The following is a 54,534-nucleotide window of genomic DNA, read 5'->3' as shown; positions in this document are numbered from 1 at the left end:
GAGGGGACGCTGTACGCCGTCCTCGGCATCGCGGGCGGGGTCGTCGCGCTGGCCGCGGCCCTGCGATGGGTTGCGGGGCTGGCCGCGTCCGCCCCCGAACCGGTCGACGACTGAGCGGTTACGCGCCGCGGACGCGCGGGAGCAGGCGCCCGCTTCCGAACACGACGACGCCGCCGTACAGCGCCACGGCACCCATGTAACCGAACCACAGCGCCACCACGGTGTTCGTGCCGAGCACCTGTGCACTCTGGAGTTCGGCGCCGACGCCCGCCGCGGTGAGCAACAGCGTCACGACCAGTTCGAACGCGAGCGTCGCCGCCTCCGCGAGCCACTCGGGGACGAAATCGGACATGCACACGCCTCGTCACCGCGAGGTGATAGCGGTTGTGTGACTCCGTGTCACACACTCTCTCACAACGCTTTCCCTCGGCTGCACGCTCGGACGAGATATGGGTCGATACGGAGACATCGATTACCCGAAACTGACGAAGATGGGCGTCGCGCTCGGGCTCCTGCTCCTCGCGCTCGGTGGCGGGGCGGAGCTCACCGCCCACGCACTCCACTACGAGCTACCGGCGTGGGAGAACACCCTGTTCACCGACATGGAGATCGTCGGCATCCTGCTGTTCGTTCTCTCGCCGTTCGTGTTCGGCATCCTGCTCCCGCTGACGGAGTGACGGACGGCGGACGCATCCGCCACCCCGACGGCGACCGGCCGCCGGTCGGCACGTAGCCGGCAACCAGTCGGTAGCGGAGCGATAGGAACCGATAGTAGCTGTGGGCCCGTCGGTAGTCGACGCGATGGCACCATCGAGTGAGCCCACGTCGCCGACCGACGCGATTGAGGACCCGGACGTCGACCGCATCCTCCGGGTGCTCGCCGACGGGACCCGGCGTCGCCTGCTCCGGTATCTCGCCCGGACCGGCGACGACGTGGTGCCCGTCGAGGAACTGTGTGGGGTGGTCGCCGGCGACGACGCGTCCCGGCGGGCCGCGCGGGCGTCGCTCCGCCACGTCCACCTGCCGATGCTCGCTGACGCCGGCATCGTCGACGTGGACTGGGACCGGGAGGCGGTCCGCTACCACGGCCGGGAGCGCCCCGAGGCCATCCTCGAGCGCATCACCGACGTCCAGCGGTGACGCCGGCGAGCACCTGAGGCGGGCGGAAGCTTCACGCCGGTCGGTCACGACCCCCCGGCCGTGACGGAGCCGCGGTTCCCCGACGCCGACGAGCAAACCCCGCTGGCCGAGGACTGCCGGCGCTGTCCGGCGCTGTGCGAGGCCCGCACCCGCATCTCGTGGGGCGTCGGCCCGTCCGACGCCTCGCTGGTCGTCGTCGGGGAGGCGCCCGCCGCGGGCGCCCCCGACGCCGACCGCTGGCGCGGCGGCAACCTGACGGGGATGGCGTACACCTCGCGGGCGTCGGGCCGGAAGATACGCCGTATGATGGCGGACCTCGGCTACGCGGGCGACTGCTACTACACGAACGCGGTGAAATGTCACCCGCCGGAGAACCGCGACCCCACCCCGGAGGAGCGGGCGAACTGCCGGCCGTACCTGCTGACGGAGGTGGCGCGGGTCGGCCCGGACGCGATACTCACGACCGGCAAACACGCCACGCGCTCGGTGTTCGCGGCCGACAGCCGCTCGCTCGACGGCTTCCTCGATGCGGTGCTGGTGCCGGTCGAGACCGACCTCGGGCGGGTGATTCCGCTGTTGCACCCGTCGTATCAGGAGGTGTGGCTCTCTCGGCTGGGACACAGCCGCGAGTCGTATCTGGCGGAACTCGATGCGCTTCTTTAGATGAAGCCCGCGGCCTTCGCCGTCGCCGTGTACTTCTCGGCTTCCTGTTCGAGGTCGACGTTGAACGTGACCTCCCGTTTCGCGCCCTCCGACATCGTCACGGTCTCGGTGTGTTTGCTCTGGACCGTCTCGCCGCTCCCGAATATCTTGACGACCACGTTCACGTCGCCCTTGGCGGCCTCGTTCTGCACCGTCACGTCGATGGTGGTGGGGCCGAACAGTTGGCTCTCCGCGTTCGAGGAGACGACTACGGGGTCCGGTTGCACGTTCGAACAGCCAGCCAGCGCGACCGTCCCGGCGGCCGCGGCGGCGCCGAGGAACCGTCTGCGTTCCATATCCGTCGGAACCGAGGGGTCACGTAAGTGGCTGGTGGCCATCGTCGGCAAGAACCTCCGGAGGCGGGCGGTCACGGCGTGTGGTGAACGACCACGGGCCGCGCCGACGCGCCCCAAGGCTAAGGCGCCTCGGGGCATCGCGGGACGTATGTCCTTCGACCCGGACCGCGTCGAGACGGTCACAGTCGACTCGTACGGCACGCTCGTCGACCCCTACGCGACGGTCGCGAAACTCGGTGAGTACGTCGACGCCTCGCTGGTCGAGCGGGTCGCCGTCGAGTGGCGCGCCCGCTCCATCCTCTACACGATGGTCGGCAACAGCGTCGGCTTCTACCAGCCGTTCTACGAGATGAACCGCGACGCCCTGGCGTACGCGGCCGCCGCCAACGGCGCGGACCTCACGGCCGAGGAGGTGGACGACGTCCTGTCGGTGTACCACGAACTCGACGTGTTCCCCGACGTGCGCGAGGGTCTGGAACGCATCGTCGACGGCGGCTACGACGTGTACGTCGTCTCGAACGGCAACCCCGAGATGCTCGACTCGATGGTCGACCACGCCGACGTCGACGACCTGATTTCGGACACGATAAGCGCCGACGAAGTGGAGCGGTTCAAACCCGACCCCGAAATCTACCGCCACGCCGCCGCCCGGACGGGGACGCCCATCGACCGTATCTGTCACGTCGCCGGCCCCTCGTTCGACGTGCTCGGCTGTACGAACGCCGGAATGCAGTCCGTGTGGCTCGACCGCGAGGGAGGGCCGTGGGAGTCGTTCGCCGGCGACTGTCCCGGCCTCGAAGCGGAGACGTTCCACGACGTGGCCGACGCGCTCGGCGTGTGAGGTCGGTCGTCCGCGGGTGCCACGACGCGGCGCACCGTCGGTCGCTCCCGGTCAATCGCCCCTCGTCGCCGCGTCCGTCGGTGCTTGGGTCCCCGACTCGCGGTGGTGGAGCCACGCCGCACACCCCGTGGCGAGCAGGCCCGCCAGCGCCGCGATGCCGAACGCGACCCGGTAGCCGGCGACGGTGTAGACGCGGGCGCCGCTGATTATCTCGCCCGTCCAGTAGGCGTCGAGGACGACGCCCATCACCGCCGGCAGGACGGCCGCGCCGAAGTAGCCGAGGCTGTTGATGACGCCCGTGACGGTGCCGCCCACCTCGGGGTCGTGCCGCTCCTTGCCGACGGTGAACGCGAGCGCGACGCCGCCGTTGGCGAACAGCGCACAGAACAGCGCCGCGCCGACCACCGGAAGCGGCGGCACCGTCACCAGCGCCACGTACGACAGCGTGAACGCGGCCGTCGAGGCGGCGATGAGACTCGTCCGGCGTTCCAGCCGGTCCGACAGCCAGCCGAAGACGGGCGACCCGAGCACGAACCCGACGTTGCCCAGCAGGACGTACGTCGACGCCTGCGCCACCGACGTGCCGTAGATGTCGACGACGAACGGGACGCCCCACAGTCCGAGGACGGTGAAGTTCGCCCCGAGCACGAAGAACAGCATCAGCCCCATCAGCCACGTCTCCCGTTCGCCGAGCACCGTGCGGGTGTTGGCGACCACCTCCGACAGCGAGGCGGTGGACTGCTCGGCGGTTCCGACGCTCTCGAGGCCGGCGTCCGCCGGCCGGTCGCGGACGGCCGCGAGGATGCCGACGGTGACGACGCCGCTTGCGCCCCCGGCCGCGAGCAGGGCCGTCCGCCAGCCGACCGCCTCGATGGCCAGCGCCAGCGGCGTCGTGGCGAGAATGCCGCCGATGCCCGCGGCCGCGATGGTGAGCCCGGTCATCGTCGCGTACTCGTCGGGGCGATACCACGAGGCGAGATACCGGAGCGTGGCGACGTACAGCACGCTCCCCCCGAGGCCGATGGTCGCCCGCGCCGCGAGCGCCGCCGTCAGCGTGCCGGCCGACGCGAACCACGCGACCCCACCGGTCATCACGGCGAGGCCGACACCCGCGACCCACCGCGGCCCGTAGCGGTCCACGACCAGTCCCGCCGGCAACTGAAGGCCGGCGTAAATCCAGAAGAACGAGGCGTGGAGAAAGCCCAACTCGGCGGCGGTCGTGTCGAACGCCCCCGCGAGCGTCTCCGCGAGCACCGCCGTCGCGGTTCGGTGGAAGTTGACGAACAGGAAGCCGGCGGCGAGCAGACCCCAGAGCAGAAGCCGGCGGCGACGCATCCGGGCGGTGGACATACTCGTGTGTCTGTCAACGCGGACAAATGTTTGTTGGGTCGTCGGGGTCGTCGACGGCGGAACCGGGCCCCACGCCTGCCGCGAAGCAACGCTACTGCCGGCGACTCGGGTCGTCGAGATGTCGCTCCTCCAGCAGGGCCGCCGTCACGGGCCGCTCGACGTACCGGTGGTCGACGAGCGCGAGCGTCCCACCCACCAGCGTGAATCCGACGGCGGCGACCCCCAACTCGAGGCTCTCGACGGCGGCGAGGGTACGCACCGTCGCGTAATCCGCGGTGACGGCACCCAGATACCCGACCGAGAGGATTGTGACCCCCGCCGCGACCCCCACAGCGTACGCCGTCCCGGTCCGGGGTGGCGACCGGCTTCCGGCGGCACCGAGCAGGAGCGCACTCACCGGGAACAGGGCCGCGAGCGCCACCGCCCACGTCGTCACGGTGGTCTCGCCGGCGGTGAGATGCGACAGGTAGCCCCAGCCAGCCAGCGCGGCGAGTAGCGACGCCGCTCCGGCGAGGCGGGCGACGTTCGACGTCCGGTACGTCACCGGGCCACCCGGCTTCCGCCCCCGTGGTACTGCGTGCTCGTCCCGGTCGAACTGCGGCGTCCCGCCGCCGGCCGCCGCCGGATGCCGGCCGCTGGCGGGTGAGTGTTCGTCTCGATACCTCCGGCTCACGGCTTCAACGGCTTAAGTCGAGCCATCCGCTCCTCGGCACCTCGGGTGGACCGGGGTCGCCCTGCGCTCAGGTCGCGGGCTGGCCGGCCGCGGTCTCCTCGGGCGCCACCACGCCGCCTATCGCCCCGCCGACCGCGCCGGGGATGCCGTTCGAGGCGACCCAGACGAGGAACAGCACGCCCGCGCTGAACCCGAACACGCCGGCGACGAGGGTACCGAGCAACAGTAGCACCAGCGCCACGACGATGCCCCCGATGGTCGTCGCGAGGAACCCGTGTACCAGCCCGCTCCAGAGTCCACCCCGGGCGACGTAGCCGGCGACGCCGCCGGCTATCAGCCCGGTCAGCCCCGCGCCGAGCACGGGAAGCGACGCGTCGGTGAACGGGACGCCGAGCCCGCTGACGAGGCCGAGCACTATCGCGGTCACGACGCCGTACAGGACAGCCATCCACTTCACCATGTCTCGGCGGAGGGCCCTGTCGGCGATAAACAGAATTGCCCTACGGTTGCGTATCCGTAGCTTTCACCGGCGGTTACGCCCCGGTGGACGAGCTATCGCGGCGACTTGCGGGCGGAGTGGTTCCCGCTTTGTCGTTGCTCCCTGCCGGTTTCGGTTCGAGCCGCCCCCGGGCGTGGCTTCGGCGCTCGCGGGCTCCTCGGCTCGTTCCGGCGAGGCAATACGGTTCGAACTGGGGAGCATCACGCAACTATCGTGATTATCCTCCAGCGACAACTTTCCTCCCTCACCGTGGGGGCGTGTCTCCCCGGCCGCCGTTCCGGGCGCACCCACGGAGGTGACAGTCATGGAGCAATCGTTACCGGAGGAGTGGTTCATCAAGGACGCACGAGTGAACGCCGCCATCGCGTGGCTGTTGACCGGACTGCTCGCCGCCACCGCCGTGGTGTACTTCCTGCTCGGCTCGCTGGTCGTCGTCGCCATCGCGGCCGTCGCCACGACCGTCGCCGTCGTCCCCGCCGTCGTCCACCGGTCGTGGACCCGGACCGTCCCGTGGCCGATGCTGCTGCTCGCGGTGGTGGCGCTTCTCGCCGGCGCGTTCGGCCCGTCGTTCCTCGGTGACGTGGTGTTCGCGCTGGCCGTCGCCGCGCTCGCCATCCTCGTCGTCGTGACGCTCCAGTTGACGACGACGGTTCGGATGACACCCAACTTCGCCATCGGGTTCGTCGTCATCGCCACGCTTGCGACCGCGGGGCTGTGGGCGCTCGGGTCGGCGGCCTCGGCCCGGTATCTCGGCACCGAGTTCGTGGAGACGAACGACCAGCTCATGCTCGTGTTCACCGCGGCGCTGGCCGCAAGCGTCGTCTCCGCGCTCCTGTTCCGCTGGTACTTCGCGCGCCGACTCGAGGCGAACCTCGAGCGCGAGGAGGTGCGGGGCGCATGAGCGTCGCCCGGCGCATCGGCCTGACGCAACGCCGGCAGGGACAGCTGGTCCGGTTCCTGCAGGCCGTGATGGTCGCCATCCTGCTGGTCGGCGTCTGGCAGGCCAACGCGGGCGTCGTGGTCAACGCCGCCGTCGGGCTCGTGGTGACGTTCCTCCCCGCGTATCTGGAGCGCAACTACCGGTTCACGATGGGGGTCGGCATCGTACTCTGGATAACGACGGCGATGTTCCTCCACGCGTTCGGGACCCTCCCGCTCCCGTTTCTGGACTTCCTGAGCCCCTACAAGGCGACGTGGTGGTGGGACCACATGACCCACGCGCTGTCGTCGTCGCTGGTCGCGGGCGTCGCCTACGCCGTCGTCCGCGCGCTCGACCAGCACACCGAGTTCATCCACATGCCGCCGCGGTTCCTCTTCGTGTTCATGCTCATGTTCGTGCTCGCGTTCGGCGTCATCTGGGAGCTCATCGAGTTCTACATCGGCGTCGTCACGGGACTGCTGGGAGCGGGCTCGGTCCTCACCCAGTACGGGCTGGACGACACCGTGCTCGACCTGTTCTACAACACGCTCGGCGGCCTGCTCGTGGCGATTTTCGGCACGGCGTATCTCTCCGGAATCGCCGACCAGCTCACCGAACGACTGGCTACGCGGTCGGCCGAGCGGTGAGGGTCGTCCCGATGACCGAGTCCACCAGCCCCGGCCCGCACGACCCATGAGCCAGGAGACACCGCGAGACGCGACCCGGTACTACTTCATCAGCGACCTGCACATCGGCGGCGACGAGACGCTCCAGGAGGTCGAGTTCATGGACGAACTCGTCGAGTTCCTCCGGGACCTGGAGGCGAGCGACGAGGACGCGGAACTCATCGTGAACGGCGACGCGTTCGGGCTGTGGGAGTTCACCGACCTGGAGGGGATGGCGAAGTTCGACGCGCTCGTCGCCCGCTACCCCGAACTGTTCGAACAGCTCCGGGCGACCGGCGAGCGGGTGCCAATCACGTTCATCCCGGGCAATCACGACTACGAACTCGCCTGCTACGACGAGTACGTCGACCGACTCGCCGAGTACAACGTCACGCTCGAACAGGAGGTGGTCATCACCCGGGAGGTGGCCGACCGGGTCATCTGGATCGAACACGGTCAGCAGCGCGACCCGAACAACGAGAGTCCGGACTTCGGGAACCCGTACGCCCAGCCGCCGGGCTACCACGTGAACCGCCGCATCACGAGCAGAGCGGGGAAGCTCTCGAAGCACGGGAAGTTCAACTGGCTGAAAGACATCCAGTCGGTGACCCCGATGACGCAGATTCCCGACTGGCTGATATCGAACTACTTCTACCGGGAGATGAGTCCAGTTCTCCGGTACGCGGTGATACCGTTCCTCCTGCTGTTCAACGTCAGCCTGTTTTACGTCGTCGTGCTGCTGTTCGACGTCGTCGGGCTCTGGTCGTTGCCGAACGAAGTGGTGGAGGCGGTGTTGCGGCGGCTGAGTGTCGTCGGCGTGCTCATCGACGTCGTGTTGTTCGTGAACGTCGCCGTCATCCTCCTCCTCACCCTCATCTCGATCCCGCTGTTCTTCTTCGCACGGGACGTCAGGCGAACGCTCAGACGGTTCGGACTGGTCGGTGGCGACGACCCGGAGGAGATAAACGACCGGTACGTCGGGGCGGCACGGGAGGTGTTCGACGCCCGTCCCGAGGTGGCGGTGTTCGTCTACGGCCACACCCACCGCGCCTCCATCACCGGCGTAGACGATCGCGTCGTCGTGAACACTGGTACGTGGCTGAGACGACTCCACCGGCAACGGGCCGTGCTCGGGTTGCTCCCGCGGGTGTTCTACCCCTCGTTCCGGCTGAACTACGTCCGCGTCTTCGAGGAGGACGGCGCCGTCGTCGTCGAGTACGCGGTCATCGAGAAGCCGAACCCGACGGACCTGACGCTTCTGGAGCGACTGCTGACGCGGAAACCGGAGCTGTACCTGCCGATACCCGAGCGGACGGTCGTATCGAGTGAGTGGCAACCACCGCCGTCGATGCCCGGACGGCAGGCCGGCGACCACTCCTCGATGCCGGAGCACGACGGCGGCCCGTGACCCCGTCACGCCCCGGCGTGTCGGTCGCTCGGCTCCCAGCGGGGTCGCCGACTCAACGCGCCCCGAGGAACCGGTCGGCCGCGCCGCCGAACAGCGCCTCGAACGCCTCGTCGCTCAGCTCTCGGGCGAGCAGGCCCTCCCACTCGGCGCGGTAGCTGTGCGGGATGTTCGGGTAATCGCTCCCGAACATGACGCGGCCGGCCAACTCCTCGAACACGTCGTCGCCGACTTCGCCGGGGTCGAACCGGACGGTGTCGCCCGCCGTCGCCATCGCCACCGCCGTATCGAGAAACACGTTGTCGTTGTCGCGGGCCGTCTCGAGAAACGCCTCGTGGTTGAACGTCCCCATGTGGGCACAGCAGGCCCGCACTCCCGGATACGAGTCGAGGAACTCGCGGAACTGGTCGATACCGACGTGGGGGCTGTCCTCGAACATGGGGGCGGTGCCGGCGTGAAACAGGACCGGGCGGTCGTACTCGGCGGCGAGTTCGAACGCGGGGTCGAGCCGCGGGTCCGCGGGGCCGCACTCCTGGACGGGACACTGGAATTTCAGGCCGCGAGCACCGGCCTCGAAGGCGTCGTGGACCACCTCGTCAACGTCGTCGTCGCCGTGCACGGTGGCGAACGGGACGGCCATCGCCGACTCGTCTGCGCGAGCGAGCACCCAGTCGTTCAACTCCGCCGCGATGCCCGGCTTGTGAGCGTACGGGAGCGCGAGGTAGCGGTCGACGCCGGCCGCCCGGAGGTTCTCCTCCATGGCCTCCCGCTCCGTCGGGTGCGGAAACTCCCAGCCGGCGGCGTCGTTGAGCGCGTCGCGGATGGCCCGCATCAGCCGGTCGGGCATCAGGTGGACGTGGGCGTCGGTGACGGGACCAGCGAGGTCGGCCAGTTGCATGCGCCCATCTGAACAGTCCGCGGTGAAAGCCGTTGCGTCGGTCAGAACTGCTCGCGGGCGTCGGCGGCGTACTGTTCGGGCGGCGTCTCGACGACGCCCTCGTCGTGGAGAACGGTGAAGAACGGCGAGTCCGACCAGTAGTACTCGTCGAACACCGCGCGGGCGATAACGTGGACGACCGGCCGCTCGCCCTCGGTGAGGTGGAGCGCGACGTTGAACGCGTTGTGGCCGGCCGCCGCGTACGACGCCAGCACGCCCGTCAGTCCCTCCGCGAGTGCGTCGACCGCCGGCCCCTCGGCGTCGGGGATGCCGGTCTCCTCGACGACCCCCAGCACGTGCCGGTGGTGTTTGGGCGCGAACGCCGCCAGCCAGTCGACCGCGCCCGTCGAGGCTATCCAGCGGTCGCCGTTGCGTTCGGCCTCGACGAGGTCGGCCCAGTAGTCCGCGCCCTCCCGTTCGCGGTAGCGGCGGCCGGCGTCGAGCAGGCGGCGCTGGCGGGTCGTCCCGCGGTCGTCCACGAGCGTCTGGAGGTGGGGGTGGACCAGACTCGACCCCGCGGACTTGAGGAAGTTCATGTTCACCGAGGCGTGGGCGGCGTCGCCATCGTGTTCGAGCGCCGCGTGGACGAACTCCAGTGCGGCCCCGAACCCGTCGGCGAACTGCTCGGTCGTGAACGCGTCCAGCGGCTGGTAGTGGGTCTCCGTGAGCGCGACGACGTTCGAGTGCGAGCCGTACGGGTTGAGGTTCGGGAACGAGGTGGCCTCGCCGCGACGCCCCCGGTCCATCTCCATCCAGTCGGGGTAGGTTGGGGTGGCGGCCTCGACGCTGTCCGGACAGAAGAAACAGCCCTCCGAGTCGGAGACGACGGCGTCGATGTCGTACTCGTCGGGCGCGAGGAACGCGCCGTCCGCGACGCGTCCGGTCCGGCCCGTCAGCGGGTCGACCCGCACCTCCACCGTCTCGGTCACCTCCTCGAACTCCGCCAGCGGACTGTGAAACGTCGACTCCTGGCTGTGGCGCTCGAACTCCATGTTGACGGATGCCACGCTGTGGAGCAAAAGTCTAGGCCCGCCACCGGGACGTTTTTCGGCCACGCGGGCATGCTCCCGGCCGTGAGCGACGACTGCATCTTCTGTTCGATAGTCGCGGGCGACATCCCCGCACGCACCGTCCACGAGGACAGCGAGACGCTGGCGTTCCTCGACGCCAACCCCCTCGCGCCGGGGCACACGCTGGTCGTCCCGAAGGCCCACCACCAGCACGTCGAGGCGATGGACGACGACACCGCCGCGGCTGTGTTCGGGACGCTCCACGAGATAGTCGACCCCGTCCAGGAGGCGGTCGACGCCGACGGCTCGAACGTCGGCATCAACAACGGCGAGGCGTCCGGCCAGGAGGTGCCCCACGTCCACGCCCACGTCGTGCCGCGGTTCGAGGGCGACGGCGGCCGACCCATCCACGCGGTCGCCGGCTCCCGGCCCGACCTCTCCGACGACGAACTCGATGCCATCCGCGAGGACATCGACGCGCGGCTGTGAGGTCGAACGTCAGCCGACGAGCGCGGCCCGCACCCGTTCGCTGGCGGCGGGTACCGCGTCGGCGGTGACGGCGAGTTCGAGGTAGTCGGCGGCGAACGGGACCAGTTCGTCGGCAGGCAGGGGGCCGTCGACCCCTTCGGCGAACTCCCGGAGTCGCTCGTCGTCGAAGCCGAGCTGGACCGCCGACTCGACCAGCAGTCGGCGGTCGAGCCGCGACCTGCCGGCCTCGATAGCCTCGACGGCGGACTGCCGGAACGCCCGCAGGTCCTCGCCGCTCTCGACGGTGCGGTAGTCGCCGCTCTCGATTCGCGATTCCAGCGTCTCGAACCCCCGGACGGCGGTGAGATACGCCTGCACGTCGAGTGCGGCCGCCGCGAGGCGGTCGTCGCCCGTGCGGACGGCCCCGGGGTCGACCACGTCGAAGTAGCAGTCCCGGAGCGCCTCGCCGACCGCGGTGCCTTTCGCGTCGGCGTAGCCGTCGACGACGGCGCCCGGGGTCGTCTCCCGGGTCAGGCCGTCCGGCCGGCGCTCCCGGGCGGTCGAGCGCAGGTCGTCGGCGGCCGTCGCCAACAGCGGTCGCACGTCGCGCTCCCGCGGCAGGGAAGTGACGTACCCCCCGTACAGTCGGACGCCGCCGTCGAGATACGCCCGGGCGCGCTCGACGCTCTCCATCGCTTCGCCGACGCCCACGGCCCCCGACCGGTTCGTCTCGAGCGCGCCGTCGAGCCACCGGCCCGCGGTGGCGAACCGGCGCTCTACGGTTCCGTGCGCGAGCAACGCGCCCACGGAGTCCTCGCCGCCGACGTAGCGGCGGTCCCGCTCGGCGGCCGCGAGCCGGTCGCGGACGGCGTTTTGCGCCACCGAGGGCGTGGGGTCCGAACGCGGGTCGGCGGCCGCCCACGTCGCCGCGGCCGCGGCGGCGTCGGCACGGGCCCCACGCAGGGCCGCGAGCCGTTCCGACGGGTAGCGCGCGTCGGCGGCCGCCGACAGTTCCGCACGGGCCGACTCGACGTTCCGTGCGACGACGTCCCTGACCGTCTCGCCGGGCGTCTCCTCGCCCGACGGCGACCGGGGGACGCGCTCGAGCAGGTGCTGGACCCGTTCGCGGTGGTGGGCCGCGAGGTCGTCGACGACGTCGACCGGGAGGGCCGGCTCGGGGGTCGGCGACTCGCTCGACGCAACTTCGCGGAGCGCGCTCGGCCGGACGGTCGGCTCGGCGCCGTCGACGGCGTTCCGGAGGCCGCTACAGCCGGCGAGGGCGGCGATCCCGGCGGCGGCGCTCGCGAGGAGGGCTCTGCGCGACTGCGGGGGCATGGTTTGACGGCGAGTGTCGTCCGGTGAAAAAATGTCTTGTGGCCCGGGTACGGCCGCCGTACCCGCAGACCGCCGGCGGAAAGTCCCGAGTAACAACGGCGCGGCGGCGCACATTCCGGCGCGATGGACCGACGGACGTTCTGTGCGCGACTCGCCGCCGGAATCGCGGTGACGGCGGGGTGTGCCGGCGACGGACCGACGCCAACGACGTTCTCGACGCCGCCCACGGAGACGCCGACGCCGTCTCCCACGCCGTCCCCGACGGCCGGGAGCGGGGCCGTCGAGGTGGCCGCCGGCCCGGAGGGACGACTCCGGTTCGTCCCCGAGGAGGTGGAGATACCGGTTGGGGGGACCGTCCGGTGGACGTTCGAGAGCCCCGGCCACAACGTCACCAGCAAGCCCGGCGCCTCCGAGAAGGTGCGCAACCCCGAGGGTGTCGAGCCGTTCGCCTCCTACGAGGGCGACCAGCATTTCTCGGTCGACCCCGAGGGGTCGACGTACGAGCACACGTTCACGGTTCCCGGCGAGTACGTGTACGTCTGTGCGCCACACGCCGACCAGGGGATGGTCGGAACGGTCGTCGTGACCGAAGGATAAGCCGATCGTACCCGGTCGGTCGCCCCGCTTTCTGCCGACGTGCGTCCCTATAACAATAGTGACACGGGCCTTGCGTCGGGGGTATGCCGGACGACACCACCCCGTCGACACGCGAGCGGTATCTGGAGCGTCGCCGGTTCCTGCTGGCGGCTGGTGCGGGTAGCGCCCTGCTTGCGGGCTGTGGTCAGCCCCAGGAGACCGGAACGCCGACTGGAACCGCCTCGCCGGCTCCCGAGTCCCCGACCGCCACGGGGACGGCCACCGAGACGGAACCGGAGACGCCCGGCGAGGACCAGCCGTCCCTGGAGGAGCGCTATCCGGGCCTGCGCATCCTCTCGCCCGAACCCGAGAACGCCGAGGCCGCCGCCCGCGACACGTACACGACGCTCATCACGCCGCTGGAGGAGTTCTACATCCGGAACCACTACCCGACGCCCGACATCCAGGAGAGCGAGTGGACCGTCTCGCTGACCGGCGCGTTCGACCAGGAGGCCGACCTCTCGATGCAGGAACTGAAGGAGGGCTACTCGACGGAGACGGTGTTCCACGTGATGCAGTGCTCGGGCAACGGGCGGTCGTACTTCCAGCCACAGGTCGGCGGCAACCAGTGGACGTTCGGCGCCGTCGGCAACGCCGAGTGGACGGGCACGCCCGTCAGCGACGTGCTGGAGGCGTACGGCGCCGACACCAGCGACGGGATGTGGGTGTCGTTCATGGGCGGGGAAGCCCCCGACGGCGAGGACATCTTCACCCGCTCGATTCCGATGAGCAAGGCGATGGACGACTGCCTGCTCGCCTACGAGATGAACGGCGAGACGCTCGTCGGCGACCACGGCTTCCCCGTTCGGCTCGTCGTTCCGGGCTGGTACGGCAACAACAACGTGAAGTGGGTCTCCCGGATGCACGTCATGGACATGATGGTGTACGGCGACGAGTGGGAAACCGACGAGCAACGGCTGTACACCCACTGGCAACAGTACTCCTACCGCATCATCCCCGAGGAGGACGACGAGGCCGAGCAGTACGAGTCCATCGACATCTTCGACACCTACGAGCAGATGCAGAACCCCGACCGGATACGCAACGCCTACGTCAACGACCAGCTGGTGAAGTCGCTCATCGGCTACCCCGGCGAGGACAGCACCGTCTCGCGGCGCGCGGACGGGACGATAGAGGTTCTCGGCACGGCGTGGGCCGGCGATAACGCCGTCGAAACGGTGGAGGTGTCCGACGACGGCGGCGAGACGTGGGGCGACGCGGAGTTCATGGCACCCGACCTGGGCACCGACTCGTGGCGGCTGTTCCGCTACGTCTGGGAGCCGGAGCCGGGGGAGTACACGCTGTACTCCAGGGCCACGGACGCGATGGACCGAACCCAGCCCGCGACGGTCTCCGCGCCCGAGGAGCAACTGCGTGGCATCCAGGACGACCAGTTCCCCTGGAACCAGGACGGCTACATCAACAACGCCTACGAACCGCACGGCGTGACCGTGACCGTCGAGTAATGGCGGTCGCAGACGGCGACACCGCGGTCGTCCACTACGTCGTTCGCCTCGCCGACGGCGGACCGGTCGTCGACACCACCGACGTCGACGTGGCGCTGGAGACGGGCGTCTACCACGACCACTGCGACTACCAGCCGCTCTCCTTCGAGGTGGGGGCCGGCGAGGTGCCGTCCGTCATCGACGAGGCGGTCCGCGGGATGGCGCGAGGCGAGGAGCGGACGGTCGCGGTGGCGGCCGACGAGGCGGTCGGCCCCCGCTCGGAGGCGCGGGTCGTCGAGGTGCCGCGCGGCGACCTCGAAACCCGGAGCGGGCGCGACGCCCGGCCGTGGCGGCTCGTCGGAACCGACACCGGCGAGGTCGGATGGATAACCGACGTGGATGACGATACCGTCACCGTCGACTTCAACCACGACCTCGCGGGCGAACGGCTCGCCGTCGAACTCCGGCTGTTGGACGTGCGCGAACGGGACGGCGGCTCGGGGTCGTGACGCCCGGAGCGCCTACCGTCTCCCGCCGCCCGTCGCTTTCACGGCGACCGGGTTGATGGCCCCGCCCGACGCCCGCTCGACGTTGAGCGGCGCGCCCGCGAGCAGGAACTCGTAGATACCGTCGGCCGCACAGGCGGCCGCGAGGTCGTCCAGTCTGAGTATCTCGTTGAGGTACACCCCGAGGTTGCGAAGGAACGCGCCGTGGAGGGGGATGACGTAGCTGTCGCCGTCGACGGTCTGTACCACCTTCTCGACGGCGAGGTTGTCCGCACCGATGTAGGGGATGTCCATCTCCGCGACCCACTCGACGAGCGCGTCGCTGAACGCGAGGCCGGGCTCGTTCAGCGGTGCCCACTCCGCGTTCGGGTCGCGGGTGCGCTCGACTGCACCGGTGCGGACGAGCAGGAGGTCACGGTCCCGTATCTCGGTGTCCTGGGCGTCGGCCGTCGCCTGCAGGTCGTCGTAGGTGACGCCGTACCCCAGCGGTAGCCGGTCGTGTTCGTCGGCGACGTCGAGGTGCCGGCCCACGTCGAGCAGGACGGCGCGGCCGAAGATGCCCGCATCGGCGGGGTTCGAGACCGCGGCGTGGGCGAGCCCCTGCGTCTCCTCGACGAGCGTGAGGTCCTCGGGGTCACCGTCGTCGGGGAGCGCGTCGCGCCCTTCGGACCCGAGCAGCGGCGTCTCGAACGACTTGCCGGTCTCCGTGGAGTCGGCGGGGAACCCGTTGTATATCTCGTCGCCGTACCAGGCGTGGCCGAGCGCGTCGAGGTGGGTCGTCCCCTGCAGGAACGCGTCGGTGACGAACTTGTCGTCGACGAACGAGACGCCGCCGGCGACCGGTGAACCGCCCTCCGGCGTCGTGTTGTCCCGGCGGGCTGGCGTCCGTGGCGGGAACGCCGGGTCGCCGACGTCGGTGCTCGGCCACCCCGCGTCGTCGTTCGGGAAAACGACCTCCGGCTGGTCCGGGTCGGGGTTGATGACCTCTCCCGTCATCGACAACTGGAGCGTGAACCGCTCGACGCCCTTCGCACCCCGCTTCGAGGCGGCACGCATCCCCTCGAACATCTCCTCGCTACCCAGGAGGTTGAGCGCGCCGAGCTCGTCGTCGTCGCCCCACCGTCCCCAGTTGTCCGGCAGGTCCGCGAGCAGCGCCGAAACGTCCCCCGAGGCGTCGCCTGCGACGGTCCCCAGGCTGGTCCCCGCGGCCGCGAACGCCATCGCGGCCCCGCAGCCCTGTACGAACCGCCGTCGTCCGTCGTCGATTCCACATTCACAGTCGTGTTCGTCGGTCATGGGTATCTCCGTGTGCCATTTTGTTACGCAGTGGCACGATATGTATTCACAATTCTAAAACTGTATAAAACTATCCACTGGTTGCCCGGCCCACGGGGGAGTCTGCACGTTCGTCCTGCGGTGACCCCGTCAGCGGCGGCGGCGCCGGACCCGGACCTCTCTCTCGCCCCCAGTTCGCTCCCGCAATTTTTTATCCCAGAAACGAACGAATAGAAGTATGGGAGACATCACGGCGTTCGTCGGCGCCGCCGGCGGCGTCGGCACGACCCGACTGACGCTGGAAGCGGCGGCGACGCTCTCGCGCGACGGCGAGTCGGTGGCCGTCCTCGATGCCGCCTACGCCACGCAGGGGCTCGCGGACCACCTCGAGGGACGCATCGACCCCGACGTGACCGCGCTCGTCACCGAGGACCGACCGCTCTCGGAGGGGCTCCACGAACTGTCGGTGGCGACCGACGGCCGGGTAGCCTGCGCTCCGGCGCGGGCGCCGTTCGCGCGACTGGCCCGGGCGAAATCGCCCGACGCGGCCCAGCGGTTCGAGCGGCTCGCCGAGGCGGCCGCGGCGGGCCACGACGCCGTCCTGCTGGACGTGCCGCCCGTGGCGGCCAACCAGTCGGTCGCGGCCGTGAACGTCGCGGACCGCACCGCCGTCGTCGCGCCCGGTACCCCTCGCGGCCGGGACCTGCTCGCCCGGACCCGTGACCGCCTCGCCGACGTGGACGGCGACGTCGACGCGGCGGTCGCGACCCGGAGCGACGGCGTCGACTGGGCCGACGCCGCGGTGCCCGAAAGCGGCACCACCGCTCCGGGTGCGGTTCCGGTCTGTGACGAGGCCGACGGCGGGTTCGCCGCCGGCGTCGCGGCGGCGACGGCGGCGGCCACCGGCCGCGACCTCGACGTCGAGTTCGGCGGCGGCCTCCTCCTATAGGAACTCGTCGGCGTCCGAGCGGGCGTCCGAGAGCGGGTCGGCGCGGTCGACCGCGAGCGCGCCCGCCAGCGCCTCCCGCGCGCCGTCCAGCGGGTCGTGGGTCTCGACGAACACCGCCAGCGCGAACTCGGCGTCGTCACACCGTGTCAACTCGAGGGCGTCGGCCCGCGAGAGGCGCGCGTCGAGCCAGTCGCGGACCACTTCCCGACCCGTGGGACCGAGCGGCGAGACGTCCTCCCCCAGCAGATGGAGCGTCTTCGCGCCCGTCACCGGCGCGATGCCGGCTTCGCGGGCGGCGGCGCCGACACTCGTCCCGGTCGCGTACGCCTCGACGAGCGTCGCCGCGGCCGCCGGGGTACATGGGAGTGGCGCGGCGTACGGCTCCAGTCGGTCGACCAGCGGCGCGTCGGTGTCGTCGGCGACCGCCACGCCACGCGCCTCCTGCTCGGCGGTCACCTCCAGCCCGGCCGCGAGGTCGTCGAGCGTCACACGCGGTCTGGTGGCTTCGTTTCACAAAAATCTACGGTCGTGAAAACCCGCGCCGGAACCCACCGGTCACCGGTAGGTTTCCACCGGCGGCGAGCCCCTCGACCCCCCGGGTTCGACGCCCCTTTTTACCAGCGACCGGGCGCGAGTTTCACACATGAGCACGACGGCGACAGCGTGCCCGGAGTGCGACGGTCGACTGCACAGCGAGGGAACCGAGACGGTCTGTGGCGAGTGTGGCCTCGTCGTCGCGGAGGACGAACTCGACCGCGGGCCGGAGTGGCGGTCGTTCGCGGACGACGACGCCGACCCCGAGCGGTGCGGGGCGCCGCTGACCCGGTCGCGCCACGACCGCGGCCTCTCGACGGAAATCGGCCGGTCCACGCGGCTGACGGGCCGGAAGCGCCGCCGGGTCGCCCGGATGCGCACCCAGCACAAGCGGGCGAGCGTCGGCACGAAGACGGAGCGGAACCAGGTGTACTCGTTCACGGAGATACGGCGGCTGGTGAGCGCGCTCGAACTCGGGGAGCCGGTCCGCGAGCAGGCGTGTGCGCTGTTCGAGTCCGCACAGGATGCGGACCTCCTCCGCGGTCGTTCGCTGGAGGGGTTCGCCGCCGCCGCGGTGTACGCGGTCTGTCGCGTCAACGAAATCGCCCGCACCATCGAGGAGATCGCGGCCCGAGCGAAGGCCGACGCCGACGAACTACGGGTCGCGTACGACGCTCTGAATCGCGACCTCGGCTTGCCGACCGGCCCCATCGACCCCCGGGAGTATCTCGCCCGGTTCGCGTCGAACCTCGGCCTCCCGGACGAGATAGAGGCGGCCGCGCGCGAGCACGCCGAGCGCGCGAGCGACGAGGGTCTGACGGTCGGCCGTAACCCCTCCGGCGTAGCGGCGGCCTGCCTGTACGCCGCCGCTCGCGAGCGGGGCCACGGGCTGACGCAGGCCGAGGCCGCAGACGCCGCCGACGTGACCCCGGTGACGCTCCGGTCGACGTATCAGGACCTCGTGGACCGCTGAACGCCGGCCGCGAGCGCCGCGAACCGTTCGGTCGCCGGGGCGTCGGGTGCCAGCATCCGGACCGGTCGGCCGTGGGCCATCGCCCGCGCTACCGCGCGGGAGTCGGGGACTGCCACGACGGGCGCGCCGAACGCCGCACGCGTATCCTCGGGGGCTTCGTCGGCGACGTTGAGGACGACTCGCGAGAGCCCCGCGTCGAGTTCGCGGGCTAACTCCCGCGACCGGAGCGCGTCCCGCACCGCGACCCGGTCGGGCGTCGTCACCACGACGCAGGCGTCCGCGGCCAGCAACGCGACGCCGGCGTCGGTTCCCAGCCCCGCGGGACAGTCGACGACCACGGAGTCGTAGTGGGTGTCGACGGCCGTCAGCGCGTCCGACAGTTCGCGCACGTCGCAGGCTCGCGTCCCGGCGAGCGTCCGCCCGCACGGCAGTAGGTCGACCGGGCCGGACTCGTCGACCGCTTCCACGGCCGCCGCGCGCCCGGCCAGCACGTCGTGGAGGTCCGGCCCCCGGCGCTCGGGCAGGTCCGCCATCCCGAGATCCGCGTCGACTGCCACCGCGTCGAGTTCCGCGGCGAGGTTGTACGCGACAGTCGTCTTCCCGACGCCGCCCTTTCCGCCGACGACGGCGAGAATCACGACAGCCGCTCCAGCGTCTCGACCGGCAGTTCGGCGGCCTCGATGCGACCGGCGAGTCGCTCGGCTCGCCGGGCGAGTTCGAGCAGTCGCTCCCGGTCCTCGCGGGTCCGCTCGCAGAGCCGCCGACTCCCGGCCAGTCCGTCCGTGGCCGCGACGGCCGCCGTCGCGTCCGGCAGGCTTCGGACTGCCGCCAGTGCTTCGAGCCGCTCGACGCGGTCGGCGGCGCTCTCGAGCCAGTCGTTGGCCGGCGCCGAAGCGTTGGCCGTCCGCTCGCCGACCGTCGCTCGGGCGTCGCCGGTCTCGTCGAACAGCGCCGCTCGCGGCGGCCGCGGGTCGGACAGTTCGCGAGCGACCGTCTCGGCCGTCGGGTCGGCTCCGAACTGCCCGTCGCTGTCGTCTGCCGGATGTGCCTCGACGCGGACTGGCGGGTCGGCGGGCGCGGCGGACGTGGCGAATCCGACGCCGACGCGCGCGCCGGCCTCGAGTTGACCGGTCCACACGCCGTCGCTCCAGCCGGCCGCGGGCACGCCACCCTCGCGGGGCGGGTGGACCGGGCCGTCGAGCCGACTCTCGACGCGGACCCGCTCCGGGCTCTCGCTCTCGTTTCGCAGTCGACACTCGACGAGCGTCCGGCCGTCGATGCGACGACACCGGGCGTCGGCGGACACCATGGGGTCGGTGGCCGCCCCATCCGGCATAAACTACGGGCGGACGACCACCGCACCGAGACGGTCGGCGGCCACCGCCGGCGGGAGATGGTCGAGTTCGTACACGATGGGCGCGTCGAACCGGGCGACCGTCGCCGCCGCCAGCGCCACCGTCGGCTCGTCCGCTTCGTCGAGCGGGCAGGCTCCGAGTTCCGCCAGCGTCTCGTCGACGTGCGGACGCATCCGGTCGGCAAGCGTCGCCCGCGCTTCCCGCTGGAGGTTCGCGGCCCGGTCCTGGAGGGCGAGCCGCTCCTCCCGTACGTCGTAGGCGTCGCGAGCTCGCTCGCGGGCGCGAGCGAGCGCCTGCTCGGCGGCCTCCCGCTCGGTCGTCGCCTCGGAGAGTTCGCGGGCGGCCTCCGCCAACTGCTCGCGGGCGTCGCTGACGTCGAGGCCAGCCTCTCGTCTGGCCTGCACCTCGCCACGGAGTTCCGCCACCCGCTCGCGAAGCCGGTCCCGCTCGGTGCCCGTTCTCGCCACGCGCCGCCGGGCGGCCGCGAGGTCAGTCGCCCCCGAATCGAGCGTCCGGAGGTCGGCCGCGACCCCCCGAAGCTCGCCGTCCTGCGGGGCCGTCATCCCCCGCGAGCGGGCGACCGCCGCCAGCGTCGGCCGTCGGTTCACCTCCAGGTCGGGGTGGAGCCAGCCGAGATAGGCGTGGGCCGGTCCCGGCGCCGGACACGGGACCCGGTCGTCGTCCGGGTCACGAACGGCGGCGACGAGCCGCTCGGGGGCGAGACCGTCGGGCGGCGTCAGCACCGTCGGCTCCGGAGGAACGGACAGCCACCGGGTCACAGTTCGCGGTCGCGGAGCGCGTCCGGCTCCGGATGGTCGGTGCCGGCCGCGAACTTCGCGTACGGGGTGTAGGTGCCGGCCTCGCGCTCGTACGCGACGGCCGCCTCCCGCACGTCGTCGGGAACGTCGGCGTACTCGTTGAGCGGCCGGGTACGCTCCACCTGCACGTCCACCGGGTGGCGCTCGCGGAGCCGACACGCGAGGAACGCGCCCTTTCCCGTCTCCTCGAGGAGCGCGGCGCGACCGAACCGCCGGACGACGCTCTCCTCGTGGCTCCGGCAGACGTTCCGCAGGGCGGTCCGTGACTCACGCGAGTACGTCACCACCAGCAGCACGGGTTTTCTGTGCTACTATTCTGACTTAAAATTAACTCCGGAACGTCTCCCGGCGGTCAGTCGACCCGTTCCACGTCGAACGCGGGGTCGCCCGAACAGAGGGCGGCGACGCGCTCCCGGGCCGCTCCCCGACCGGGTGCGAGCACCACCATCCCGTCGACGGGGTCGTCGCCCGCCGCGCGGTAGGCGTGCATCTCGCCCTCGAACTCCGTAGCGTAGCTCCGCAGGACGCCCCGGACCTGTCGTTCCAGTCCGGCGAGGTCCGTCTCGCCGTCCTCGAACGCTTCCAGCGCCGCCTCGACGTTCCGGAGCGCGGAGATGCGGTCCATCTACGTGCTCCGCAGGTGGCCCTGCGTCGGCTCGTAAATCTCGCCCTGCCGTCGCAGTTTTTCTATCTCGTGTTCGGCCTTGTCGCGGTCCATGCCGACGGCCTCGGCGCGCTCGAACACCTCGTCTTCGGGGGCGCCGTCCTCGTACTCCTCCTCGAGTTCCTTGATGATGCCCCTGATGTTCTTGATGCGGTCTCGCTGACTCTTGGAGGTGCCCGCTTCGACGATGTCGGCGTCGAACTCGCCCGTCTCGGGGTCGACGCCGATGTCGCGCAGGGAGTTCTGCACGATTTCGATGACCCGCTCGGCGTCCTTCTGCTCGACCGTATCCGACAGCCGCACCCGCGCGGAGGCCTCGCTCAACCGCACGAGCGCCTCCAGTTTCCGCGCGGTGACGGGGACGGGCGCGTCCTCGTCTTGCCCCTCCGCGCGCAGGTCGACGTAGAAGTCACGGATGGCTCCCTTCGCCTCCTCAGTCATCGTCGGGAAGCAGTTCCGCTTCGCGTAGGCGACGTACTTCCGGAGCAGGTCCGCGTCGATGTCGGGCACCACGTCCTCGGTGACGTTGTCGACTTCCTCCTCGGAGACGTTCGAGGTGGCCACCTCGTTGCGGTGGGTGAACAGCTCGCCCGCGTAGTTCGTGTTGATGATGTGCTCGGCGAGCTCGCTGTCCTTCTCCTCGTCCGGCTCGTCGGTGACGGTGAAGATGAGGTCGAACCGCGATATCAAGGCGGGTTCGAGGTCTATCTGCTCGCCCATCGGCTCGTACTGGTCGAACCGGCCGTACTTCGGGTTCGCCGCGCCCAGCAGGGAACAGCGAGATTTAAGAGTTGCGTTAATTCCGGCCTTGCTTATACTAATGCTTTGTTGTTCGAGCGCTTCGTGCATGGCTGACCGGTCTTCCGGCCGCATCTTGTCGAGTTCGTCCACCGCCGCGATGCCCTGGTCGGCCAGTACGAGCGCCCCCGCTTCGAGCGTCCACTGCTGGCCGTCGCCGAAGTCGTCCCGGACCGCGGCCGCGGTCAGCCCCGCGGAACTGGACCCTTTGCCGGAGGTGTAGACGGACCTCGGAGCTAACTTCTTAACGTATTGAAGCATTTGGGACTTCCCGGTGCCAGGGTCCCCTATCAACAGCATATGCAGGTCACCCCGAATCCGCGACCCGTCGGGGAGGTCCTTCTTCACGCCGGAGAACAGTTGCATGATGATGGCGAGTTTCTGCTCCTCGTAGCCGTAGATGGAGGGGGCCATCGAGGCGACCATCTTCTCGTAGATGTCGGGGTCGTTCGACAGTTCGATGATCTCCTTTTTGTCCTCCTCGGTGATGTCCATCTCCTCGAACTGCTCGTCCTCGATCGTCACCGTCCGGCCCTGCATGTAGAAGTCGAACACCGGGGATTTCTCCTGCTGGTTCCCCTGCTGTTCGAGTCGGAGGATGCCCGTCACCGTCACGTGGTCGCCCGCGGTCACCTCCCCGGTGACGTCGTCCTCGATGTGGACGTCGATGGCTTGCGGGGTCTCGCCGCCCCTGAGCCCTTCGGGCGACTCCTGGACGCGTATCTTCTGGGCGTCGACGAACTCCGACTGGTCGAAGTTTATCTGGAACGGGCCCTGTCGTTCACAGCCCTGGCATTCGTGGGGTTCCTGGAAGTCGCCGTCCGACTGGGGAACGCGGGTCATCGTCCCACAGCGCTGGCACTCGAAGGCGGCGTTCTGTATCTTCGGGCGCACGTCGGTCGCCTTGCGGACGATGCCCTGTACGGCGATGAGATTGCCGACGTGGTCCGCGCGGATGTCGCGGATGCCCGTCGTCTGCTGGAGGTTGTGGACGCGGACGTGCGCCTGGCCGAGTTTCACGTCGACCGGGAGGTCGTACAGGCGGAGCGCCTCCTCGGCGTACTCGGTCATCTGCTGTGGCTGGGCGGTGAAGTCGTCCGCGAGGTCGGTGTCGAACCGGTAGAGGTCGTCGTAGTCGACGTACAGCGACTTCTGCTCGTTGGGGTACTTCTGGGCGAGTTCGCCGATCTCGTTGCGGTAGTAGGTGCGGTAGAACTCCTCGAAGCGGTCGATGATCTCGGCGTTCTCCGCGCGGGCCATGTAGGTACTGGCGTTGGGTCGCCCTCCGCTAAGAAGTTTCCCAACCGGGGCGGAAGTGGTCCCCCGCCCCCGTTCGTCGGTCAGACGGTCGGGCGTTCGACGAGGCGAAACGATGGGGTGTCGCGGCCGCTACGCGAGGCCCGCGGCGGCCCGGACCGCCAGGAGCGGCGCGGCGACGAGCATCGTCACCGTCGCGGCCAGCAGGGCGACCGTCGCCGTGACGCCCGCGGGCGCGGCGATGACGAGCGCGGCCAGCACCGCCACCGCGGCCAGCACCACGACCTGCTGGGGCCGCAGGTGACGTAGCGCGCGGAGGCGGAGACTGCGGGGGCCGGGCGAGGGCGTAGCGAGGGTGTCGGATCGGGTCGGAGCGTCGGCGTGGGTGGGGGTTTCGGGGCTCATCTGTCCTCACCTGTCCGTAGCCGCTACGTCGCCATAAGTGTAAGCTGAAGGACAATTCTGTACGGATTCCTACTGAAGCGTCGTTCTGTACGGATGCGGACACGTTCGGGTGGGACGTGGCCCGCCGCATCCGGCCGGCAGTCGCGGGCCTCCCCGGCGTCCTCTCGGTTCGGCGAGCGGTCCACAGGGTTATCCAGGCGTTCGTTGTACCCGGGCACATGGGCGAACTCGAAACCGAGGAGCAGACGACGCGAGCGGAGATCGCCACCCGACTGCGGGAGCTGGCCGACCAGCTCGACGGCGGGGGCGAGGTGACGCTCGACCTCGGCGGGACGGCGGTGACGCTTGACCCGACCGACCCCGTGACGTTCAAGCTCGAAGGCGAGTCCGACTGGTCGCAGGGTGACACCGAGGCGAAACAGAGCATCGAGTTCGAACTGGTGTGGCGGCGCGAGGCCACGTCTCCAGCGGAGGCCTCGCTGGACGTGCAGGAGTGACGGCCCGGGCGGCACGCGGCCCGGAGCGGCGGCGATGTGACGGTGCGACAGTCGCCGGGCCGTATCTTCGCGTACGTCGCCCGAGAAGTGGCAAAACGCGCCGCAGCGGCGGCGTGCGAACACAAGGCTTTTAGAACCGAGTCGGTTATCGCCGCGGCACCAACAGTGACGGATTCGTTTGCTCTCAGTCCAACCGAGTGTAGCGGCCGCCACGGGGTCCGGCACGTGTCCCGGACGGTGGTCGACAACCCCCTCGCGGGACGCGTCCGGGGGGTGACTTAGATGGAGGCGTCGCGGACCGACCGCGTCCAGAAGTCGTTCCTGAAGTACCAGCACCTGTTCGTGTTCACCGCGCCGGTGCTGTTCGTCGCCGGCGTGTTCCTGTTCGCCCCTACCGGCAGTCAGGGTGGGATGGATTACTGGCTGGAGTACTGGTGGCTCCTTCCGTTCTTCCTGCTCGGGGCGACCATCGTGAACACCGTCGGCATCAGCGGGTCGGCGCTGTTCGTCCCGTTCCTCATCTTCATCTTCCCCATCATCACCAGCGGGAGCCTCAACCCGTCGGCGTGGACCGAGACCGCCCTCTCGCCCGAGACCATCGTGAAGGTGGGGCTCATCAGCGAGTCGTTCGGCCTGTCGAGTTCGGCAGTGGCGTTCATCCAGTACGGCCTGGTCGACCGGCGACTGGCGCTGACGCTCGTCGGCGGCGCGGTGCCGTTCGTCGTCGCGGGCGCGCTGTTGTCGTTCGTCATTCCCGAGGTGGTGTTCCACGGCCTGCTCGGCGTCGCGTTGCTGGCCGCGGCGTACCTCCTGCTCACGACTGACCTGGGCCACGGGGAGTCGGGAAGCGACACCGAGGCCGTCGCGGACGGCGGCACCGCCGACGACCTGCCGGACGACGCCGACAAACTCGGGCCGGCGGGCGTCGAGACCGACGCCGACGGGAACGTCACCCGCGTCGACCGCGAGGGCGACGACTACAAGTACACCCGTGGCGGCTACCTCAAGCGGTTCGCCAACTACTCGGTCGGCGGCACGTTCCAGGGGCTCGCGGGCTTTGGCGTCGGCGAACTCGGCATCGTCTCGATGCTCTCGACGAAGGTGCCCGTCCGGGTCGCCATCGGCACGAACCACATCGTCGTCGCCATGACGGCGGTGCTGGCGTCGGTCGTCCACGTGTTCGGCGGGGGCCTCGTCGGGGGGCACGTGCTCGACCTGGCGGAGACGCCGTGGAACATGGTCGTGTTCACCGTCCCCGCGACGGTGACGGGCGGGCAGATAGCGCCCTACGTCTCGAACGCGCTGGAGACCGAGACCATCAAGAAGGGCGTCGGCGGCCTGTTCGGCATCATCTCGGTCGCGCTGTTCCTGATGGCCGCGGGCGGCGTCCTCTGAGGCCACCGCTGTTTTCCCTGCCGGGCGTCAACGCCCTCGCGTGTACGACGACATCCTGCTTCCCACCGACGGGAGCGAGGGGACGACCAGCGCCGTCGAGCACGCGGGCGACCTCGCGGCGACGTACGGTGCGACGGTCCACGTGCTGTCGGTCGCTGACACGCGCAACCGCTTCGAGAGTCCGACGGGCGGCATCGCCCCGGAGGCGTGGAGCGAGGCCGAACAGGAGCGCGCCGAGGAGGCGACCGAGGCGGCCGTCGCGGCTCTGCCGGACGAGGTGGCGGTCGAGCGCGTCCACCGCGAGGGCGTCCCTCACGCGGCGATACTGGAGTACGCCGACGAGGCCGAGGTCGACGTGGTCGTGATGGGGACCCACGGGCGGACGGGGCTGGACCACTACCTCATCGGGAGCGTCGCGGAGAAGGTGGTCCGGCAGTCGTCGGTGCCGGTGTTGACGGTGAAACTCGACGATTAGCGGCCGGCGTCGAGCCGCATCTCCACGTACCGGCCGGCCCAGGTCCGGTAGTGGCGTCGCAGGCGACCGACGGCCGTCCGCAGGTACTCGGCAACGGTCGTACGGGGCCCCGCACGAGAGTCTCCAGTTGGTCGCTTGCGATAACTCATGTGTGTACCTATAGCACGGTATTGTCATAAACGTTGGTGTCTCTCGCCCGCCCGTTCCGCGAGCTACCGGCCGCTACCGAATCCTCCCGACAGCCGGCAACCAACGGTCCGAAATGGTCCCGGGCGTCAGACGACCACCGGAATTTTTGTCGGGGGTCGCCCGGAACTCGTCCGCGTGCTCCGACAGGCGCCCGCGGACGCGTCCGGGTGGCACCGCGACCTGACGGGCGTCACCCGCGCGACGAGGACGCCCGCGTTCTCGTAGACGACGCGGTAGCGGTCCGAGCGGGCGAGCGAGCGGCCCATCACCGCCGACTGGCGGTGTGGGACGCCACGGACGGTGTACGTGGCCTTCGGAACGTAGACGTACTCGGGGGCGACATCCAGCGCCCGCAGGTGGGCCGTGATACAACTCGCCCGGTCGCAGTCCGACAGCGCCGTGTAGCGGTCGAGCTGTCGCTGGTAGCGGTCGGGCGTCGTCCACTCGACGCCCCAGGGGCCGACGAGGATGGTGCGGTCGGCCGCCAGCGGAAACCACTCCGCGGCGTCACCGAGCACGACGAACCGCGTCGACGGGGGCGTCTGGGTGCCGACCCACGTCATCGCCTCGTGGTCGGCCCAGTCGACGAACGCCGGTTGCGAGCGGTGGCCGTCGTGGGTGTCGACCGCGCCGGCCGCGAACGCCGTGCCGGTCCCCACGGCGGCGAGCACGACCAGTGCGACGGCCGCGAGGTCGGCCGCCCTCGGCCGGATGCGACGGGACGTGTGCCGCCGGACGAACGGCACGCCCACCTCGAACAGCAGGACGGCGGTCAGCATCGACCCCGCGACGAACAGAAAGCGGGGTTTGCCGACGACGAACCCGGCGGCGACCAGCCACGCCGGCAGGAGCACGCGGCGTCGCCACAGCGCGTAGCCCGCGCCGGCGTACGCGGCGAGGAACGCCGGCGCTCCGGCGTCGAAATCGACCGGGTAGACGAACTCCGTGAGCAGGCGGGCGGGGCCGCCGCCCAGGCCGCCGTGGGTGCCCGCGGCGGCGGTGAACACGCCCGGGCCGTGTGTCGCGGCGACCTGGAGCCACCACGGCGCCGCCAGCGCGAGGCCGCCGGCGGCGACGACGGCGCCGCGGGCGAGGCCGCGCGGCGTCCGCGACAGCCCGGCGAAGAAGACGAGATAGCTCGCGGCGACGAACGCCGCGTAGACGGGATGGGTGAGCACGGCCAGCCCGAACAGCGCCGTCGCGGCGACGAGCCACCGGCGGCCACCGTCGCGGAACAGCCGTACGCCGGCGTAACAGGCCACCAGTGCCACCAGCAGGCCGACCGTCCGCACGATGCCGCCCGCCGAGAGATGCCACTGGAGCACCGCGGGCGTCCCCGCAAAGAGAAGGGTCGCCACGCCCGCCCGTCGCGGTGCGGCCAGCAGTTCGCGGGCGACGTAGTAGTACGGCACCAGCGCGGCCGTCACCAGCAGACCGGGCACCAGCCGACTGTACGCGAACGCGCCGAGGCCGGTCACGTCGCGGGCGGCGGCCGCGAGGTAGAACGCGAACGGGGGGTACGCCAGCGGGACCCCACCCGCGGTGTAGCCGTCGACGGTCGCCGGGAGCGCGTAGCCGTGGGCGGCGATGGTCTCCGCGATGGCGAGGTACAGCCCCGCGCCGTAGGCGGGATACGCGTGAGCCCGCAGGTAGACGAGGTGGACGAGCAGACCCGTCGCCACCGCCAGCGTCAGCCAGAACCGGTCGGCCAGCGACAGCAGTTCCACCCGGGCCGCCAGCCGTCGCCACCGCCGTATCAGTCGCACCATGTGGTCGTGGTGTGGCACACCGGCCGGGCGACCGCTTTGTTACAGAGGCGGTACGCGGCGGTAAGCCCGGATTTGGCCCGGTGGCGACGCCCCGGCGTCAGCGTCGCCGGAACTCGACCGGCCACCGAACGGTGGCGGTCCACGGCGACCGGTACGCCTCTGCGCCCGCCCAGACGACCAGCGTCGCCGCGAGCACGAGAAGCGCCGCCAGATGTAGCCGGTCCATCCACGCGGGCAGGACGTACAGCACCGCGTTCACCGTCGGGCCGCGGGTGAGCCCCGCGAGACGGTCGAGCGGCCCGTCGGGCGACTCCGCCGCGCTCCCCCCGTCACTGGCGAGTCCCCCGGTCAGGTTCGCCGCCCGCGCGCTCGGCCCGCCCGTCGACTCGTCGCCGGTTCCGAGCCGTTCGGCTTCGTAGGGGAACGCCACCGGGAGCGTCCAGACGACCTCCCCCCGCTCGTTCACCTCGACGACCCGGTCGCCGTTCGAGTCGGTGACGAGGGTGTGGCCGTCCGGCAGGCGGTCGGCGTCGCGGGGCCACCGGAGGCGAGCGTCGCGCCACGCCCAACTCCGCTCCCAACTGTCCGCGACCCGCTGGTACTCGACGACCCGGTTGTTCTCGCTGTCCGCGACCACCACGGCGGGGCCGCCCTGCTTGCGGGGGATGAAATCGGGGTTGTGCTGCTCGTACAGCGTCCGGTGGTCGCCGTCGGCGCCGAGCGTCCAGTTCTCGACCAGCCCCGTGTCGCGGTCGAGATACACCACCTGGTCGTGGTTCCGCAGGCTGACCTGGATGCGGCCGTCGTCGAGGGGTTCCACGTCGTTGAGATGGGTCCAGTCGCCCGGGTAGGGGCCGCCGCTTCCGTTCACGGCGAAGGCCGCCTGTGCGCTCCAGGCCCACGTCACGATGCCCGACGTGGTGTTCACGACGAACACGCGGTCGGCCGCGATGTCGGCGACAGCGAGGTGGTCCGCGTCCAGTCGGTCGGCGTCGTGCCACCGCGTCGAGTGCTTCCCGGCGGTGACGCGGCTGAACACCGGTCGGACGCGGCCGGTGGTGAGGTTCACCCGCTCGATGCCGTTGCGGGTGCAGACCGACTCGCCGCCGCACTGCTCGGGCGTGAGGTGGTCGGCGTACACGTACTCGACGGTCGCCGCGGTCCCGGGAACGGGGTCGACGTCCCAGTAGCGCGTGTGCGAGTCGTCGTAGTAGACGACGCGGCCCGAGGGGCCGACGGCGAACAGTTCCGCTCGCGCGCGTGGCCCCTCGCTCCCGCGGCCGAGCCACGCGTTCGAGTCCGTCGCCACCACGGTCGTCCCCGCCCGCGGCGGTGCGACCGACTGTCCGACGCGGTGGACGCCTGCGTCGGTGCTGGCCGCGAGATACCCCTGTGCCAGTACGGCACTCGCGGCGAGGACGACGAACAGCGCGAGGAGCCGTCCAGCGCGCGTGCGTCGCATCACCCGCCGGCCTTCGGAGTCGGTCGTCTTGGCTAGACGGTGGTTACTCCGAGTCGTTCCGGATGTGGTAATTTCGACAACTAGAGGGCTTCTTCCGGCCGCTCTCCCGACCAAACGCCGGCATACTCAAATACAACCGGCCGTTACGTCGGGGCGATGCGCCAGGCGGGAGGTCGACGGCGGGCGCTCGGAAGCGCGCTCCTACTGGCGGTGCTCGTCGCCGCGTCGCTCGCGGCCGTCGCTCCCGGTGCGGCAGGCGACCACGCGGACCCCGCGGCCGCGGGCGAGGTGGCGCTGGTCGGCGTCGAGGGGCACGACGGCCAGCTCTGGCCGTACACGAGTCGCGCCCGCGCGTTCGGGACGGCGACACTCCCGGTGAACCTGCTCGTCGAGGCGGACGCCGAGACGGTCGCGCTCGTGCTCGTCGCGGACGAGAGCGACCGCTGGACCGTCGAGCACGGCGGCGAGACCCGGGAGGTCAGGGGCGCGGGCGGGGCGTGGACGGCAACCACCGGCGCGACCCGGTACAGCTACGTCGAGACCGTCGACGGCGGCCGGTGGGTGACGGAGACGCGACAGCTCCACGACGGCACGTATCTCGGGGCGCGGCTCCACGTCCGCCTCTACCAGGTCGGCACCGGCGAGAGCGCGTGGACTGCGGTGCAGGCCCACGGCGAGCACTGGGACTGGTTCCGGCTCCGTCACACAGTCGGGAGCGTCGCCGACGCCCGCTACGCGGTCGAACACGAGTTTTACGGCACCGGCGCGGTCGATACCGTCCACCGGGTTCGGGTCGGTAACGGCGGCGCGCTCGACGCCGACGGCTGGGTCACCGTCGTCGACCCGGTGGGCGGCCTGCTGGTCGCGGGGGCGCTCGTCGCCCGTCGCCGCGATGCCGTCGCCGCGTTCCGCTCGGCCGTCGCCGCGGGCACCAGACACGGCCCGCTGGCGGCGGCGTTGCTGGCGGCCCCGGTCGGCGTCAGGGCGCTCGCGGTCGCGGGCGAGACGACGCTGGCGCTAGCGCCGAAACTCGTCGCGGCTCCTGGGTATCTCGCGCTCGCCGTCGGCGTGCCGCTCGTCGCGGCCCGACTCGGCCGTCACCGTCGCCCGGGCGAGGCGTTCGCCGTCGCGGCGGCCACGCTCGGCGTCGGGTTCTGCCTCGACTACGCGCTACTCGGCGTCACGCGGCTCCCGCTTGCCGTCGTCGGCCACCGGGTCGCGCTGGTCGTCGGCGTCGGCCTGCTCGCCGCGGGCGCGCCCGGCCGCTCCCGTCGCTCGCTGGCCGGCGCGGGCGTCTGGGTCGCCGCGCTCGCGTGGGCGCTGGTCGGCTGACGCCCGGTAAGCCGGGCGAACGCGGCGACGAGGGGGGTAAGGTGTGTGTAATAACCACGGGTGAGCCGCCAAGGGGGGAGACGCGACGAGCGGTCGCGCGGCCGCTCGCGCCCGCCACTCATGGTACACGACGACGCTCCGGGGGGTCGTGCCGGCCCGAGCCGCCGGCGACTGCTCGCGGCCGCCGGCTCGGGAGCCGTCGCCGCCACCGCCGGCTGTAGTCGCGAGATGCGCTCGCTCGTCTCCCGGCAAGAGCCCACACAGCTGTCGCTGACGGTGAAAGCGCCCCCCGCAGACGCCGACCCGTGGGCGTTGCGCATCGCCCGCTCGCTCGTCGACCACCTCGACGCGGTCGGCGTCGACGCGACGCTCACGCCCGTCGCGCCGGAGGCACTGTTGCGCGACGTGCTCGTGAACCAGCGGTTCGACTGCTACGTCGCCCGCTTCCCTGCCTGGACCGACCCCGACTACCTCCGCGGCCTGCTCCACTCGCGGTTCGCCGCGGAGCCGGGCTGGCAGAACCCCTTCGGCTACGCCGACCTCGACGTCGACGAACTGCTGGTACGCCAGCGCCGCGAGTCGGGCACGGCACGCGACCGCACGCTCACCGCGGTCCAGGAGGCGGTCGTCCGCGACCAGCCGTTCTCGGTCGTCGCCTGCCCCGACGACATCCACGCCGTCCGCGCGGACCGCTACCGCGGCTGGGAGCGTGCGCCCGTCCACTCGCCGCTCGGCTATCTCCGGCTCGACGCCGTCGACCCCCTGGAGGCCGGCCCCCTGCGGGTCACGCTCGCCGACGCCCGCCCCACGGAGAACCTCAACCCGCTGGCCGCGGAGTTCCGCGCGGACGGCACCGTCACCGGCCTGCTGTACGATTCCATCGGCCGGTGGATGGGGAGCCGGGTCCGCCCGTGGCTCGCCGAGTCGTGGACGTGGTCGCTCCCCCCGACCGCCGACGGGCCGGTGGCGACCGTCAGGCTCCGCGAGGGGCTGGCGTGGCACGACGGCACCCGGCTGACGGCGAGCGACGCCGCGTTCACCTACCGGTTCCTCGCGGACACCTCGCTCGACCGACTCGACAGCCCCGTCCCTGCGCCCCGGTTCCGCGGTCGCGAGTCGCTCGTCGCCGAGGCGACCGCCCTCGACGACCGCACCCTGCGGCTGGCGTTCGTGCCGAGTTCGCGGGCCGTCGCGGCCCGCGCGTTGACGGTGCCGGTCCTGCCCGAGCACGTCTGGCGCACGAAAGCCGACCAGGCCACCGTCGCCGGCGTCGACACGGGCGGCGCGGTGACGAAGGCGCTCGTCTGGAGCAACCCCGACCCCGTAGGGAGCGGCCCGCTCCGGGTGGCACGGCGCCGCCCGGCGGAGTCGCTGCTGCTCGAACGGAACGCCGACCACTTCCTCGACGACGACCCCTCCGCCACCCACTTCGAGGAGGTCGCCGGCGGCTTCGACGGCCCGGGGCTCGCCTTTACGGTCGTCCCGTCGAGCGGCGCCGCGGTCGAGTTGGTCGGGGCCGGCGAGGCCGACGCTACCGCATCGAGCGTGACGCCCACGGACGTTCCTCGCATCGGCCGCTCCGATGCCGTCGACCTGCTGGTCGACCAGCCGCGCTCGTTCTACCACGTCGGCTACAACCTCCGCCGGGGCGCACTGAGCAGCCCCCGGTTCCGCCGCGGGGTCGCTCGCCTGCTCGACAAGCGCCATCTCGTCCGCGACGTGTTCGGCGGCTACGCCGTCCCGGCGGTCAGCCCCCTTTCCCGCCACGACGCGCTCGCCCCCGAGTTCGTGTGGACCGGCGACGACCCCACGTTCCCGTTCCCCGGTTCGGCCGGGCGACTCGACGCCGACCGCGCCCGCGAACTGTTCCGCGAGGCCGGCTACCGGTACGACGACGGGGCACTGGTCGTCCCGTAGCGATGCTTCTTCTCGCCTCCGTCGCCACGCTCGTGGGCTGTGTGCTCCTGTTGCACGTCGCCGCAGGGCTGTGGTGTGTCGGACCGACTCGGCTCCGGGGCGACCGCTCGCTCGCCGCCCGCCTCCGCGAGGTGGGACCGTATCTCGCGGGCCTCGGGGTCGTCCTCGGCGTCAACCGGGTCGTCCGGGAACTCGTTCCGGAGTTGTCGTGGGTCGTCGGCTGGAACGTCACCGGCCTCATCTACCGCATCGAGGGCGGGTCGGTCGCCGTGCTCCAGTCGGTTGCCACGCCGTGGCTCACGGCGCTTCTGGCCGCGGCGTACCTCGTCGGCTACGTCTTCCTGCTCACGTTCCCGTTCGTCGCCTACCTCACGCTCCCGGAGGCGACGACGCTCAAGCGCGTCGCCGTCGCGTACGCCGCCAACTACACGCTCGGCCTCGTCTGTTACCTCCTGTTCATCGCGTACGGCCCCCGGAACCTCGTCCCCGGGACCGTCGAACCGTTGCTGTACGAGGCGTTCCCGCGGGCGCAACTGCTCACGAGCCAGGTCAACACCAACACCAACGCCTTCCCGTCGCTCCACACCTCGCTGTCGGTCACGGCCGCGGCGTTCGCGTGGCGGACCCGACGGCGCTACCCGCGGTGGGCGGCCGTCGCCGTTCCGCTCGCCGCCGGAGTCGTCGTCTCGACGATGTATCTCGGCATCCACTGGGCGATGGACGTCATCGCGGGCGCTCTGCTGGCGGCGGTCAGCGTCGCACTGGCGGACCGGCTGGTCGAGAGGGCCTGAGACGGACGCTATCCGACGTACTGCATGAGGACCATCCATCCCACCGCGACCAGTCCGACCAGGAGAAACGCCACGGCGAAGAACGCGCCCTCGCTTCCCAGCACGGCCGAGAGGCCGAACACGTCGGTTCGATTGAGATACCCGAGGCCGAAGAAGATGCCGACCACGACCGCGCCGGCTCCGAGTCGCATCCCGAGGTCCTTCAGGAACGCGTCGAGTGACACGTCGGAGCGTGGAGCGGGGGACGGAAAAGCCGGTCGCATCGGCTCACGACCGGGACGCGTTCGGGGCCGTCGCCTCGGTCGTGTACCCCATCGTCCCCTCGGCGTGGAGCACGAACTGGACCCCTATCGCGGTCGTGTCGCCGTCGACGTACTCCGCGAGGTCGACGTGGACCTGCTGGCCGTCCGCCCGGAAGCGGACGACGTACCGACCCGGCTCCTCGACGGGGGACGCGATTCGGCGCGTCGCCCGCCCGGCACCGAGCCGATAGGCGTCGGCGAACGCCGGTTCGCCGCCGTCGGTGATGCGGACCGCGACATCGTGTGGCTCGTCGCGCTCGCTGACGAGCCGTATCCAGGCGACCCGCGACTGCGGTGGCCGAGCGGAGAGACACCCGCCGAACGACAGGCCGACAGCGGTCGCGAACAGCGTCCGTCGGTGCATTGGGACGACGGCGTCCCCCGGACGGGAATAGCCGTCGGAGGGTCAAACCGGCGCTTCAGTCCCGCCGCTCTCGCGTCCGGAAGTCGAACGGTGCAAACCGAGAGCCGCGAAATCCGTATAAGTGGATGGGACCGCCCGGATTTGAACCGGGGTCACGGGCACCCAAGGCCCGAAGTATACCATGCTAACCCACGGTCCCGCGTCCGGAGGAAACCGACGGGCGGGTGAAAGCGTTTCGCTCGCGCCCGAACGGTGTGGGTACCTATAGAGTGAAGTGCTAAGGTAATGGATAGTTACTGTGGCTACGTACATGGGGCTGGACCCGTGGTTCGTCGCGTACGTCGGTGCGTTCGGGCTCTCGGCGCTGGCGTGTTTCGTCGGCATCCGGTGGACGTTCGGCATCGAGGACGCGGACACGCGGCGAGGGCTGGCGGGCCTGCTGGCGCTCAGTGGCGTCTGGGCGCTCGCGCAGGTAGCGTTCCTGACGCTCCCGACGGTGTCGCTCCGTCTCGCGGCCTACTACGTCGGGTTGACCGTCGGGTTCGCCACCGTCGGCGCGTGGCTCTACTTCTGTTCGGCGTACACCGGGCGGAGCCTCCACCGGGTACCGGCCTACCGGCAGGCGGCACTGGGGGTGTTCCTGGCCGTACTGGCGGTGAAGTACACCAACCCGCTTCACGGCTACTACTTCACGACGGCGACGGCGACGATGCCGTTCCCCCATCTCGCTATCGAGCACGGCCTGTTCCACTGGCTGGCGATGGGGCTGGCGTACGCGCTGTCGGCTGTCGGGTTTTTCATGCTGTTCGAACTGTTCGCACAGACCGACATCGACGCCGGGCCGCTGGTCGTGCTCGTCGGCCTGCTCGGGTTGCCGGTGGTGGCGAACGTCGCGGCCCTGCGTCTGCCGTGGCTCGTGGAGACGACCCACGAACCGCTCGCAGTCGCCGTGTTCGCCGTCGGGACGCTCGCGCTGTTCGACGGCCGGTTCGAGACGGTGCGTCTCGCCGGCAACGTCGACGACCCCGTGGTGGTGCTCGACCGTAACGACGGAGTCAGGCAGTTCAACGCCGCCGCCCGCGAGACGTTTCCGGAACTCCGGGGCGCGGTCGGCGAGTCGTTCGAGCGCACGTTGCCGGCGGTGGCGGCCCATCTCGACGACGAGGACGACCGGGTCGTCGAACTGGACCGGGACGGCGAGACCCGCTACTACATGGTGTCGTCGAACCCGTTCCGGGCCGATTCCTCGACCGGCGGCCGGATGGTGCTTGCGACCGACGTGACCCGGACCCAGCGGTACCAGAACGAGATAGAGCGGAAGAACGAGCGGCTCAGCCAGTTCGCCAGCGTCGTCTCCCACGACCTGCGGAACCCGCTCAACGTCGCGCAGGGACGCGTCGAGATGGAGCGGGGCCGACGCGACAGCGAGAACCTCGAACTCGCGGCCGGGTCGCTCGACCGGATGGAGCGGCTCATCGAGTCGGTGCTGACGCTGGCCCGCGAGGGCGAGGACATCGGCGACCTCGAACCGGTCACGCTGGCGGCCGTCGCCGAGGCGGCGTGGCAGCACGTGGATGCACCCGCGGCGACGTTAGAGGTGGACACGAACGGACGGTTCGACGCCGACGAGATTCGGCTCCAGCAGTTGCTGGAGAACCTGTTTCGCAACAGCGTCGAACACGGCGGCGACGACACCACCGTCAGCGTGGGGATGCTCGCCGGCCGCGACGGTTTCTACGTCGCGGACGACGGCTCCGGCGTCCCGGCCGACGAGCGCGAGTCGGTGTTCGAGTTCGGCCACACGAACGGCGACGGGAGCGGCCTCGGACTCACCATCGTCCGGACCATCGCGGAGGCTCACGGCTGGGAGGTGTCGGTGACCGACGCCGACTCGGGCGGCGCTCGGTTCGAGTTCACGGGCGTCGAGACCGTCGCCCCGGGCGCCACCGAGGCGGCCTGACCTACGGCGTCACGCCGTACAGCACCGCGATGCCGAGCGTCGTGACGACGGTGAACACCAGTTGGAGCGGCGCGCCCACCTTCAGGTAGTCGGTGAACCGGTAGCCGCCCGGCCCGTACACGAACAGGTTCGTCTGGTAGCCGACGGGCGTCATGAACGCCGTCGAGGCGGCGAACGTCACCGCGAGGATGAACGCGAACACGCTGGCGCCCAACTGGACGGCGGCGTCGGCGGCCACCGGCACCATCAGCACGACGGCGGCGTTGTTGGAGACGATGTTCGTCAGCACCGCCGTCACCGCGTACATCAGCGCGAGCACGCCGAGCACGGGGAGCGTGCCCGAACTCGCCACCAGCAGTTCCGCAAGCAGGTCCGCACCGCCCGTCGCCTCCAGCGCGATGCCAAGCGGGATGACGCCCGCCAGAAGGAAGATGACGTCCCACTGGACGGCGTCGTACACCTCAGTCGGCTTCAGACAGCCCGTCAGCACCATCCCCAGCGCCCCCGCCAGCGCCGCGACGACGATGGGAACCGGCGTCAGCGCCGCGACGCCGACCACCGAGAGGATGAGGCCGACGGCGACCGGTATCTTCGACTCGCGGTACTCCGGGCGCTCGACCTCCTGAGCGACGATGAAGTTGCGGTTGTTGTTGAGGCGGTCGATGGAGTCGCCCGTCGCCTGCACGAGCAGGGTGTCACCCACGCGCAGTTGCATCCGGTCCATCCGCTTGCGGACGAGTTCGGGGCCGCGCCGCACCGCAAGCACCGTCGCGTCGTAGCGCTGGCGGAAGTTGGTGGAGGCGAGCGACTCGCTGACGAGGAAGGACCCGGGCGCGATGACCACCTCGACGAGGTTCTGTCCTCGTTCGGCCTGCTCGAGTTCGTCCTCGTCGACGGTGACGTCCGGCAGGAGGTCCAGCCCCTCCGCGTCGAGCAACTCGACGAGCGTGTCGCGGTCGGTGCGAATCGCGAAAATGTCGCCGGCCTGAATCGTCTTCGGTCCGAGCGGTTCGAGGAACACCTCCTCGCCCCGGATGAGTTGGACGAGGTCGACGTCGAAGTCGGTCTCCTGGAGCGCCGACTGCACCGTGTCGCCGACGATGGGCGAGTCCTCGCGCACGACCACTTCGGTGAGGTAGTCGGCCATCTCGAACTCCTCGGTGAGGTCCTCGCGGGGTTCGATGCGCTCGGGCGTCAGCCAGCGGCCGACGGTCATCAGGTACGCGACGCCGGCGACCCCGACGACCGCACCCAGCGCCGTGAACTCGAACATGCCGAACGGGCGGCCGAGGAACTCCGGTCGGGAGGCGATTTCGCTGGCGAGGATGTTCGTCGACGTGCCGATGAGCGTCAGCGTCCCGCCGAACATCGACGCGAAGGACAGCGGCATCAGCAGTTTCGAGGGTGAGGTCTTACCCTCGTGGGCGAGGTCCGTCACCATCGGCAACAGGATGGCGACGGCGGCGGTGTTGTTGATGAACCCGGAGATGGGCGAGACGACGCCGATTATCGCCCCGAGTTGCCGCGACTCGCTGTCGCCGGTGAACGCGGCTATCTTCCGCCCGAGAATCTGGACGACGCCCGTCCGTTGGACGCCCGCCGAGAGGACGAACATCGCCAGCACGGTGATGGTCGCCTGCGATGCGAACCCGGAGATGCCCTGCTCGGCCGTGACGGGAGCCACTGGCGCGGCGAGCAGGCCCGCGTCGGCCAGCGCCGTCGTCACCGGCCCCAGCAACATCAGCGTCACCATCACCCCGATGGCGGTGATGTCGATGGGCACCGGCTCCAGCGCGAACAGTACCAGCGCCGCGAGGATGACCGCGAACACGACGAGCATCCCCGCGGTTATCTCCGGAAGCGCCACACTCCGGGGTCGCCGCCGGATGGCAAAAAGCTCCCGCCGACGGCTCAACCTTTTTGCTCCCGCCGCTCGGTGACCACCCATGGCACTGGGGGAGTGGACGCTGTGGCTGCATATCGCCGCCGGCGTCGTCGCCGTCGCCGCGGGCGTGGGAGCACTCGCCACCACGAAGGGCGGGACGTGGCACCGGCGCGCGGGCAAACTGTTCGTCGCGTCGATGGCCGCAGTCGTCGCCACGACGTTGCTCCTGTTGGCGGTCGCCCCCTCCGGATTCCGCGTATTCCTCGCGCTGGTGGCGGTGTTCAGCGGCTACCTCGCCTTCTCGGGCTACCGGGTGCTCGCCCGCAAGCGCCCCGACGACGGTCCCAAAGGGGTGGACTGGGCCGCCGCCCTCCTCGCCGCCGTCGCCTCGCTCGCGCTCGGCGGGTGGGGGGCGCTCCGCCTGCTGGAGGGGGGCACGTTCGGCGTCGTGATGGTCGCGTTCGGCGGCATCGGCGTCGCCTTCGGCGCGGGCGACCTGTGGCTGTTCCGGTCCGGCGGGACGGACGCGTGGCTGGTGACCCACCTCCAGCGGATGCTCGCGGCGTTCATCGCCACCGTGAGTGCGGTGTCGGCGGTCAACCTCACGGCGCAGATGGGCGTGCTCGCGTGGCTGTGGCCGACGCTCGTCGGGGTGCCGCTCATCGCCTACTGGTCGCAGAAGTACGAGCGGGACTGACCGGGCGCCCGAACCGCTTTTGGGCCGCGCACTCTCACGCCCGGCCGTATGACCGTCCCCGCAGTCGCGTTCGCCGTCCTCCTTCCGGCCGCGGCCGTCGCCACCGGCCTCGTGTACGCCGACACCCGCCGCCGGTCGTTCCCCCCGACCGCCCGCCGCGCGTGGACCGGTGCCGTCGCGCTCGTCAGCGTCGGCGGGTTCTTCGCGGCGTTCACCTTCGACAGCGAACTCGCGGCGGCGTACCACCTGTTCACGGGCCGCCCGGTGGTCGTCACGTCGCCGCTGGCGCTGCTGTTCGGCCTCTCGCTCGTCGGCCTCGTCACGACGGCGGCCGCCGTACTCGCGTACGGCGTCGGCAGTCGGTACGGGCCGCTGGCCGCCGGGTGAGCCGGACCGCGCTCCGCCGCGCGGCTCCCTCCGGTCGCGTCAAGGTGGCCTCCCTCCGGTCGCGTCAAGGTGGCCTCCCTCCGGTCGCGTCCCCTACTCCTCGCGGGTCGTCGCTACGCTCCTCCCCGCTCGGGTTTACGAGGGCTCCCTTCGGTCGCCCTCGCTACTCCTCCTCCATCAACTCGAGGTCCGCGACGATCTCGTAGGGGTGGCTCCCCTTGCGGACGCCGTCGAGCATCACGAACGCCTCGTCGGGCGCGAGGAAGTGGCGACAGACGGCGCGGCCGAGGTCGGTCGGCTCCAGTCCGTCGATGAAGCCGAACTCCAGCAGTTTGCCCAGCGCGTGTTTCGTCGGCACCTCGCCGACCATCCGCTCGTTGAGATGTTTGGCGCGCTTCCCGCCGACGACGAGGTTGGCGAGCGTCTCTTCGACGGCCGACGACTCGTCGTAGCGGGTCGTCACCGACTCCATCTCGCCTTTCAGGAGTTTGAACGCCACCTCGTCTTCGGTCATCTCCTGGGAGCCGTGGTACGACCCCTCGGGTTCGACGAGCAGGTAGACGGTCCCCTCGTCGTGGTAGTCCGGGCGGCCCGCGCGGCCGAGCATCTGCTCGAACTCCTGGACGGTGAGCCACTCGATGCCCATCGCCAGCGAGTCGAATATCACCTGCGAGGCGGGGAAGTCGACGCCCGCCGCGAGCGCCGCGGTGGTGACGACCGCCGCCAGGTCCTGGTCGCCGAACATCCGCTCGACCTTCTTCCGACGGCCGTAGTCGAGGCCGGCGTGGTAGGCGGCGGCGTCGTACTCCAGTTTGCGAGCGATTTCGTGACAGCGCCGCCGCGAGTTGGTGAAGATGATGGTCTGCCCGCGATACCCCTTGCTCGATTTGGTGTCGAACGCCCGCTTGACGAGGCGGTTCTCGATGCGGGGTTTCTCTTGGCCGTCGGCGAACGTGACGTGGCGCTCGATGGGGACCGGCCGCTCCTCGAACTCCACGAGGTTCGCGCCGAGTTGCCCGGCCAACTGCTCGGGGTTGCCCACCGTCGCCGAGAGGTATATCCACTGGGTGCGCTGGTTGCGGACCTCGGTGTAGTGTTTGAGCCGCGAAATCAGGCCGTCGAGGCGGTGGCCCCGCTCCTGCTCGCCGAGGGTGTGGACCTCGTCGATGACGACGGTGCCGATGTGGCCGAGGTCCTTCCCCGTCCGCAGGGCGTGGTCGATGCCCTCGTAGGTGCCGACGATGACGTCCGCGCCGGGGTCGAACCGGTTGCCGTCGTCGTTGATGCGCGAGGCGCCGACGCGGATGGTCACGTTCGCGATGTCGCCGTAGCGGTCCTGGAAATCCTCGTGTTTCTGGTTGGCCAGCGCCACCAGCGGGACGAGAAACAGCATCTTCCCCTGGTCGTTGAGCACGCGGTCGAGCCCGGCCATCTCGCCGACGAGCGTCTTCCCCGTCGCGGTCGCGGAGACGACCATCTGGTCGCGCCCCTCGAGCGCGCCGTTCTCGACGGCGAGACTCTGGACCGGAAGCAGGGTGTCGAACCGCGCCTCCAGTTTCGACTGGATGCCCGGATGGAGGTTCAGCCCCTCCGTCGGCACCGGGTCTATCTCGTCGGTCGTCGCGGAGATGGTGTCGAACTTCGTCAACTCGGGGTCGAGTTGGCCCGACAGGAGATTCAGGATGCGCTCGAGGTCCTGCACCTCAAGCAGGAGCTCCTTCAGTCGGTCCTTCGCGCCCGACCGCAGGCCCCGGAAGTTCGCCTCGCGGTCGAGTTCCTCGTACGCGCAGTCAGGACATATCTGCTCATCGTCCGCTTCGATGGCCGTCCCGGAGGTGAGCGGCGAGTACCGCCCCGCGTTCGCACAGTAGCGGCAGGTGCGGACGGCCTTCGTCTTGTCGTCGAGTTGGTAGCCCGACAGCATCGCCCGCAGGCGGTCGCGCTGGCCGCGGGACGTCTGCTCGGAGATGCGGATGCGGGTCGCCCGCCGCGCTATCTCGACGAACTCGTCGGGTTGACGGGGAATCTCGTCGTCGCCGTCCTTCACGCGCAACCGGGCGGGACGGGGGCCCGCGTCCGTCTCCTTCAACTCGAGGCGGCCGCGCATCACCCGCTCGCCGTCCCGCTGGACGACCACCGTGAAGTCGCCGTCCTGCCGCTCGTGGAGAAAGAGCGTGTCGACGGCGGCGACCTGCTGAGACACACCAGACGGTGGGCGACGGCGCTACTTCAGTCGCTCGAAAGCCCCGTCAGGGGGCCGGCACGGGCGTCCCCGGGCCCGACTCCTCCTCGTCGCGGGGGTCGCCGTCCGAGAGGATGGCGTCCCGGATGCGGTCGAACACGGAGTCGCCGGCCCGGTAGACGGCTCGGACCATGTAGAACCGTTACGGTTCCACGACCTTGTACGTTACTCCGTGACACACCAGCGGTCGACCGCCGACGGTCATCCCTCGTCCACGAGGTCGATGCTGTCGTCACCCGTCGGCACCGCACAGACGAACGCGCCCGACTCGTCCGACTCGTTGCGGTACCAGTGGACGGTGCCCGCGGGGATGTGGAGCGAGTCGCCCGCCGAGACGACGTGTTCGTCGTCGCCGAGGCCGACGACGTACTCCCCCTCGAGGACGTACTGTTCGTGTTCTATCTCGTTCGTGTGTTTCGGCACCTCGGCGCCGGGGTCCAGCACGAACCGGCGGATGGCGAGGGTGGGCGCGCCGTGCTCCTCGCCCACGAGCACGCCCTTGTGCAGGCCGTCGGCGGCTTCGACCGGCTCGTAGCTCACGTCGCTCGCGCGTCGCACCAGCGGGTCGCTCATGGCCGGCGGTACGCGCCCACCGGACAAAAACGGTCGCGTCGGCCGCCGACGCTTAAGTCGGTCCGGTGCCTAGTTCGCCTATGCGAAGCTACCGTATCGGGAGGCTGTTCGGCATCCCGATAGAGCTGGACCTGACGTTCCTCGTGGTCCTGCCGCTGTTCGCCTACCTCATCGGGTCGAGCGTCGGCACGTACGCCGAGCTACTGAACGAGCAGTTCGGCGCGGGCCTCGACGTGGCGGCACTGTCGGGCGACCCGGTCGTCGCGTTCACGCTGGGGGCGCTGGCGGCCGTCGGCCTGTTCGTCGGCGTCGTCCTCCACGAACTCGGTCACTCGCTGGTGGCGATGCGGTTCGGCTTCCCCATCGCCTCCATCACGCTGTGGCTGTTCGGCGGCGTCGCCCAACTGTCGGAGATGCCCGAAGACTGGAAGCAGGAACTGTACATCGCGCTGGCCGGCCCCGCCGTCAGCGTCGCGCTCGGCGTCGTCTCGTACGGCGCGTTCACGCTCGTCGACCCGAACGGGTCGGCGTTGCTCGCGGGCACCCGGTTCCTGCTGGGGTATCTCGCGCTGATGAACGTCGTCCTCGCGGTGTTCAACCTGCTTCCCGGCTTCCCGATGGACGGCGGGCGCGTCCTCCGGGCGCTCCTCGCGCGGACCCGCCCCTACGCGCGGGCGACCCAGCTCGCCGCCGAGGTCGGCAAACTGTTCGCCATCCTGCTGGGCCTGTTCGGGCTGTTCGGCGGCGGCGGCCTCTTTCTCGTCGCCATCGCCTTCTTCATCTACATCGGCGCTTCCTCGGAGGCCCAGCAGACGATGATGAAAGCCGCGTTCGAGGGGGTCGTCGTCCGGGACGTGATGACGCCCCGCGAGGAGGTGAAGGCGGTCGCACCCGACACCTCCGTCGCGGACCTCGTCGAGCGGATGTTCCGCGAGCGCCACACCGGCTACCCCGTGCTCGACGCCGGGCGCGTCGTCGGCGTCGTCACGCTGTCGGACGCGCAGTCGGTCGACGAGGTGGAGCGTGACGCGTTCACCGTCGAGGAGGTGATGACGCGGGAACTGGAGACCATCGGCCCCGACGAGGACGCCATCGACGCGCTCCAGCGGATGCAGTCGACCGGCGTGGGCCGCCTGCTCGTCATGGACGGCGAGGACCTCGTCGGCATCATCTCGCGGACCGACCTGATGACCGCGCTGGACATCGTCCGCGAGAGCGGGTCGCTCCAGGCGGAAAACCGCGACCCCGAGACGATGGCCTCCTCCGACCGCCCGGCCTGACGCTCCGGGCGCGTCATCCGCTGGCTACGCCGGAACGATTCGGTGCAGTCCTCCGTCGCCCTCGCTCCCGAGGCCCAGCACGTACAGGTCGCCGTCCGGGCCGCGTCCGAACGACAGCAGGCGGTCGAGTTTTCCGCCGCCCTCGGTGATGGGTACCACGTGGGTCGGCCACAGGCCTTCGTCGGCGGGTGTGGCGGCGAACAGCCGGCCGCCGGCGTTCAGGTCGCCGAACACGTAGTCGCCGCCGAGACCCGACAGCGCCGACCCCCGATACACGTAGCCGCCGATGACGGAGACGCCGCTGACTCCGCCGCCCGAGTGGGGGTACTCGACGACCGGGTCGCGCAGGGGCTCGCCGCCACGGACGGGCGCGGTGTCGGGGCAGTCGTCGGCCCCGTAACAGTGGGTTCCCTCCTTGACGTTCCAGCCGTAGTTGCCGCCCCGCTCGACGCGGCTCACCTCCTCGTAGGCGCTCTGCCCCACGTCCGCGACGTAGAGGGCCTCGCGGTCGAAACTGAACCGCCACGGGTTGCGGAACCCCCAGGCGTACTGTTCGTCCAGCCCCTCGCGCCCGACCAGCGGGTTCGAGTCGGGGACGGCGTACGGGTCGCCGCCGTCCACGTCGATGCGGAGCACGCTCCCCAGCAGGTTCTCGGTCACGTCCTGTCCGTTGCCGCCGGGGACGGCGTCGTACCAGTCGTCGACGTGGCCGGTCCCGCGATCGCCGCCCGCGCCGCCGTCGCCGACGCCGACGTACAGGTAGCCGTCCGGGCCGAAGGCGAGAGAGCCGGCGTTGTGGTTCCCCTGCGGTTCCGGTATCTCCAGTATCGTCCGCTCGCTGTCCGGGTCGGCGGTCCGGCCGTCGGCCGTCACCGCGAACGACGCGAGGACGAACGTGTGGCTGTAGCCGTCGGGCGTCCCCGCCCGCGGCGGGGCGCTGTACCGGACGAACAGCCGCCGGTCGTCGGGAAAGTCGGGGTGGAGTGCGACGCCGAGCAGGCCCTTCTCGCCGCCCGCCGTCACCGCGTCCCGGAGGTCGAGCAACGGCGTCTCGCGCAGGCCGCCGGACTCGTGGACGCGCACCACGCCGGGCTGTTCGGCCACGTAGCGGCGGCCGCCGGCGAACACGACGTCCAGCGGCGCGCGAAGGCCGGTCGCCAGCGTCTCCAGACCGACTCCTCTGGGGCCGTCGCCGTCCGTCGGTGTGTCGTCGGGCGTGTCGCCGGGCGTGCCGTCGCCGGTGGTCGTCGGCTGGCTCGCGGGGAGCGTACAGCCCGAGAGCGCCGCCGTGCCGCCGGCCGCACACGCGAGGAACGTCCGTCGGTCCATACGTCGCGTACGGGAACGACGACCAAAAGCGGTCGCCTCAGGGGTCGACCGTCCGGACCTCGTCGGCGAGCCAGTCGGCCGCGGCCTCGACGGCCGCGCCGTCGGTGCCCCGCACCTTCAGCCGGTTGTGGCCGGCGCTCTGGTCGGGGTAACAGCCGACGGTCACGTCGAACCGGCGGCGCGCCTCGTCGAGCCGCTCGATGAGGTTCGCCTCCGGCTCGTCGGTGTAGAGGAACGCGCTCGCCAACTCGCCGGCGAACTCGTCGGCCACGCCGCGGAACAGCTCCTTCATCTCGCCCGGGATGCCCGGGAACACGTAGACCGCGCCGCGGTCGTCCGGCTCGACGACACAGCCCGGCGAGAGGCCGGCGTCGTTTATGAGGGGCCGTGCACCCGCCGGAATCGACGCCTCCGCCTCGACGTCCACCTCGAGGTCCGGGTAGTCGTCGGCGATGGCCGCGAGCGTCCGCTCGAGGTCGGCCCGCGCCAGCGCGTTCTCCTCCAGCGGGCGGTCGAACGCCGCGGCGACGCCGTCCATCGTCACGTCGTCGGGCGTCCCGCCGAGGCCGCCGGTGACGACGACGGCGTCGAACCGGTCGGCGTAGCGCCGGACGTTCTCGGCGATGGCCTCGACGTCGTCGGGCACCGTGAGCACCCGGACGACGGCGACCCCGCGGTCGGCCAACTCGCGGCCGAGCCACGTCGCGTTCGTGTTCTCGGTGTCGCCCGCCAGCAGTTCGTCGCCGACGGTGACCACGGCTACGTCCATGCTGGAGCGTGGACGGGGACGGCTGGTAACGTTGACGGCACCGGTCGGCTCACGCGCTGTGCTCGTCGGACACCTCCTCCAGCGCGACGACACCCTCGGGGACGCGGTAGGCGACCAGCACCTCCCGGTCTGCCTCGGGCGAATCCACCGTCTTGTCGACGCTGTAGCCGACGTACGTGCAGTCTTCGCGGGTGAACGCCACGGTCGAGTAGCCCCAGTTGTGCGAGTCGAAGAAGTCGATGTGGGGGTTCATCGCCGGAATCAGCCACGACAACAGCGGCTCCGTCAGCCGCTTCGCCCACCCGCTCGTCAGCCCCAGCGCCTCCGCGACGTTCAGCGAGGTGATGGCGGGCGTCATGAACTCGACGCCGATGCGCTCGCCCGGCGCGACCCCCTCACCGCCCGACACCCGCCCCGGGTAGGAGGACTGCTGGTAGGCGGCGACGTAACAGTGCATGTCGCCCGTCAGCGTGACGAAGTTGTCGACGTCCGCGGCGTCGATTGCCTCCGTGATTCTCTGCCGCTCGCGCGTGTAGCCGTCCCAGCCGCCCTGCACCGGGTACACCGAGAGCGGCCCGCTCCCGAGGCGGAACGGGGTAGTCAACACCTCGTCGGCCCACACCGTCCACGTCGTCTCCGAGCCGGTGACGGTGTCTATCAGCCACTCGCGCTGTTCGTCGCCGAGCATCGTTCGCCCGGGCGGTTCGTACTGCGGGCCGACGTTGTCGGGCGTCGGGATGGCCTCCCGGGGCGGGTCCCGAAAGAGCCGTTCGTCGGTCATCGCCAGCGTCACCAGGTCGCCGAACTCGAAGGTGCGCCACAGACGGAACCGCTCCTGGAGGGAGTCGCCGTTGGGGTCGTACTCGACGCGGGCGGGCATGTACTCCCACCACGCGTGCATCGCGTCCGCGACGAGTTCGGTCATGAACTCGGGGTCGTCGCCACGGGGGTGGTCGCCGGCGGGCGCGTCGGTCCGGGCGTCCCAGTAGACGTCGTTGACCATCTCGTGGTCGTCCCAGCCCGCGATGAGGGTGTGCTCCTCGAGCGCCTCCTGGAGGAACTCGTCGCCGCGGTACGTCCGGTAGAGGTAGCGGTAGTCCTCGAGTCCCTGAACGCGGTCGTGGCCGCTCGGGAACCGCTTCTCGCGGCCCTCGTACTCGCGGGAGCCGAACCCCTTGAACGCGCCGTCGTCGGACTCGTAGACGAAGTCGCCGACGTGGACGAGGAAGTCGACGTCTTCCTCGGCGACGTGGTGGTACGCGGGGAAGTAGCCGTTGAGGAAGTTCTGACACGCCAGCACCGCGAACTCGACCGACTCGGGCGAGTCGTTCGGGTGCGGGAGCGTCCGGCACCGCCCCGCCCGGGAGGCGACGCCGTCGTAGATGAACCGGTAGTGGTACGCGCTGTCGGCGTCGAGGTGGCCGTCGAGGTCCACCTTCACCGTGTAGTCGTGGGCCTCGATGCGTGCCTCGTCGGTGACGACGCCGTCGTACACCACCTCCTCGAACGCGGGGTCGTGGGCCACCTGCACCGCCAGCGAGGTGTCGGGGTCGAACGCGTCGGGTGCGATGCGGGTCCAGATGATGGCGCCGCTCGGCGTGGGGCCGCCGCTGGCGACCGACTGGGGGAACACCGCGTCCGGGTCGGCGTCGGGGTCGAACGCGAAGGCGTCGGCGCCGCTGGCGTGGACGAGATCGGTCGCCAGCGACAGGTCGTGGGAGTCGAGTTCCGAGAGCAGTTCCGCGTGGTCGTCGGGGTCGCGTGCCGGTTCGTCGGGCGCGTCTCGCTCGTCGTCTGGATACCCCCGCTCGGTCATCGGTGGCCGTTCGCCGGGGGAATGGAAGGCGGTTTCGGCCGTCAGGGGTCGACTTCGGGATACGTCTGGTGGTGGCCGTGGCTGTTCCGGGCGACGACCTGCGCGATCGCGGAGCGGCGACCGTCGTCGCGCTCCTCTGTCGTCTCGCTGTAGTGGAGGACGGTCAGATCGAGCGCGGCGTGCAGGAGTTCGTTCGCCGCGAACCGGTAGCGGTCGGTGCTCGGCCCGGTCTCGTACTCGTCGGTCGACCGGAGGTGGTGTTGCACGAACAGGACGCCGCCCGGTTCGAGCGCCGCCGTGATGTCGGGCAGGCGGTCCATCGGCCGGTAGAAACTGACCGTGACGACCGCGTACTCGGCCTCGGGGAACTCGTAGGTGTCCACGTCGGCCTGCACGGGGTTGAAGCGCCCCCCGACCCCGCGCTCGCGGGCGTTCTCGCGGGCGATGCGTAGCCCCTCGCGCGACTGGTCGAGACCGTCCACCTCGTAGCCGCGCTCCGCGAGGAACACGGCGTTGCGTCCCGTCCCGGTCGCCACGTCGAGCGCGCGGCCGTCGGGGAACGCGTCGACGTAGCGGTCGAGCACGGGCGAGGGGTCGGGGTCGGTCGGATACGACCCGGAGGCGAACCGTTCGTCCCAGGTGGGCATACGGACGGTTCGTGGGGGTGGGTGAAAGACCCCCGGCTACCCGAGGTCGGCGCGGTCGAACCGGCGGTAGCCGACGTACAGCGGCAGGCTGGCGAACAGCGCGACGACGGCGACGCTGTAGGCGTACAGCGGGGCGGTCCCGTACAGCGGCCCGGCGCCCGCGAGCCCCAGAAGCAGGTCCTGCATCCGCCCGAGCGCGACGATGGGGTTGAGCCCGTCGAGGTAGCGGTACCACACCGGCCCGAGAACGTTCACCGCGTGGACGCCCTCGGGCGTCGCGAACCGGCCGGTGAACGGCATCGAGAACAGGGGGCGAACGAGCAGGTCCCACAGCCCGGTGCTGGAGGGACTGAACAGGACGTACGTGGCGAACACGGTCGCAAGCGCACGGTACCGGGTGGAGACGGCCGCCGAGACGCCGACGACGAACGCCGTCCACGCCGCCGCGAACACGAGGAGGTAGCTCCCCCACGCGAGGAACGCGCCGACGTGCGGGTCGGGAAGCCGGACGGCCACGAGCAGTTCGGCGACCGTCACGAGCGGGACGAGCGCCCCCACAGCGATGGCGACCCGCGAGCACGCCTTCCCGACCACGAGGTCGCGGCGCGTGACCGGCAACCCGAGCACGAGGCGGTCGGTGCCGGCCTCGCGTTCGCCGACGACGGCGCGGTAGCCGACGGCGACGGCGAGCACCAGCGTCGGCAACAGGAACGTCAGCGGCAGGTCGCGGACCACCCTGTCGGCGGTCGTCCCCTCGCTCACCTCGACGCCCGTCCAGAGGTCGGGGACCACGAGCACGACCAGCAGTCCCACCGCGCCGGCCACCACCCAGTTCTGGACCGCGTGGCGGAGGTCCGCACGCGCGACCGTCCACGCGCGACTGGCGCCCGCACTCGCGCCGCCGGACCCCATCCTCGGGGTGTGGCGTCGGACCGCCCGCCAGAGTCGGTCGCCCGCGCCCGCGCCGTCGGCCCCGTCCGTCAGGTCGGCGCGGTCGAACCGGCGGAGGCCGACCCACAGCGGCACCGCGCCGAACGCGAGGAACGTGCCCGCGCCGAACAGCGCCAGCCCCGCACCCGTCTCGGGGGTGCCCGGTCCGACGGCGGCCAGCGCCCACTGGAGCGTCTCGAAGAACCCCTGCATCGGGTTGAGTCGCTCGACGACCTGGAGCCACAGCGGCGCCGTCTCGTAGGCCGGAACGCCGACCGACCCGGTGAACGGGACCGCAAGCAGTGGCTCGACGACCACGCCCCAGACGTTCACCGTGACGCCGAACACGCCGTAGGTGGCGACGAGCGCGCCGAGCACGCGGTAGCGGGAGTCGAACGCCGCCGAGTAGCCGACGGTCACGGCCGTCCAGACGGCGGCGTACGCCAGCATCCCGGCGCCCATCGTCCAGAACAGCGCGAGGTGGGCGTCGCCGTAGCCGACGAGGAACAGCGCGTCCGCGACGACGAGCACCGCCCCGACGACGGCGACGACCACGGCGGTTCGGGACAGCAGTTTGCCGACCACGAGGTCCCGGCGCGTCGCCGGCAACCCGAGCACGAGGCGGTCGGTGCCGGCCTCGCGTTCGCCGACGACGGCGGCGTAGCCGACGGCGGCGACCACGACGAGCGTGTACGTGAGGAGGTCCAGCGCCAGTAACGGCACGTGTTCGGCGGCCGGCCGGACCTGACTCGTCGCGCTGTTGGCGGTGCTCGGCAGGAATATCAGCCCCAACAGCAGGGTCGCACCCCACAGCAACCGGTCGCGGAGGGCGTGGCGGAGGTCCTCGCGGGCGACGGCGAGTACGCGACTCATCGCTGTCCGGTCCGGACCATGAACACCTGCTCCAGCGACGGAGCGTCGGCCTCGACGTCGCGGACGACGACCCCCTCGGCGTCGAGTCGGGCGACGGCGTCGGCCTTCGCGGTCGGGTCCGTGCAGGTCAGCCTGACGCGCCCGTCGCGGACGGCCACCTCGTCGACGCCGTCGACACCCCGGAGACGGCGCGCGGCGCGCTCGGAATCGCCGTCGACGGTGAGCACGACCTCCGCGGGCGTCTCCCCGCTGGTCCGGAGCGCCTCGACGGTGTCGACGGCCACGAGTTCGCCGTCGTGCATGATGCCGACCCGGTCGCAGACGCTCTCCACCTGGTCCATGATGTGACTGGAGAAGAACACGGCGGCGCCGCGTTCGGACTCCGCGCGGACGATTTCGCGGAGGCGGCGCGCCCCCGAGGGGTCGAGGCCGCCGAGCGGTTCGTCCAGTATCAGCAGTTCCGGGGCGCCCACGAGCGCGACGGCGAGGCCGAGCCGCTGGCGCATCCCCTTCGAGAACCCGCCGACGGCGCGGTCGGCGGCGTCCGCGAGCCCCACCCGTTTCAGCAGGGCGTCGGGATCGTCGTCCGCCCGCTTCATCGCCGCGGCGAACCGGAGGTGGTCGCGGGCGGTGTCGCGGCTGTAGAAGCCCGAGGCTTCGGGCAGGACCCCGATGCGCTCGCGGACGGCACGGGGCTCTGCCTGCGGGTCGTGGCCGAGGACGCGCACCTCACCGGCGGTCGGGCGAACGAAGTCGAGGAGGACGTCGATGGTCGTCGACTTGCCCGCGCCGTTCGGGCCGAGGAAGCCGAACACCTCGCCGCTCTCGACCACGAGGTCGACGCCGTCGACGGCGACGACGTCACCGAACTCCTTGCGGAGTCCCGTGGTTTCGATGGCTGGAGGGCACATACGTTCGTGATCGCGTCCCGACAGTACAACTCAGTTTCCATTCGGCTGTCAGGTTCGCCGGTAGTGTCGCGGGGGCTACGCGATGCCCGCCCGATGCCGCAGTTCTGCCCGGGACGCGCCGCCGAACTCGGCGCGTCGATGACAGGCGGGACACAGCGTGACGACGTTGTCGAGCGTATGCGCGTCGGCCTCGGTCAGGACCGGCGACTCGACGAACGCGCGGACCGGAACGATGTGGTGGACGTCCGGGTTCCGGTCGAGGTCGTCCGCGTCGGCGCCACAGAGCAGACACGTCCGGTCGTCGCGCTCCAGCGCCCGCTCGCGCACCTCGTTCCACCCCTGGCCGTACGGGCCGGTGGTCCCACCCTCCCAGTTCGGGTGCCCCTCGCCGGTGAACGCCTCCGAGAGCCACTCGGCCCGGCAGTCCTCGCTACACAGCGACACCTCGCCGGTGACGTTGCTCGGATAGCGCTCGAACGCCGCGTCACACACCTCGCAGGTGAGTTCGACCTTGCCGCCCTCGTACTGTGGATTGTCGTCGCTCGTCAGCGACGGGGGGTCCCGCCAGCCGTCCATCTCGACGCAGTCTGGACAGAACCGTCCCGGCTTTTCGGACGGGTAGTACTCGAACTCCGCGTCACAGGTTTCACACGCAGTCGTCTCTTTGCCGCCGCTGTAGTTGGGGTTGTTCTCCCCCGCGAACGAAACCGCCTCCTCGCGGCAGGCGTTCGAACAGTACTTCTGTTCGTACTCGCTGTAGAACTCCGTTTCACAGGCTCCACACTCCCTGTTCGGCAGAGGTTCACCGTGGACCTGAGCGTGATGCACTCGAACTCCTCGTTCCCCCGAGAACTCTCGACCACAGACGGGACACTCGTTCATACCTCCGACTGTTGCTGGTCGTTATTGAATCCAAACTGATCGGGGTGAAAGTAAACCTTCGGCTGTTCGAAGTAGTATTATTGTAGGTAATGAGTCCGGGTGTGAGAATCGAACCCACTTCTCAGCCTCCACAAGGCTGAAGGATAACCATTACCCCAACCCGGACGCGCTTGCAGTCGTCTGTAATCCGTTCGGCGGCAAATACGTTACGACATTTCGGCTCCCCTGTGGCGGTGACACACGGCCATGGGGTCGGAACGCGACGTTTTTGGCCGTGGACGCCCGTTCTCCGGCAGGCGTGGCTATCACGGACAAGATATACGTGAAGAACCACCGGCAGATAGCGTCGCAACTGGAGACGAACTTCCCCAAGAGCGCGTTCTCGGGGGCGACGCTGGACATGCTGTTCCGGGGCGAGAACCTCGCCAAACTCGACGATGCGACCCAGGACCGGGTGCTCGATTTCGCCACGGACTTCCTGGACTGCAACTGCGAGTCGAACCCCCACTGCGGGCACCCCGAGCGGAAGTTCATCCGCTACCTGCTCGACCTGCGGGCTCAGGGACTGGGTCCCGACGCCATCGTCGACGTGATGGGTGACGACTACCTGCTGTACGCGTATCCGGGCGACGTGCTCTCCTTCCTCGACGACTCGGTACGCTCGCTGGAAGCCATCGAGGAACTCGCGGACGTCGACGGCCACCCGGAGTCCGCCGAGCAGGCACGAACTCTCCGACACGACCTCTCCGGATAAGGCCGCGTCCGCTTCTCACGCACCGTTTCACGTCGGTAGCGGCAACAGCGTCCGCCTGTTGACTTAAAGACGTGTCCGTGTGGAAATCGCACAACTATGCGGGTTGTTCGCAAAGCCCGCGACATGGCGACAGAGCAGGGCGGCACTTGGACGGTCGACACGGAACCGCACGTACACGACATCGACGAGGTGGACCTTCACGAGTTCAGAACGCGGCCCGTCGTGAAGTTCATCGTCGCCTTCCTCATCGGGGCGGTGTTCTTCCTCCTGCCGGTCCCGTACCAGGGGGAGGTGACGGTGCCGTTCGACATCGTCGTGAGCACCATCACCGAGTCGGTGCCCGACGCCGTCGGCGTCTACTCGCTTCTCATCATCCTCGCGGGCGGGGTGGTGACGACGGCGTCGATGGTGAACGACGGCGAACTCGCCGGCTACGACCTCTCGTACTTCGAGACGTCGATTGTGTTCTGGCTGTTGCGGGTCGCGGGCGCGGTGCTGGCACCGGTCATGTTCTTCAAACTCGGCCCGGGATGGCTCCACACCCCTGGCACGGGGGGGCTGATGTGGGGGACGCTCGTCTACAGCGTGGGCGTCATCATCCCAATCGGCGCCATCTTCATCACCATCTTCGTCGAACTCGGCGGCCTGGAGTTCATCGGCACGCTCGCGCGGCCGCTGATGAAGCCGCTGTTCAAGGTACCGGGCCGGGCGGCGCTCGACAGCCTCGCCTCGTGGGTCGGCTCCTACAGCGTCGGCCTCTACGTCACCCGCAACGTGTTCGAGGCGGGCGGCTACCACAAGCGCGACGTGTTCACCATCGCCACCTGCTTCTCGACGGTGAGCATCGGGTTCGTCGGCGTCGTCGCGGCGACGCTGAACATGCTGTCGCTGTTCCCGGTCATCTTCGGTGCGTACTTCGTCTGTGTTGTCATCTGTGGCATCATCCTCGTTCGCGTTCCTCCCATCTCGACGACGCCCGAGGAGTACATCGCCGAACCGGACCCCGAGATGGCGTTCGAGGGGTCGCCCGGCGACTACGTCCGGCTGGCGCTCTCGGAAGCCGTCAAGAAGGCCGACGAGGGCGAGACGTTCCTCGAGGCCGCGAAGCGCGGCTTCGTCGACGGACTGAAACTGACGAGTCTCATCCTCGGCACCATCCTCGCCGTGGGGCTGGCCGCGACGCTTCTGTCGGCGTACACGCCGACGTTCGACATCCTCGGCCAGCCGCTGGTCCCCGTCGTCTCGGCGCTGGGCATCCCGAACGCCGAGGCGGTCGCGCCCGCGACCATCGTCGGCATCACCGAGATGTACGTGCCCGTCCTGCTGGTGACGGAGACGGCGCCGATGGCGAAGTTCTTCGTCGCCGTCCTCGCCGTCTCGCAACTCATCTTCTTCTCCAGCGTCGGCCCAATGATAATGGACATGTTCAGCGACGTGCCCGTCCGGTTCCGCGACCTCGTGGCGCTGTTCGTGATGCGCACGGTGATTCTCGTGCCGCTCATCGCGGGCATCACCCACGCGGTGGCCGCGATGGGTCTGCTGTAACGCTCCCGCGGCCCTCCATCGGTACGCTCGCTTACAGGAACTCGCTTCCGGGAACGCCTAAGGTCGCGCTCGTCGGAGTCGCCGACATGCTCGTTGCTGGCACCGGCGATGGCGTCTACCACGTCACCGGCATCCACGACGCGACCGACGCGACGGACGGCACAGTCCGGCGGGTGCTGGACGTGCCGCGCGCCGAACGGGTCCGCCGGTTCGACCCCGTCGACGGCCTGTTCGCGGCGACGGGAACCGGCCTGTATCACTCGCCGGACGGCCACGAGTGGACGGACCTCGGCGTCCCGGTCGAGACCGTCTGGGCGGTCGCCGTCCCCCCCGCGGGCGACCGGCTGTACGCGGGCACTCGCCCGACGCACGTGTACGTCACGGCGCTCCCCGATGACGGCGTCCGCCCGGACGCTCTCGACTGGCGCGAGTGCGAGGCGTTCCGCCGCCTCCCCGGCCGCGACGACTGGGGCGTACCGCGCCACGACCACAAGGCGCAGGTGCGGAGCCTCGGCGTCCACCCGGACGCGCCCGACCGGGTCGTCGCCGGCGTCGAACCGGGTGGCGTCCACGTGAGCGACGACCGCGGCGAGACGTGGACGCCCCGCGACGACGGCGTCCACGAGGACGTCCACGAACTCCACGTCGTCGACGGCGAGCGCTACGTCGCGGCGACGGGGCGGGGGCTCTACCGGACGACCGACGC

General features: G+C 70.4%; 60 protein-coding genes and 1 tRNA gene (2 of these 61 running past the window's edge). 27 read left to right on the top strand and 34 right to left on the bottom strand.

The features are described from left to right. Positions 1–114, top strand: the end of a protein-coding gene (locus tag NL112_RS02850; protein ID WP_255151121.1) for a hypothetical protein. The gene continues 117 nt to the left of window position 1, outside the view; the window shows 114 of its 231 coding nt (coding positions 118–231); the start codon falls outside the window, past its left edge; its stop codon occupies positions 112–114. 4 nt (positions 115–118) lie between these two features. Here NL112_RS02850 and NL112_RS02845 read toward each other — a convergent pair whose 3' ends face one another. Then, a complete protein-coding gene (locus tag NL112_RS02845) occupies positions 119–352 on the bottom strand; it encodes a DUF8151 family protein (RefSeq protein ID WP_255151120.1) in 234 nt (77 codons plus the stop codon). Positions 353–449: 97 nt separating this feature from the next. On the opposite strand from NL112_RS02845, the gene NL112_RS02840 reads away from it, so the two are divergent. The 3 genes from NL112_RS02840 (at position 450) to NL112_RS02830 (ending at position 1,803) form a co-directional block, all read left to right on the top strand. Beyond that, positions 450–677, top strand: a complete 228-nt coding sequence (locus NL112_RS02840) for a DUF7860 family protein (RefSeq protein ID WP_255151119.1) — start codon at positions 450–452, stop codon at positions 675–677. A gap of 124 nt (positions 678–801) precedes the next feature. After that, the gene (locus NL112_RS02835; RefSeq protein ID WP_255151118.1) at positions 802–1,140 is read left to right on the top strand and encodes a DUF7344 domain-containing protein; all 339 of its coding nucleotides are present in this window, start codon (positions 802–804) and stop codon (positions 1,138–1,140) included. Between the two features lie 60 nt (positions 1,141–1,200). Next, positions 1,201–1,803: a uracil-DNA glycosylase gene (locus NL112_RS02830; protein ID WP_255151117.1), complete on the top strand. Its 603-nt coding sequence runs from the start codon at positions 1,201–1,203 to the stop codon at positions 1,801–1,803. On the opposite strand, the gene NL112_RS02825 is transcribed toward NL112_RS02830, so the two are convergent. Next, positions 1,800–2,138, bottom strand: coding sequence for a twin-arginine translocation signal domain-containing protein (locus tag NL112_RS02825; RefSeq protein WP_255151116.1), 339 nt, complete (start codon positions 2,136–2,138; stop codon positions 1,800–1,802). The genes NL112_RS02830 and NL112_RS02825 overlap by 4 nt on opposite strands. Positions 2,139–2,286: 148 nt before the next feature. Between NL112_RS02825 and NL112_RS02820 the strand changes: the two genes are divergently transcribed. Beyond that, a complete protein-coding gene (locus tag NL112_RS02820; protein WP_255151115.1) occupies positions 2,287–2,979 on the top strand; it encodes a haloacid dehalogenase type II in 693 nt (230 codons plus the stop codon). 51 nt (positions 2,980–3,030) lie between these two features. Here NL112_RS02820 and NL112_RS02815 read toward each other — a convergent pair whose 3' ends face one another. From NL112_RS02815 to NL112_RS02805, 3 genes are all read right to left on the bottom strand, one after another. Next, on the bottom strand, positions 3,031–4,329 hold the full coding sequence (locus NL112_RS02815) for an MFS transporter (protein WP_255151114.1): 1,299 nt from the start codon (positions 4,327–4,329) through the stop codon (positions 3,031–3,033). A gap of 91 nt (positions 4,330–4,420) precedes the next feature. Continuing rightward, a complete protein-coding gene (locus NL112_RS02810) occupies positions 4,421–4,873 on the bottom strand; it encodes a hypothetical protein (protein WP_255151113.1) in 453 nt (150 codons plus the stop codon). A 196-nt stretch (positions 4,874–5,069) separates the two neighbouring features. Further along, on the bottom strand, positions 5,070–5,462 hold the full coding sequence (locus NL112_RS02805) for a DUF5518 domain-containing protein (RefSeq protein ID WP_255151112.1): 393 nt from the start codon (positions 5,460–5,462) through the stop codon (positions 5,070–5,072). A gap of 343 nt (positions 5,463–5,805) precedes the next feature. Here NL112_RS02805 and NL112_RS02800 point away from each other — a divergent pair, with 343 nt between their 5' ends. From NL112_RS02800 to NL112_RS02790, 3 genes are read left to right on the top strand one after another with little or no spacing between them, the layout of a single operon-like run. Next, positions 5,806–6,402: a hypothetical protein gene (locus NL112_RS02800; RefSeq protein WP_255151111.1), complete on the top strand. Its 597-nt coding sequence runs from the start codon at positions 5,806–5,808 to the stop codon at positions 6,400–6,402. Then, on the top strand, positions 6,399–7,067 hold the full coding sequence (locus tag NL112_RS02795; RefSeq protein ID WP_255151110.1) for a DUF2238 domain-containing protein: 669 nt from the start codon (positions 6,399–6,401) through the stop codon (positions 7,065–7,067). The genes NL112_RS02800 and NL112_RS02795 overlap by 4 nt, the downstream gene beginning before the upstream one ends. 46 nt (positions 7,068–7,113) lie before the next feature. Then, on the top strand, positions 7,114–8,493 hold the full coding sequence (locus NL112_RS02790) for a metallophosphoesterase (protein ID WP_255151109.1): 1,380 nt from the start codon (positions 7,114–7,116) through the stop codon (positions 8,491–8,493). 52 nt (positions 8,494–8,545) lie between these two features. Here NL112_RS02790 and NL112_RS02785 read toward each other — a convergent pair whose 3' ends face one another. Continuing rightward, positions 8,546–9,388, bottom strand: coding sequence for an amidohydrolase family protein (locus tag NL112_RS02785; protein WP_255151108.1), 843 nt, complete (start codon positions 9,386–9,388; stop codon positions 8,546–8,548). A 41-nt stretch (positions 9,389–9,429) separates the two neighbouring features. Further along, entirely contained in the window at positions 9,430–10,419 is a 990-nt protein-coding gene (locus tag NL112_RS02780; RefSeq protein WP_255151107.1) for a hypothetical protein, read from the bottom strand. 81 nt (positions 10,420–10,500) lie between these two features. On the opposite strand from NL112_RS02780, the gene NL112_RS02775 reads away from it, so the two are divergent. After that, positions 10,501–10,926, top strand: coding sequence for an HIT family protein (locus NL112_RS02775; RefSeq protein ID WP_255151106.1), 426 nt, complete (start codon positions 10,501–10,503; stop codon positions 10,924–10,926). A 9-nt stretch (positions 10,927–10,935) separates the two neighbouring features. Here the strand turns inward: NL112_RS02775 and NL112_RS02770 are convergent, their stop codons facing one another. Further along, positions 10,936–12,240, bottom strand: coding sequence for a hypothetical protein (locus NL112_RS02770; protein WP_255151105.1), 1,305 nt, complete (start codon positions 12,238–12,240; stop codon positions 10,936–10,938). A 123-nt stretch (positions 12,241–12,363) separates the two neighbouring features. Between NL112_RS02770 and NL112_RS02765 the strand changes: the two genes are divergently transcribed. The 3 genes from NL112_RS02765 (at position 12,364) to NL112_RS02755 (ending at position 14,830) form a co-directional block, all read left to right on the top strand. Then, the gene (locus NL112_RS02765) at positions 12,364–12,837 is read left to right on the top strand and encodes a plastocyanin/azurin family copper-binding protein (RefSeq protein WP_255151104.1); all 474 of its coding nucleotides are present in this window, start codon (positions 12,364–12,366) and stop codon (positions 12,835–12,837) included. Positions 12,838–12,920: 83 nt separating this feature from the next. Next, positions 12,921–14,342, top strand: a complete 1,422-nt coding sequence (locus tag NL112_RS02760; RefSeq protein WP_255151103.1) for a sulfite oxidase — start codon at positions 12,921–12,923, stop codon at positions 14,340–14,342. Beyond that, positions 14,342–14,830, top strand: a complete 489-nt coding sequence (locus NL112_RS02755; protein WP_255151102.1) for an FKBP-type peptidyl-prolyl cis-trans isomerase — start codon at positions 14,342–14,344, stop codon at positions 14,828–14,830. The genes NL112_RS02760 and NL112_RS02755 overlap by 1 nt, the downstream gene beginning before the upstream one ends. Before the next feature lie 12 nt (positions 14,831–14,842). Here the strand turns inward: NL112_RS02755 and NL112_RS02750 are convergent, their stop codons facing one another. Continuing rightward, positions 14,843–16,123 carry a cyclase family protein gene (locus tag NL112_RS02750; protein ID WP_255151101.1) on the bottom strand — a complete coding sequence of 427 codons (1,281 nt, stop codon included), beginning with the start codon at positions 16,121–16,123 and terminating at the stop codon, positions 14,843–14,845. A gap of 217 nt (positions 16,124–16,340) precedes the next feature. Here NL112_RS02750 and NL112_RS02745 point away from each other — a divergent pair, with 217 nt between their 5' ends. Then, positions 16,341–17,051: a CpaE/TadZ family protein gene (locus NL112_RS02745; RefSeq protein ID WP_255151100.1), complete on the top strand. Its 711-nt coding sequence runs from the start codon at positions 16,341–16,343 to the stop codon at positions 17,049–17,051. On the opposite strand, the gene NL112_RS02740 is transcribed toward NL112_RS02745, so the two are convergent. Further along, positions 17,046–17,540, bottom strand: a complete 495-nt coding sequence (locus tag NL112_RS02740; protein ID WP_255151099.1) for a DUF7858 family protein — start codon at positions 17,538–17,540, stop codon at positions 17,046–17,048. The two genes, NL112_RS02745 and NL112_RS02740, sit on opposite strands and share 6 nt — an antisense overlap. A 154-nt stretch (positions 17,541–17,694) precedes the next feature. Here NL112_RS02740 and NL112_RS02735 point away from each other — a divergent pair, with 154 nt between their 5' ends. After that, entirely contained in the window at positions 17,695–18,558 is an 864-nt protein-coding gene (locus NL112_RS02735) for a transcription initiation factor IIB (RefSeq protein ID WP_255151098.1), read from the top strand. Here NL112_RS02735 and NL112_RS02730 read toward each other — a convergent pair. The 7 genes from NL112_RS02730 to NL112_RS02700 all read right to left on the bottom strand — a co-directional run bounded on the left by NL112_RS02730 (position 18,537) and on the right by NL112_RS02700 (position 23,855). Then, on the bottom strand, positions 18,537–19,196 hold the full coding sequence (locus tag NL112_RS02730; RefSeq protein ID WP_255151097.1) for a P-loop NTPase: 660 nt from the start codon (positions 19,194–19,196) through the stop codon (positions 18,537–18,539). The two genes, NL112_RS02735 and NL112_RS02730, sit on opposite strands and share 22 nt — an antisense overlap. After that, complete coding sequence (locus NL112_RS02725; RefSeq protein WP_255151096.1) at positions 19,193–19,867, bottom strand: DUF7857 domain-containing protein; 675 nt, start codon at positions 19,865–19,867, stop codon at positions 19,193–19,195. Before NL112_RS02725 ends, NL112_RS02730 begins: the two co-directional genes overlap by 4 nt. A gap of 30 nt (positions 19,868–19,897) precedes the next feature. Next, the gene (locus tag NL112_RS02720; RefSeq protein WP_255151095.1) at positions 19,898–20,692 is read right to left on the bottom strand and encodes a DUF7856 family protein; all 795 of its coding nucleotides are present in this window, start codon (positions 20,690–20,692) and stop codon (positions 19,898–19,900) included. After that, positions 20,689–21,027 (bottom strand): DUF7855 family protein, encoded by a 339-nt coding sequence (locus NL112_RS02715; protein ID WP_255151094.1) that lies wholly within the window; start codon positions 21,025–21,027, stop codon positions 20,689–20,691. Before NL112_RS02715 ends, NL112_RS02720 begins: the two co-directional genes overlap by 4 nt. A 56-nt stretch (positions 21,028–21,083) precedes the next feature. Further along, complete coding sequence (locus tag NL112_RS02710; protein ID WP_255151093.1) at positions 21,084–21,356, bottom strand: DUF7854 family protein; 273 nt, start codon at positions 21,354–21,356, stop codon at positions 21,084–21,086. Further along, entirely contained in the window at positions 21,357–23,453 is a 2,097-nt protein-coding gene (locus NL112_RS02705; RefSeq protein WP_255151092.1) for a minichromosome maintenance protein MCM, read from the bottom strand. A gap of 129 nt (positions 23,454–23,582) precedes the next feature. Beyond that, positions 23,583–23,855, bottom strand: a complete 273-nt coding sequence (locus NL112_RS02700; protein WP_255151091.1) for a hypothetical protein — start codon at positions 23,853–23,855, stop codon at positions 23,583–23,585. 218 nt (positions 23,856–24,073) lie between these two features. Here NL112_RS02700 and NL112_RS02695 point away from each other — a divergent pair, with 218 nt between their 5' ends. The 3 genes from NL112_RS02695 to NL112_RS02685 all read left to right on the top strand — a co-directional run bounded on the left by NL112_RS02695 (position 24,074) and on the right by NL112_RS02685 (position 26,222). Further along, positions 24,074–24,352 carry an amphi-Trp domain-containing protein gene (locus tag NL112_RS02695; RefSeq protein ID WP_255151090.1) on the top strand — a complete coding sequence of 93 codons (279 nt, stop codon included), beginning with the start codon at positions 24,074–24,076 and terminating at the stop codon, positions 24,350–24,352. 282 nt (positions 24,353–24,634) lie between these two features. Continuing rightward, positions 24,635–25,747 carry a sulfite exporter TauE/SafE family protein gene (locus NL112_RS02690; protein ID WP_255151089.1) on the top strand — a complete coding sequence of 371 codons (1,113 nt, stop codon included), beginning with the start codon at positions 24,635–24,637 and terminating at the stop codon, positions 25,745–25,747. A gap of 40 nt (positions 25,748–25,787) precedes the next feature. After that, positions 25,788–26,222 (top strand): universal stress protein, encoded by a 435-nt coding sequence (locus tag NL112_RS02685; protein WP_255151088.1) that lies wholly within the window; start codon positions 25,788–25,790, stop codon positions 26,220–26,222. Here the strand turns inward: NL112_RS02685 and NL112_RS02680 are convergent. The 3 genes from NL112_RS02680 to NL112_RS02670 form a co-directional block, all read right to left on the bottom strand. Beyond that, positions 26,219–26,371, bottom strand: coding sequence for a hypothetical protein (locus NL112_RS02680; RefSeq protein WP_255151087.1), 153 nt, complete (start codon positions 26,369–26,371; stop codon positions 26,219–26,221). The two genes, NL112_RS02685 and NL112_RS02680, sit on opposite strands and share 4 nt — an antisense overlap. A gap of 126 nt (positions 26,372–26,497) precedes the next feature. Continuing rightward, a complete protein-coding gene (locus tag NL112_RS02675) occupies positions 26,498–28,198 on the bottom strand; it encodes a glycosyltransferase family 39 protein (protein WP_255151086.1) in 1,701 nt (566 codons plus the stop codon). Positions 28,199–28,277: 79 nt separating this feature from the next. Continuing rightward, a complete protein-coding gene (locus tag NL112_RS02670) occupies positions 28,278–29,642 on the bottom strand; it encodes an aryl-sulfate sulfotransferase (protein ID WP_255151085.1) in 1,365 nt (454 codons plus the stop codon). Between the two features lie 156 nt (positions 29,643–29,798). On the opposite strand from NL112_RS02670, the gene NL112_RS02665 reads away from it, so the two are divergent. The 3 genes from NL112_RS02665 (at position 29,799) to NL112_RS02655 (ending at position 33,682) form a co-directional block, all read left to right on the top strand. Next, positions 29,799–30,974: a hypothetical protein gene (locus NL112_RS02665; protein WP_255151084.1), complete on the top strand. Its 1,176-nt coding sequence runs from the start codon at positions 29,799–29,801 to the stop codon at positions 30,972–30,974. 120 nt (positions 30,975–31,094) lie between these two features. Beyond that, the gene (locus tag NL112_RS02660; protein WP_255151083.1) at positions 31,095–32,891 is read left to right on the top strand and encodes an ABC transporter substrate-binding protein; all 1,797 of its coding nucleotides are present in this window, start codon (positions 31,095–31,097) and stop codon (positions 32,889–32,891) included. Between the two features lie 2 nt (positions 32,892–32,893). Continuing rightward, positions 32,894–33,682, top strand: a complete 789-nt coding sequence (locus NL112_RS02655) for a phosphatase PAP2 family protein (protein ID WP_255151082.1) — start codon at positions 32,894–32,896, stop codon at positions 33,680–33,682. An 8-nt stretch (positions 33,683–33,690) separates the two neighbouring features. On the opposite strand, the gene NL112_RS02650 is transcribed toward NL112_RS02655, so the two are convergent. From NL112_RS02650 to NL112_RS02640, 3 genes are all read right to left on the bottom strand, one after another. Then, positions 33,691–33,906, bottom strand: coding sequence for a hypothetical protein (locus tag NL112_RS02650; protein ID WP_255151081.1), 216 nt, complete (start codon positions 33,904–33,906; stop codon positions 33,691–33,693). Between the two features lie 43 nt (positions 33,907–33,949). Then, complete coding sequence (locus tag NL112_RS02645; protein ID WP_255151080.1) at positions 33,950–34,348, bottom strand: Ig-like domain-containing protein; 399 nt, start codon at positions 34,346–34,348, stop codon at positions 33,950–33,952. Between the two features lie 126 nt (positions 34,349–34,474). Next, positions 34,475–34,547, bottom strand: a tRNA-Pro gene (locus NL112_RS02640). Positions 34,548–34,646: 99 nt separating this feature from the next. Between NL112_RS02640 and NL112_RS02635 the strand changes: the two genes are divergently transcribed. Then, complete coding sequence (locus NL112_RS02635; protein ID WP_255151079.1) at positions 34,647–36,308, top strand: sensor histidine kinase; 1,662 nt, start codon at positions 34,647–34,649, stop codon at positions 36,306–36,308. Position 36,309: 1 nt separating this feature from the next. Here the strand turns inward: NL112_RS02635 and NL112_RS02630 are convergent, their stop codons facing one another. Then, positions 36,310–38,148 (bottom strand): SLC13 family permease, encoded by a 1,839-nt coding sequence (locus tag NL112_RS02630; RefSeq protein WP_255152630.1) that lies wholly within the window; start codon positions 38,146–38,148, stop codon positions 36,310–36,312. A gap of 106 nt (positions 38,149–38,254) precedes the next feature. Here NL112_RS02630 and NL112_RS02625 point away from each other — a divergent pair, with 106 nt between their 5' ends. Both NL112_RS02625 and NL112_RS02620 read left to right on the top strand, forming a co-directional pair. Next, positions 38,255–38,890 carry a hypothetical protein gene (locus NL112_RS02625; RefSeq protein WP_255151078.1) on the top strand — a complete coding sequence of 212 codons (636 nt, stop codon included), beginning with the start codon at positions 38,255–38,257 and terminating at the stop codon, positions 38,888–38,890. A gap of 48 nt (positions 38,891–38,938) precedes the next feature. Then, entirely contained in the window at positions 38,939–39,277 is a 339-nt protein-coding gene (locus tag NL112_RS02620) for a hypothetical protein (protein ID WP_255151077.1), read from the top strand. Positions 39,278–39,440: 163 nt separating this feature from the next. On the opposite strand, the gene NL112_RS02615 is transcribed toward NL112_RS02620, so the two are convergent. From NL112_RS02615 to NL112_RS02605, 3 genes are all read right to left on the bottom strand, one after another. Further along, positions 39,441–41,480, bottom strand: coding sequence for a DEAD/DEAH box helicase (locus NL112_RS02615; protein ID WP_255151076.1), 2,040 nt, complete (start codon positions 41,478–41,480; stop codon positions 39,441–39,443). Positions 41,481–41,526: 46 nt separating this feature from the next. Beyond that, positions 41,527–41,652 (bottom strand): hypothetical protein, encoded by a 126-nt coding sequence (locus NL112_RS02610; RefSeq protein ID WP_255151075.1) that lies wholly within the window; start codon positions 41,650–41,652, stop codon positions 41,527–41,529. 68 nt (positions 41,653–41,720) lie between these two features. After that, positions 41,721–42,092, bottom strand: a complete 372-nt coding sequence (locus NL112_RS02605) for a cupin domain-containing protein (protein WP_255151074.1) — start codon at positions 42,090–42,092, stop codon at positions 41,721–41,723. 80 nt (positions 42,093–42,172) lie between these two features. On the opposite strand from NL112_RS02605, the gene NL112_RS02600 reads away from it, so the two are divergent. Continuing rightward, the gene (locus tag NL112_RS02600; protein WP_255151073.1) at positions 42,173–43,372 is read left to right on the top strand and encodes a CBS domain-containing protein; all 1,200 of its coding nucleotides are present in this window, start codon (positions 42,173–42,175) and stop codon (positions 43,370–43,372) included. 24 nt (positions 43,373–43,396) lie between these two features. Here the strand turns inward: NL112_RS02600 and NL112_RS02595 are convergent, their stop codons facing one another. The 7 genes from NL112_RS02595 to NL112_RS02565 all read right to left on the bottom strand — a co-directional run bounded on the left by NL112_RS02595 (position 43,397) and on the right by NL112_RS02565 (position 51,475). Further along, positions 43,397–44,701: a PQQ-dependent sugar dehydrogenase gene (locus tag NL112_RS02595; protein WP_255151072.1), complete on the bottom strand. Its 1,305-nt coding sequence runs from the start codon at positions 44,699–44,701 to the stop codon at positions 43,397–43,399. Between the two features lie 37 nt (positions 44,702–44,738). Beyond that, positions 44,739–45,470 carry a competence/damage-inducible protein A gene (locus NL112_RS02590; RefSeq protein WP_255151071.1) on the bottom strand — a complete coding sequence of 244 codons (732 nt, stop codon included), beginning with the start codon at positions 45,468–45,470 and terminating at the stop codon, positions 44,739–44,741. Between the two features lie 49 nt (positions 45,471–45,519). Then, positions 45,520–47,286: an alkaline phosphatase D family protein gene (locus NL112_RS02585; RefSeq protein ID WP_255151070.1), complete on the bottom strand. Its 1,767-nt coding sequence runs from the start codon at positions 47,284–47,286 to the stop codon at positions 45,520–45,522. 41 nt (positions 47,287–47,327) lie between these two features. Next, positions 47,328–47,933, bottom strand: a complete 606-nt coding sequence (locus tag NL112_RS02580) for a class I SAM-dependent methyltransferase (protein WP_255151069.1) — start codon at positions 47,931–47,933, stop codon at positions 47,328–47,330. 36 nt (positions 47,934–47,969) lie between these two features. Beyond that, a complete protein-coding gene (locus NL112_RS02575; RefSeq protein ID WP_255151068.1) occupies positions 47,970–49,736 on the bottom strand; it encodes an ABC transporter permease in 1,767 nt (588 codons plus the stop codon). Continuing rightward, on the bottom strand, positions 49,733–50,647 hold the full coding sequence (locus NL112_RS02570; RefSeq protein ID WP_255151067.1) for an ABC transporter ATP-binding protein: 915 nt from the start codon (positions 50,645–50,647) through the stop codon (positions 49,733–49,735). The genes NL112_RS02575 and NL112_RS02570 overlap by 4 nt, the downstream gene beginning before the upstream one ends. Positions 50,648–50,722: 75 nt before the next feature. After that, on the bottom strand, positions 50,723–51,475 hold the full coding sequence (locus tag NL112_RS02565; RefSeq protein ID WP_350356147.1) for an HNH endonuclease: 753 nt from the start codon (positions 51,473–51,475) through the stop codon (positions 50,723–50,725). A gap of 352 nt (positions 51,476–51,827) precedes the next feature. Here NL112_RS02565 and NL112_RS02560 point away from each other — a divergent pair, with 352 nt between their 5' ends. From NL112_RS02560 to NL112_RS02550, 3 genes are all read left to right on the top strand, one after another. Next, complete coding sequence (locus tag NL112_RS02560) at positions 51,828–52,283, top strand: DUF5814 domain-containing protein (RefSeq protein WP_255151065.1); 456 nt, start codon at positions 51,828–51,830, stop codon at positions 52,281–52,283. Positions 52,284–52,406: 123 nt separating this feature from the next. Next, complete coding sequence (locus NL112_RS02555; protein ID WP_255151064.1) at positions 52,407–53,828, top strand: YjiH family protein; 1,422 nt, start codon at positions 52,407–52,409, stop codon at positions 53,826–53,828. Between the two features lie 86 nt (positions 53,829–53,914). Then, positions 53,915–54,534, top strand: the 5' portion of a protein-coding gene (locus NL112_RS02550) for a WD40/YVTN/BNR-like repeat-containing protein (protein WP_255151063.1). The gene runs 361 nt beyond the window's last position; 620 of the gene's 981 nt are visible here — the first part of the coding sequence; its start codon is at positions 53,915–53,917; its stop codon lies beyond the right edge, outside the window.

The sequence above is a fragment of the Halorarius halobius genome (assembly GCF_024298865.1).
Classification (GTDB): Archaea; Halobacteriota; Halobacteria; order Halobacteriales; family Haloarculaceae; genus Halorarius; species Halorarius halobius.
The sequence above is the reverse complement of the archived record's forward strand: the minus strand, read 5'-3'. Positions and strand labels throughout refer to the sequence as shown.

Bases quoted from the DNA above. Each gene is read 5' to 3' on its own strand.
- NL112_RS02845 (WP_255151120.1), bottom strand. From the start codon at position 352: ATGTCCGATTTCGTCCCCGAGTGGCTCGCGGAGGCGGCGACGCTCGCG.
- NL112_RS02840 (WP_255151119.1), top strand. From the start codon at position 450: ATGGGTCGATACGGAGACATCGATTACCCGAAACTGACGAAGATGGGC.
- NL112_RS02835 (WP_255151118.1), top strand. From the start codon at position 802: ATGGCACCATCGAGTGAGCCCACGTCGCCGACCGACGCGATTGAGGAC.
- NL112_RS02825 (WP_255151116.1), bottom strand. From the start codon at position 2,138: ATGGAACGCAGACGGTTCCTCGGCGCCGCCGCGGCCGCCGGGACGGTC.
- NL112_RS02820 (WP_255151115.1), top strand. From the start codon at position 2,287: ATGTCCTTCGACCCGGACCGCGTCGAGACGGTCACAGTCGACTCGTAC.
- NL112_RS02815 (WP_255151114.1), bottom strand. From the start codon at position 4,329: ATGTCCACCGCCCGGATGCGTCGCCGCCGGCTTCTGCTCTGGGGTCTG.
- NL112_RS02805 (WP_255151112.1), bottom strand. From the start codon at position 5,462: ATGGTGAAGTGGATGGCTGTCCTGTACGGCGTCGTGACCGCGATAGTG.
- NL112_RS02800 (WP_255151111.1), top strand. From the start codon at position 5,806: ATGGAGCAATCGTTACCGGAGGAGTGGTTCATCAAGGACGCACGAGTG.
- NL112_RS02795 (WP_255151110.1), top strand. From the start codon at position 6,399: ATGAGCGTCGCCCGGCGCATCGGCCTGACGCAACGCCGGCAGGGACAG.
- NL112_RS02790 (WP_255151109.1), top strand. From the start codon at position 7,114: ATGAGCCAGGAGACACCGCGAGACGCGACCCGGTACTACTTCATCAGC.
- NL112_RS02785 (WP_255151108.1), bottom strand. From the start codon at position 9,388: ATGCAACTGGCCGACCTCGCTGGTCCCGTCACCGACGCCCACGTCCAC.
- NL112_RS02780 (WP_255151107.1), bottom strand. From the start codon at position 10,419: ATGGAGTTCGAGCGCCACAGCCAGGAGTCGACGTTTCACAGTCCGCTG.
- NL112_RS02770 (WP_255151105.1), bottom strand. From the start codon at position 12,240: ATGCCCCCGCAGTCGCGCAGAGCCCTCCTCGCGAGCGCCGCCGCCGGG.
- NL112_RS02765 (WP_255151104.1), top strand. From the start codon at position 12,364: ATGGACCGACGGACGTTCTGTGCGCGACTCGCCGCCGGAATCGCGGTG.
- NL112_RS02760 (WP_255151103.1), top strand. From the start codon at position 12,921: ATGCCGGACGACACCACCCCGTCGACACGCGAGCGGTATCTGGAGCGT.
- NL112_RS02755 (WP_255151102.1), top strand. From the start codon at position 14,342: ATGGCGGTCGCAGACGGCGACACCGCGGTCGTCCACTACGTCGTTCGC.
- NL112_RS02750 (WP_255151101.1), bottom strand. From the start codon at position 16,123: ATGACCGACGAACACGACTGTGAATGTGGAATCGACGACGGACGACGG.
- NL112_RS02745 (WP_255151100.1), top strand. From the start codon at position 16,341: ATGGGAGACATCACGGCGTTCGTCGGCGCCGCCGGCGGCGTCGGCACG.
- NL112_RS02735 (WP_255151098.1), top strand. From the start codon at position 17,695: ATGAGCACGACGGCGACAGCGTGCCCGGAGTGCGACGGTCGACTGCAC.
- NL112_RS02725 (WP_255151096.1), bottom strand. From the start codon at position 19,867: ATGGTGTCCGCCGACGCCCGGTGTCGTCGCATCGACGGCCGGACGCTC.
- NL112_RS02710 (WP_255151093.1), bottom strand. From the start codon at position 21,356: ATGGACCGCATCTCCGCGCTCCGGAACGTCGAGGCGGCGCTGGAAGCG.
- NL112_RS02705 (WP_255151092.1), bottom strand. From the start codon at position 23,453: ATGGCCCGCGCGGAGAACGCCGAGATCATCGACCGCTTCGAGGAGTTC.
- NL112_RS02700 (WP_255151091.1), bottom strand. From the start codon at position 23,855: ATGAGCCCCGAAACCCCCACCCACGCCGACGCTCCGACCCGATCCGAC.
- NL112_RS02695 (WP_255151090.1), top strand. From the start codon at position 24,074: ATGGGCGAACTCGAAACCGAGGAGCAGACGACGCGAGCGGAGATCGCC.
- NL112_RS02690 (WP_255151089.1), top strand. From the start codon at position 24,635: ATGGAGGCGTCGCGGACCGACCGCGTCCAGAAGTCGTTCCTGAAGTAC.
- NL112_RS02680 (WP_255151087.1), bottom strand. From the start codon at position 26,371: ATGAGTTATCGCAAGCGACCAACTGGAGACTCTCGTGCGGGGCCCCGT.
- NL112_RS02670 (WP_255151085.1), bottom strand. From the start codon at position 29,642: ATGCGACGCACGCGCGCTGGACGGCTCCTCGCGCTGTTCGTCGTCCTC.
- NL112_RS02665 (WP_255151084.1), top strand. From the start codon at position 29,799: ATGCGCCAGGCGGGAGGTCGACGGCGGGCGCTCGGAAGCGCGCTCCTA.
- NL112_RS02660 (WP_255151083.1), top strand. From the start codon at position 31,095: ATGGTACACGACGACGCTCCGGGGGGTCGTGCCGGCCCGAGCCGCCGG.
- NL112_RS02655 (WP_255151082.1), top strand. From the start codon at position 32,894: ATGCTTCTTCTCGCCTCCGTCGCCACGCTCGTGGGCTGTGTGCTCCTG.
- NL112_RS02645 (WP_255151080.1), bottom strand. From the start codon at position 34,348: ATGCACCGACGGACGCTGTTCGCGACCGCTGTCGGCCTGTCGTTCGGC.
- NL112_RS02630 (WP_255152630.1), bottom strand. From the start codon at position 38,148: ATGCTCGTCGTGTTCGCGGTCATCCTCGCGGCGCTGGTACTGTTCGCG.
- NL112_RS02625 (WP_255151078.1), top strand. From the start codon at position 38,255: ATGGCACTGGGGGAGTGGACGCTGTGGCTGCATATCGCCGCCGGCGTC.
- NL112_RS02620 (WP_255151077.1), top strand. From the start codon at position 38,939: ATGACCGTCCCCGCAGTCGCGTTCGCCGTCCTCCTTCCGGCCGCGGCC.
- NL112_RS02610 (WP_255151075.1), bottom strand. From the start codon at position 41,652: ATGGTCCGAGCCGTCTACCGGGCCGGCGACTCCGTGTTCGACCGCATC.
- NL112_RS02605 (WP_255151074.1), bottom strand. From the start codon at position 42,092: ATGAGCGACCCGCTGGTGCGACGCGCGAGCGACGTGAGCTACGAGCCG.
- NL112_RS02600 (WP_255151073.1), top strand. From the start codon at position 42,173: ATGCGAAGCTACCGTATCGGGAGGCTGTTCGGCATCCCGATAGAGCTG.
- NL112_RS02595 (WP_255151072.1), bottom strand. From the start codon at position 44,701: ATGGACCGACGGACGTTCCTCGCGTGTGCGGCCGGCGGCACGGCGGCG.
- NL112_RS02590 (WP_255151071.1), bottom strand. From the start codon at position 45,470: ATGGACGTAGCCGTGGTCACCGTCGGCGACGAACTGCTGGCGGGCGAC.
- NL112_RS02585 (WP_255151070.1), bottom strand. From the start codon at position 47,286: ATGACCGAGCGGGGGTATCCAGACGACGAGCGAGACGCGCCCGACGAA.
- NL112_RS02580 (WP_255151069.1), bottom strand. From the start codon at position 47,933: ATGCCCACCTGGGACGAACGGTTCGCCTCCGGGTCGTATCCGACCGAC.
- NL112_RS02575 (WP_255151068.1), bottom strand. From the start codon at position 49,736: ATGAGTCGCGTACTCGCCGTCGCCCGCGAGGACCTCCGCCACGCCCTC.
- NL112_RS02570 (WP_255151067.1), bottom strand. From the start codon at position 50,647: ATGTGCCCTCCAGCCATCGAAACCACGGGACTCCGCAAGGAGTTCGGT.
- NL112_RS02555 (WP_255151064.1), top strand. From the start codon at position 52,407: ATGGCGACAGAGCAGGGCGGCACTTGGACGGTCGACACGGAACCGCAC.